Here is a 54,904-nt window from a genome sequence, read left to right as displayed (position 1 = left end):
ATCAGGCGTTGTACGAAGCCAAGGCCGGCGGGCGGAATCGGGTGATCTGCAATTGCGACAACCTGCCCAGGCAGCCATTGCTCGACTCGGTCTGAGTCCCTCTATGTTGCATCCGCGATAGAGCGAATTCTGACGCGGGCGATGCAGCGGGAGGTGGCGTACAAGGCGCCGGTTTAGCGGCTGACGTCAGTCCGGCCACCGCGTTACTCCTTGACGCTCATGTATTCCTTCGCCCAGAGAATGTACTCCTCCGGCTGGGTATAGGTGTGCGTCAGTTCGGTCGCGCTCAAGTCCGAAGCCTGGGTGAAAATCTGCCGCTGTTCGCGCAGGCTGTCGTAGGTGGCCTTGATGGCCGCGAAGTAAGCGCCATGGCCATCGATGGTCACGCGCACGCCCAGTTCGGCCAGACGCTTGTCGTCACGCAGCGCCGGGTTGCCGTAGGTGACCAGCATCAGCGGCACGGTCAGGTGTTCGGCGATTTGTTCCAACTGATCGAAATCCTGCACCCCGACCATGCAGATACCATCGGCGCCTGCGGCCTGATACTGACGGGTGCGGCTGATGATTTCCTGGTTCGGCAGGATGCCGGCGTTGGTGCGGGCGATGATGGCCATTTCCGAATCGACCCGGGCTTCGAGTGCGGCGCGGATCTTGCCGACGCCTTCGGCGACCGTGATCAGGTCGGTGGATTTGCGCCCGAATTGCGCGGGCAGCAAGGTGTCTTCGATGGTCAGGGCGGCGACGCCGGCGCGTTCCAGTTCGACGATGGTGCGCATCACGTTGAGGGCGTTGCCGTAGCCGTGGTCGGCGTCGGCGATGACCGGCAATTGGGCGACGCGGCCAATGCGGGTGGCCTGTTCGGCAAACTCGCTGAGGGTGATCAGGGCAAAGTCCGGGGCGCCGAGCACCTGCAACGAGGCCACCGAACCACCGAGAATCCCCACTTCAAAACCCAGGTCAGCGGCAATGCGGGCCGACATCGGGTCGAACACCGAAGCCGTGTGGTAGCAGGTATCGGATGCCAGAAGTTGACGGAAATTACGGCGCAAATCTTGATGAGAAAGCCTGGTCATACGAGTTCCACCAATACAAAGGAATGGAAGGGCTTGAGCAAAGGTGTCAACGCCGAAGGATGAAAAGGCTATCACGCGAATGGGTCAAGGATCATGACGAATTTGCGGGGCTGGGGTTAAACATGCGCCTTTGGCTGAAAGGATTCATCTTTGGCGGCAGATTTCCATGGCCGGTTCATGCCGCCACGGCATGCCGCTGTTGATTGGGCAGCATCACCGCCCGTACCGAGTTGCCTGGTTGCAGTTGCAGGCGTTTGGCCGTGAGGCGGTCGATCACTAGGCTGCTGCCGACGCAACGGGCGCGGGCGACGGTGATGCGGCAGTTTTCCAGGCGACGGTTGTGGATCAGCCACAAGGGGGCCTGCTCGTCGGGGCTGCCGAGGCTCAAGGTCAGCTCAAGGCTGTCGCGCACCGTGCGGATGTTTCGGATCGGTGCTTCGATCACCGGGCCACCATCGAAAATGTCGATATAGCCTTTGTGCGCAAAACCTTCGGCCTGAAGGATTTTCAGCGCCGGCTCGGTATTGGGATGCGCCTGACCGATAGCGGCCTGGGCCTGCTCAGTGAGCAGGCAGGTGTACAGCGGCTGGCGAGGCATCAGCTCGGCGATGAACGATTTGTTGCCCAGCCCCGACAGGTGATCGGCGTGGCTGAAGTCCATCTGGAAGAAATGCCGGCCCAGGCTGTCCCAAAACGGCGAACACCCCAGTTCATCGGCGCTGCCGCGCAGTTCGGCGATCATCTTTTCGCCAAACAGATGCGGAAATTCGGCGACGAACAGCAAGCGCCCCAGCGACAAAAGCCGACCGTTACTGCCCTGGCGCTGGTCATGCCGCAGGAACAGCGAGCACAGTTCCGATTGGCCGGTCAGTTCGTTGTTCAGGAACAGCGTGGGAATCTGGCGTTGAATGCCCAGATCCGGCGCCGAACTCACCGTCAAACCGACCCGATAGTTGTACCAGGGCTCGCGCAGGCCGACCGCTCCGGCCATTGCGCTGACACCGACCACGCGCTGGTCATCGTCTTCGAGCACAAACAGATAGTCGGCATCGGCACGTTCCACTTGCTCGGCGAATGCACGTTGCGCCCAACGCACGCGGTGGGCCAGGCGATCTTCGTTGACCGGCAGGGTGGTGAACCCCGGGCCGGCCTGTTGTACCAGCGCCATCAAGGCGGGCAGGTCACTGACTTTAACCGGGCGGACAATCATGCTGTAACTCCTTCTGCGCGCCTGTTCGGGCACTGTCGTTGGGTGCGGAGCCGGGCGCGGTTCACAGGGCTATCAGCCGGATCGGGTTGCCATCGGTCACATTCAGCGCCGCACACATTGCAGGGGTGAGAGACAGCGGTTGATCGGGGTGGTAATCGAGTTCGGCGACGATGCACCGAAAACCGTGCAACGCATCGTTGCTCAGCAGATAACGGCCACGCGCATCGATTTGCGACTGTTGCCGCACGTGTACCGTCTGGCTGCGGGCGATCGAGCGGATAGTCGCTGTGCGTGCATACAGGGTCGGGCCGGCGTCGAACAGATCGATGTAGCTGTTGGTTTCAAAGCCTTCACGCTCAAGAATGTCGAAGGCTTCCTGACCGTCCGGGTGGATGCGGCCAATGCAGTCTTGTGCGGCCTGCGGCAGCATCGGCACGTAGATCGGGTATTGCGGCATCAGTTCAGCCAGAAACGTACGGTTCTGCAATCCGCACAGACGCTCGGCTTCGGCATAGGGCAGGTCGAAGAAGTGCTTGCCCAGAGCGTCCCAGAAGGGCGAATGGCCGTTTTCATCGCTGTAGCCGACGATTTCGGTAATCACGGCTTCGGCGAACCGTTGCGCATGGGCCGCGATGAACAGCAGGCGCGCCCGCGAGAGCAATTCGGAAAACGGCGTCCCCACCAGCGCAGCGTTGATGTGGAAACCGCGCAGCAGCGTGTGGTCGTTCAGGTCGTGGCACAACGAAAGCGCCGGCACGCCGTGTTCGATGTTCAGCTCTCGCGAGGCGCTGGTGAAATGGCGATTGCGCAGGCTGTAGAACGGTTCGTCGAAACCGGCAGTGGCGAGGATTTCGGAGCAACCGAGCAGTTGTTGGCTGTCGAGGTCTTCCAGCACGAAGAAGTAGTTCTCCGGGCCATGGGCGGTGGCGTCTGCGGCAAACGAAGCGCAGGAACCGGCGATTTTTTCACGCAAACGGTCGCTGTCGTCCGGCAGGGACGTCACGCCCACCAAACTGTCGCGGGCCAGTTGTTGTAGCTGGGGCAGGTCAGTCTGCGCGACTGGGCGTAAGGCCAGCATGGATGTACTCCTGTATCAAAAGGTTCGGCGAATTCACCGAACCTGACTATCACTGTCGGTTTCCACGCGTTAAATCGGCGTGCGCCTGATTTGTTGTCAGACGCTGCTCTTTTTCTTGTCAGCCGTTGCTTGGGTCCGGCAGCGCGGTGCTGGATCCGAGTTTGTTGAGGAAGAACAGGTACACCAGGCCCAGAGCGATCCAGATCAGGCCGAGTTTCTGTGCATCGACGCCCATGTTGTACATGATGGCCGCGACGATGATGAAACCGATCACCGGGCAGATCAGATGGCGCACGATCTGACCGGACTTCTGCCGACGCCAGTAGTAGTTGATCACGGTCAGGTGCAGCAACATGAAGCCGCTGAGCGCGCCGAAGTTGACCAGCGACGTCAGGGTGTCGACCGAGTTGATGAACAGGTAGCAGATCACCAGCGACAGCACCGCCACCAGATAAATGCTCAAGTACGGTGTGTTGTGTTTGGGGTGGACCTTGGCCAGCACTTTCGGCAGTTTGCCGTCGCGGGCCATGCCGAACAGCAGGCGCGATACAGCCGCTTGCGAGGTGATTGCCACCGCTACACCCCAAGCCAGGGCGGTCGCGACACCGGTCAGGGTGGCAAGCCAGCTGCCAGCGGCGATTTCGGCGATTTCATAGAACGCAGTGTCGGCGGACGTGAAGCCCATGCCGGCGGCGAGGTCAGTGGCAATCCAGGTTTGGGCAACGAAAATCACGCCCATCACCACCAGCGTGATCAGTGCCGCTTTGCCGACACTGCGGCCCGGATCACCCTTGATTTCTTCGGCCAGGGTCGAGATCGCGTCGAAGCCCAGGAAGGACAGCACCGCAATCGACACCGCTTGCATCAGCAGGGCGAAGTTGAAGGTCTCGGCGTTGTACAACGGCGCCAACGTCAGTTCGCCGTTACCGCCACCGTTGTGCAGGGCCGTCCAGGCATAGAAGAGGAAGATGCCCAGAACGACCAGTTGGGCCAGCAGGAAGATGATGTTCATCCGTGCGGTGAAGGTGATGCCGCGCAGGTTGACGAACGTCGCACTGACCAGGAAGGCCAGAATGAAACCGACTTTCGGAATATCCGGGTACAAATGGTTGAGTGCCATCGCCGCGTAGACGTAGAGCAACGGCGGAATCAGCAGGTAGTCGAGCAGCATCAGCCAGCCGGCGATGAAGCCGACATGTTGATTCAAGCCGCGTTGCGCGTAGGAATAGACAGATCCGGCAATCGGAAAGGCTCGGGCCATGCTGCCGTAGCTCAACGCTGTAAAAAGCATCGCCACCATGCCGATGATGTAGGCCAGCGGCACCATCCCGGGCGCCTCGGCATTGACGTAGCCATACACGCCAAACGGGGCGATGGGGATCATGAAGATCATCCCGTACACCACCAGGTCAGTAAGTGTCAGGCTACGTTTCAACTCTTGCTTGTAGCCGAATTCTTCAATTTCCATGAAGCGCAACTCCTTGTCAGCCAGTCGGTCATTTTTTAGTTGTTCTATCGGTCCATCATGTACAGCGTCAGCAGTGTTTCTTTACAGCAATGGTGCGAGGTATCCGGCCCAGCGCGATACGGCTTCGGGGCTGTGCAGCAAGTCGTTGCGCACCTCGATGAGCACTGAATCCAGGCCCCGGGCATCGCCGTGTACCGGCACGGTCATGTCGCCCAGTGGGTCAATTCTGTACGGCTGATTGCCGGCCACGTTCAACGGATGTTGCTCCAGACCGTCGAGCAGACGCTGGGCATACACCTTGGCCTGACCGAACAGCACGCCGACCTCCACCGTTCGCGGCTGGCCGTAATACACCGGCGTGAAACTGTGAATTCCCACCACCCGTACCGGTTGGCCCAGCGCAATCCGCTCGTCGATCAACATTTGCAAGCGCGTGTGAAACGGTTTGAACAGTGCCTGGCGCCGGTATTCGCGAGTGGCTTCGTCCAGCTCGCGGTTACCCGGCACCTGATAAATCTCACTTTGCGCCGGAATGCTGTCCGGGGCGTGCCGTGGCCGATTCAGGTCGATTAACAGACGTGAATAGTTGGCGCTCAACAGCGTTGCACCGAGTGTTTGCGATAACTGCTCGGCCAGTTGCAATGCGCCGATGTCCCAGGCGATGTGTTCACGCGCGGCGATATCGTCCAGGCCCAGGTTGTTCAGGGCCGCGGGGATGTAATGGCTGGCGTGCTCGCACACCAGGATCACCGGATGCGTCGAGTCGGCGCGGCTCAGGTTGTAGACCGGTCGGGTATACAACCCAAGCTCGGCGGGCTCAGTACAGGCGTGCATAGTGCTCACACAGGTCAGCGGGCGAGAGCTGTTCCGTCAGCGCCAGTTCCTCGGTTTTAAGGGCGTGATACGTGTCGAGCAACGGCTTGGGCAGCCATTCATTGAAGGCTGCACTGTTGCGCAGGCAATCCAGCGCCTGGGCCAGCGAGGCGGGCAGGGCAACGATACCCCGGGCCTTGCGTTGCTCGTCGTTGAGTGAATCGGGAATGTCATCGGTGATCGCGTTCAGCGCCAGACGCTGTTCGATCCCCAAGCGGCCGGCGATCAGCAGTGCAGCCATTGCCAGGTGCGGCGAGGCGGTGGCGTCCATCGCCCGGAATTCAAGGTTGAACTGTGTGGCCACGGATTTGCCGCCCAGTGTCACGGTCGGGCAGATACGCAACGCCGCTTCACGGTTCTGCTGGCCAAGGCACGCGTAGGACGCGCTCCAGTGGTGCGGCTGCAAGCGCTCATACGACACCGGGGTTGGCGCGGTGAACGCACACAGCGCCGGCAAATAATGCACAACCCCCGCCGCCCAATGCTGGCCGAGGGTCGACAAGCCGTTGCGGGTGCCGGCGTCGTAGAGCATTGGCTGACCGGCCAGGTCGAGCAGGCTGACGTGCAGGTGCACGCCGTTGCACACCGCGTCCGCCGAGGTCTTCGGTGCGAAACTCAGGTCCAGGCCCATCTGCCGGGCGATCTCGCGGGTGATTTCGCGCACGTTGACCGCACGATCCGCGGCGGCGACACCCAGGGTCGGCCGACAGGTGATTTCGTATTGGTGCTTGCCGTATTCGGGCAGGAACATTTCCGGCTCGACGCCACCGGCGCGCAAGGCGCTGAGCAGCCAGCCGCCGAATTCGGCGCCCTGACGCTGGGCTTCGAGGGAAAACGCCAGATGTTCGGCAAAACCGGCGTGCAGATTGAACTCGTGTTCAAACGCGGCGTTGACCTGCAAACCCAACTGGTCGCGATAACGCTCCACCTCATCACGCAGCAGCGTACGCGGGCAGGCCCCCCACGGACGGCCATCGGTTTCGCGGATGTCGCCGTGAATGAAATCCAGCGCCGGTGCGTCGCCATCCGGGCCGTTGCCGACAATCACGCGGCTGGCCAGATCCGGGATCAAACGCAGGTCGCCATAGGCGCCCCATGGATTGGTCGAGGCGATGATGTCCTGAGGTGTCAAGGCGCTGTTGGCGGGCACCCAGCCACAACCGGCGGCCTGGTAGTGCTCAAGTTCGTCGGTGGGGAACGAGCGGCCACGGGTGATGCCGATCAGGTCGGTGGTGACGATAGTGGTCATCGGCAGCGGTGTCAGGCGGGGGCTCATGGCTGCATCTCCTGCAACCGGGCGAGCACGGTGTCGGTGTCGGTGATCCAGCAATACCCCTTGATCGCGTTCAGACAGGCGTGATGGCGCTCGGCGCTATAAGTGGCGCAGGCGTCTTCGACCAGGGTCACCAGATAGCCACGGTCGGCGGCATCGCGCACCGCCATGTCGACGCACTGGTCGGTAACGATACCGGCGATGATCAGATGGCGGGTTTGCAGATTGCGCAGCACATAGTCGATGTTGGTCGAGTTGAAGACCCCGGAAGAGGTTTTCGGCAGGACGATTTCGTTTTCCACCGGGGTCAGGTCATCAATGATCCGCGCCTGTGAGCTGCCTTTGGGCAGGTGCATGTCCGAGAGCTTGTGGTCAAGCGAGCGGTCGCGGCCATCGGCGGTCAGACTTTCAATCAGGGTGTGCAGTACGTTCTGCCGCGTCTGACGAAAGGCACTGAGCAACCGGCGTTGATTGGGCACCACCTGCATGTGGGTGCGGGTCAGGAAGTACTCGGCGTCCGGGCCGTTCAGGTGCGGGTCGAACTGCGGTTCGAGCCAGGCACGCTGCATGTCCACCAGCAGCAACGCGGTGTGGTCAGTGACAAATGGCAAGTCCCGCGGCGAGCGGTGGGGAAGGCTGAACATCCTTATTTATCCTCCAACAGGTGGGTGTTGAAGTCATTGCGCAGGGCATCGATGCCTTCCAGGCGATCGGCCAGATTCTCACTGCGCAGGGTCAGACAGGCTATCAGCGCTTCGACCTGAGCCAGTGCTGGCACCATGGTGTCGAACGGCGAAGCCGACTCCACCGGGGCGCTGATGATCAGGTCGGCCAGTTCGCGCAGCGGCGAGGCGTAGATGTCGGTGAACAGCACCACGCGCGCGTTATTGTTTTTTGCTGCGCTAGCGACGCGCAGGGCTTGGGTCTGGTAGCGGCGATAGTCGAACACCAGCACGACGTCCTGGCGCTGCAGATCGAACAGGCGATCGGGCAGTTGCGCATTGTCATCCAGGGCAAAGCAACCAGGGCGCAGCAGGCGCAGGTGATTGAGCAGGTAGTTCGCCATCAGGCTGCTGAAGCGCCCGCCAAAGCAGTACACCTGATGCCGAACGTCGAGCAGCCAGTCCGTGAGAATGCGCACATCTTCGGGTTGAGTCAGCGATTGGGTTTCGACCAGCAGACGATGACTGTCGCTCAGGTAGTGGCTCCAGGCGTCATCCTTGTTCTGGTGCGCGCGGGGTTGCAACAGGGTGCGCGGCGAGCGCAGGCGATGATCCATGTCGCTGAGCAGCGCATCCTGGAATTGGGCATAACCGCCGAAGCCGAGTTTCTTTACCAGGCGCACAATGGTCGGGTCGCTGACACCGGCATGCTCGGCCAGTCGTGCCATGGGCCCAAGGCCGTTGCGCGGGTACTGATCAAGCAAGGCGCGAACGACTTTGCGCTCCGACGGCGTGAGATCAAGGTCGGGGTCGGTGATCAGGTCTCTGAGAGGGGGCATCCTGGCTCCTGCTGGATGAAGGTGTCGAATTTGCTTCACAATTCGCTAAAACAGTATTTATGTAACTTACGCTACATGTCTAGTGAATTTTTTATCCTGTTGAAACGGCCCCAAAACAGGGCAGGATGCCCGTGTAACAAGGGCTACACGGAAGTCGACGTGTCTTGTAGTCCATTGCCCGTGGAGGTGTCAGATATTGCCACTTTCCCAGTGTCGGCGGGTATCGCGGTATTTCATCGGGCAGCCCTGGAGCCCTTTATTTACGGCACAATTGCCAACACTTCGGCATCAGGCCGTTGATTTCATGGTGCTCGACAGAGGAATTCATTGTGCAGACCACCCGTTTGACACTGATTTGCCATGCGCGAACCGTCTCACAGAAATTGGCGCGTTTTCCTACGAATGAGCCTGTTGAAAATATCCGGTCAGCGTCTGATGCGTTGGCCTCACGTTTCAGTTCCGCCCGCCGTTTGATTTGCGGCCCTGAATTGCGCACCCGACAGACGGCGGCGTGGTTCGGCGCGGATGCGCAAGTTGACGAGGTGCTGCGTGACTGTGACTGGGGGTGCTGGCACGGCCAGTCGATCAAGGACCTGCAACTTAAACAGGAACAAGCGCTGTACGCCTGGCTCCAGGACCCACACGCCACGCCCCACGGTGGTGAGTCGGTTGCGCATCTGTGTGAGCGAGTGGCGGCATGGCTGGTCAGTTTGCAAACCACGCCGGGACACGTCGTGGCAGTGACCCATCCGTTTATCATCCGCGCCGCGTTGATCCAGATGATGCGCGGCTCGGCCTTTCATGACATCGATGTCGAGCCACTGTCAGTGGTCGAACTGCGTTTCACCGAGCGCTGGCGCCTGCGTCTGCCCAGTCTCGATGATGGAGGCGCTGTCTGATGAAACGACTGCTGGTCATCGGCATTGGCGCTGGCAACCCGGACTACATCACGATGCAAGCGGTGAAGGCGCTGAATCGGGTGGATGTGTTCTTTTTGATGGACAAAGGCCAGAGCAAGGACAAGTTGATGGATCTGCGCCGCGAGATCTGCGAGCGCTACATCACGGATCCCGCCTACCGCTTCGCCCAAGTCCACAGCCCGGAGCGTGAGCGTGGCGACGCGGACTACGCCACCAGCATTGATGATTTGAACCGGGCGAAGCAGCAAATCTTTGCACGGCTGATCAATCAAGAGCTGGTTGACGGCCAGTGCGGCGGTTTTCTGGTGTGGGGCGATCCGGCTTTGTACGACAGTACCGTTCGTATCCTGCGGGCGCTTCTGGCGTGCGGTGCCTGTGAGTTCGAGTTCGAAGTGATCCCCGGCATCACCAGCGTTCAGGCATTGGCAGCGCAGCACAAAGTGCCGTTGAACACAATTGGTCGCTCGATTGAAATCTCCACGGGCCGGCGTTTGGCGGCAGGGCAGGTGAGTGATGCGGACAGTCTGGTGGTCATGCTTGATGCCGAAGATGCCTACCACCGGGTAGCCGATCCGCAGACCGAGATTTACTGGGGGGCTTACCTGGGAACGCCGGATGAAATTCTCATCAGCGGCAAACTCGGGGAGGTCGCGGATCAAATCGAGCAGGTGCGCAAGGCCGCGCGGGCTGAGCATGGGTGGATCATGGATACGTATTTGCTGCGCAAGCCTTAGAGCTTTGCTGGCGGGGCTGACCCGCTGTCGCTCGCGAAAACGGTGTGTCAGTCGCCGGAGATGTTGGCTGGCCGGACGCCTTCGCGAGCAAGCCCGCTCCCACAGGGGGATGGTGGTGGATACGAGATTTGGGTCTGTCGCCGATCCAGGGTAGGAGACAGCGAGCGGATGTCGTGGATCCGCCCGCTGTCTGTATTGCTCTTTATGCGCGTTGCAGTGCCAGAGCGACGCCTTGGCCGCCTCCGATGCACAGGGTCGCCAGGCCCTTTTTCGCATCACGCTTGATCATTTCGTGCAGCAAGGTCACCAGTACGCGGCAACCCGAGGCGCCGATCGGGTGACCCAAGGCGATGGCGCCGCCGTTGACGTTGACCTTGTCCAGATCCCATTGCAGATCCTTGGCCACCGCCAGCGATTGTGCGGCGAACGCTTCGTTGGCTTCGATCAGATCCAGTTGCTCAATCGACCAGCCCGCCTTGTCCAGGCAGCGGCGGGTGGCTGAGACCGGGCCGATGCCCATGATCGCCGGGTCAACACCGGCGTTGGCGTAAGCGGCGATGGTCGCCAGCACGGGCAGGCCGAGCGCTTTGGCTTTTTCGGCGCTCATCAGGATCACGGCGGCCGCGCCGTCGTTGAGCGATGAAGCATTGCCGGCGGTGACGCTGCCGTCCTTTTTGAAGGCCGGACGCAGTTTCGCCAGGGATTGGGCAGTGGTTTCGCCGCGTGGCTGTTCATCAACCTTGAACGCGACCGGATCGCCCTTGCGCTGCGGAATCAGGATCGGGGTGATTTCATCAACGAAGCGCCCAGCCTCGATGGCTGCGGCTGCTTTTTGCTGCGAGGCGGCCGCGAAGGCGTCCTGCTGTTCGCGGCTGATGTCGTATTTGTCGACCAGATTCTCGGCAGTGATGCCCATGTGGTAATCGTTGAACGCATCCCACAGGCCATCGCTGATCATGGTGTCGACGATTTGCGCATGACCCATGCGTAGACCGGTGCGTGCGCCCGGCATCACGTAGTTGGACAGGCTCATGTTCTCCTGGCCACCGGCAATGATCACGTCAGCGTCGCCGCAACGGATGGCCTGTGCGCCGAGGTGCAGGGCCTTGAGGCCTGAGCCGCAGACCTTGTTCAGGGTCATGGCCGGCACGGCGTGAGGCAAGCCAGCCTTGATCGCTGCCTGACGCGCCGGGTTTTGGCCGGCGCCGGCCGTCAGCACCTGGCCCATGATCACTTCATCAACCTGCGCCCCGTCCAGCCCGGTCTGTTCGAGCAACTGGCGGATCACCGCCGCGCCCAGATCAACCGCGCTAACGCTGGCCAGAGAGCCCTGGAAACTGCCGATCGCGGTACGCGTGGCGGCAACAATGACGACGTCTTGCATTTTCGAATTCCTCACTGGGCAGCGAACTGCATTTGCGGTACGTGGTCAGGCACGATCAGTTTACCGGCGGTTTTGGCGACGATCTCTTCGACGCTGACGCCCGGCGCACGTTCTTTGAGAATGAACGCACCGTTCTCGATTTCGAGATAGGCGAGGTCGGTCAGCACCCGCTTGATGCACCCAGCACCGGTGAGTGGCAGGCTGCACTTGGATAACAGTTTGGACTCACCGTCCTTGGAGGCGTGAGTCATGATGACGATGATGTTGTCTGCGCCCGCCACCAGGTCCATGGCGCCGCCCATGCCCTTGACCAGTTTGCCGGGAATCATCCACGAGGCGATGTTGCCTTCAACGTCCACTTCGAACGCGCCCAGAACGGTCAGATCGACATGACCGCCGCGGATCATCGCAAAGGATTCGGCGGAGTTGAAGATCGACGCGCCAATGCGCGCGGTCACGGTTTGTTTGCCGGCGTTGATCATGTCGGCGTCGATGGTTTCTTCTGTCGGAAAAGGTCCCATGCCGAGCAGGCCGTTTTCCGATTGCAGCATGACTTCCATGCCTTCGGGGATGTAGTTGGCGACCAGGGTCGGAATGCCGATGCCAAGGTTCACGTAGTAGCCGTCCTGCATTTCGCGGGCGACGCGCTGAGCCATTTGTTCGCGGGAAAGTGCCATGTTTTTATTCTCCGTCAGCCTGGATTATTTGCGGATGGTGCGCTGTTCGATGCGCTTTTCGAACGTGCCGCAAATGACCCGGTCGACGTAGATGCCCGGTGTGTGGATCTGCGAGGGGTCGAGTTCGCCGGGTTCGACGATTTCTTCGACTTCGACCACGGTGATCTTGCCGGCAGTGGCGGCCAGCGGGTTGAAGTTCTGCGCGGTGTGGCGGTAGATGACGTTACCGAAATGGTCGGCTTTCCAGCCTTTGACGATGGCGAAGTCGCCGGTGATGGACTCTTCCATCAGGTACTTGCGACCGTTGAATTCGCGTACTTCCTTGCCTTCGGCGACCGGGGTGCCGACGCCGGTGGCGGTGAAGAAGGCCGGAATGCCGGCGCCGCCTGCGCGCATTTTTTCGGCGAGGGTGCCTTGCGGGGTCAGGGTGACTTCGATTTCGCCTTTGAGCAGTTGCTCTTCGAACAGCTTGTTTTCGCCGACGTAGGAGGCAACGACTTTGCTGATCTGGCGGTCGGTCAGCAGTACGCCGAGACCAAAGCCATCGACGCCGCAGTTGTTGGACACGACGGTGAGGTCGCGGGTGCCTTTGCGCTTGATCTCGGCGATCAGGTTTTCCGGAATGCCACACAGACCAAAGCCGCCGGCGATGACGGTCATGCCGTCCTCAAGCCCGGCCAGGGCTTCCTCGTAGGAACTCACGCGCTTGTCGAAACCTGCCATATGCACCTCTTTTATTATTTGCGGGCGGCTGGCTAGCCGAATGACTGGAGTGTCTCGCTGAAGGATATATTTGTTAAGTTGATTTTTAAGGTTGATTGATTGATAAAGATCAATAATCCATTGGATTCTGATACGGAAGCATAGCGTTCATGACCATCAAGCAGATCCGCGCCTTCCTCGCCGTGGCCCAAAGCCTGAGTTTTGCCGTCGCCTGCGAGCGGTTGCACCTGTCGCAATCGGCGCTGAGCCTGACCATCAAAGCCCTGGAAGAGGGGCTCGGTGGGCGTCTGTTCAGCCGCAACACCCGCAATGTGGCGCTGACGGCGGAGGGTGAATCCTTGCTGCCGCTGGCTCGGCGCCTGATTGCCGACTGGGACAACGCCGAAGACGAAATGCGCCAACGCTTCAGCCTGCAACGCGGGCGAGTCACGCTGGCGGCGATGCCGTCGTTTGCCGGAAATCTGCTGCCGCCGATCCTCAAGACCTTTCGGGCGCGGTATCCGAACGTCAGCGTCACGGTCAACGACGTGATCAACGAGCAAGTATTGGAAATGGTCCGCGACCGGCAAGTGGAGTTGGGCGTGGCGTTCGAACCGATGCAGAACACCTCGATGACATTTACACCGCTCTATATGGATCGGTTTGTGGCGGTGGTCTCGCAGGAGTCACCGCTGGCCGCACGCACCGAGATTGACTGGCAGACCTTGTTGCTCGAGCCGTTCATTACCTTGCAGCGGCCGTCGACCGTGCGGGTGATGCTCGAAGAACATTTGCAGGCTCGCGGCATGAAGCTACCGGTGGAATTCGAAAGCCATCAACTGTCGACGGTCGGGCGGATGGTTGCCAGTGGGCTGGGAGTCAGTGCGGTGCCGGCGTTGTGTGCCGAGCAGATGCAGGAACTGGGAGCCCGGTGCCTGACGTTGAATGACTCGGTGGAACGGGCGATTGGCGTGCTGACCGAACCGGGCAATGAACTGTCGGCGGCGGCGCAGGCGTTGTTCGATATTTTGAGGGAAAAATACTGACCCTGTGAAAACGGGCTGTGCGTGTTCAGGTGGTCAGGCGTTGTGTCAGCAGGGGCAAAAGTTGCTCGCACGACCCTTCAACCTTCAAATCCAGCAAATCATCCGCCCGGGTCTTGCCCAGGTTGATCGCCAGCAACGGCTTGCCGCGATCCGCGATGACCCGGCACAGGCGAAACGCCGAATAGGCCATCAACGAAGAACCCACCACGAGCATTCCTGCCGCATTTCGCGCCGCTGTCATGGCCCGTTCCGCCGTGTGTTGCGCGACGTTCTCACCGAAAAACACCACGTCCGGTTTCATTCGCTCCCCTGCGCAATGAGGGCAAAGCGGTACCTGAAAACGTGCTTCGAACGCCGGGTCGAGCAGGGTATCGCCGTCCGGCGCCTGCACCGCATCGACGCCGGCCAGGTACGGGTTGTGCATTTCCATCAACCGCTGTATCGCATCGCGCTCACTTCGCTGTCCGCAATCGAGGCACAGCACCCGATGCAAACTGCCGTGCAATTCGATGACGTCAGGACTGCCGGCCTGATCGTGCAAGGTGTCGACATTCTGCGTAATCAAGCCGCTGATCCGCCCCTGCGTCTGCAAATGGGCCAGCGCTTCGTGCGCCGCATTCGGTCGCGCCTGGCGCACACGCGGCCAGCCGAGCATCGCCCGCGCCCAATAGCGGCGGCGTGATTCTGGGGCGGCGAGAAATTCCTGATACATCATCGGCTGGCGTCCACGGCGCACACCGTCACTGTCGCGGTAATCCGGGATACCCGACGGCGTGCTGATGCCGGCGCCGGTCAGTACCAGAAAGTCGCCTTCGGCCATCGCTTGTTGCAGCGTGTCGAAGTGTTCGCGGATCGGGCTGTCGAGCATGGTCAGCGCTCCGGGGAGGACGGTGCCAGCAGGTTAGCACGCGATACGCGCTGCTTACTTGCGCGCCTCCAGAATCAGGTTGAACGGCGTTTGCGTCGCTCGCCGGAACCGCTTGAAGCCAGCCTCGGCAAACACTTTGCGCAGACGCACTTCACCGGCCTGCGCACCGAGGCCCAGGCCAACCTCCTGGGACAGGGAGTTCGGGGTGCAAATGAACGTCGATGCGGCATAAAACAAACGCCCGACCGCGTTGATGTTGTCGTCCAGCGTGTCGTTGGCAAACGGTTCGACCAGTAACACCGTGCCGTCGTCTTTTAACGCGTCGTAGGCATGGCGTGCGGCGCCGACCGGGTCGCCCATGTCGTGCAGGCAGTCGAAATAGCAGATCAGGTCGTAGTCATTGCCAGGGTAACTTTTTGCCGAGCCCTCGAAGAATTTCGCCCGGATGCTGACACCACCTTCTTCGGCGCGTTGGGAGGCAACGGTGATCGACGGTGCGTGATAGTCGTAGCCGACGAAGCGCGAATTGGGAAACGCCTGAGCCATGATCACCGTCGAGGCGCCGTGGCCGCAGCCGATGTCGGCGACTTTCGCACCGGTCTCGAGCTTGGGGACCACACCGTCCAGGGCCGGTAACCATTCGGCGATCAAGTGACCTTTATAGCCGGGGCGGAAGAAGCGTTCCGTGCCGGTGAACATGCACGGATGATGATCACCCCAGGGCAGGGCGCCGTTACTGCGCATGGCTTTGACCAGTTTGTCCTTGTCATGGAAAAACGACGCTACCACCCCGAGGCCGCCAGCGATGTACACCGGCGAGTCTTCGACGGCCAGCGCCTGGGCCTGTTCTTCCGGTAAGCGGAACTGGCCGTCGTGGTGCTCCATGTAGCCGGAGGCGGCGTGCGCGCTGAGCCATTCGCGTACCAGACGCGGGTTGCAGCGGGTTTTTGTGGCGAGGGTTTCGGGGCTGATCGGCTGACTGTCGGCCATCGCCCGGTAGAGCCCGAGTTCTTCGCCGACGATGACATTGGCCAGCATCGCCGCGCCGCCCATGTCGTTGACCAGTTTGCCCATGAAGTCGTTGAGTCGGGCCTCGTCCATCAGGTGTGCTCCTGAAACAGGATCACAGTCCGGCGGCGTTGAGGGTCGAGGCATGCGCCACCGGGCGGTGGTCATGGAAACGGGCAGGGCACAGCCTGAGTCCTGCGTCCCCCTCGACTGGGTACTGTTTGAGTCTAGCTGCGTTTGCGAGACTGACACTGAACAAACAGGTCGGTTAATGGTTGGGGTGAGGGCAGTGGCCGACGTCGCCTGATTCAGGTCTCGGTCAACCACCGGGGAGGGTACGGGTGTTGGCGGTAGAAATGGCGGAGTTGTTCACTGTCACGTTCGAACCAATGGTTCAGCCATTGGCAATAGTGCGTTTGCGCCGATGCTTGCAACGCCGGTTGGCGAAGGCAATCGAACACTGCTTGCGCTGCCTGCCTGCCCGTCATCAAGGCTTTGAGTACGCCATGCGAAGAGGCCGGATCGAGCACGCTGGCGGCATCGCCCACCATGAAATATCCGGTGCCGGCCGCTGCGGTGCTGATCCGCCAGGTCACGTCGGCACCGCGAATCGGGCCGATGGGTGGCAGTGTTTGCAGTGCCTGGGGAAGCATTCGGCTAACGTCTTTTTGTGGGGCTGAACGGGGTGTTTCGAAGTCCAGGTGTGTCCAGTGCAGCCGTTGTTTCTGGACTTGCGCAATCCATGTCCAGCCTGTGGCATGGGCCAGCAAGTGCGGCGCGGTTTCATAAGGCGCGATACAGCCTTGCAGATAGCCGTAGCGAGCCACCATTGGCGGTGAACACACTTGGGTTTTGAGGTGGAGCTGGCGACTCAACCAACTCGCTGCTCCGCTGGCATCGATCAGGCAGGAGGTAGAAAACGGCCCGTGAGTGGTAGTCAGCCCAACGATGCGATTGTCCTGCTTGAGGACGTGCCGGGCCTGACATGGTTGGTGCACTGTCACCCCGAGCTCTTCGGCCTGGCGCAACAATGTCGCATCCAGTTGCGCTCTGGCCATTTGAAAACCCCGCCATGGACCGTGTTCATCGCTACCCAAAGCGTGGAAACGCGCCGGCCCGTTCCATTGCACCCAGTGGCCGGCAAAGCGCATGGCTTGCTGATGTAACAACAGCGTATTCACGCCCAGTTGTTGCAGAAGCGGTTCAATGCCCGGGTGCAGGCTCTCACCGGGGCGAAACCTTGGGAAGCGCTGACGTTCGATCAGTGCCACACGCAAGCCGCGCTGGGCGCAACTGATTGCTGCGGCACATCCGGCAGGGCCGGCGCCGACCACTACCACATCAAAGCATTTCAACAGCAATCTGCCATGGCGTGTCTTCGCGCTTGATCAGGATTGCTTCGGCGCTGACGAGAAAAGTCACCTGCTGCTTGACCTCGACATTGCGCAACTTGAAGTCACCTTCCGGCGTCCAGATAGCGCCGCGTTCAAACATCAAGTAGCGATGAATCCAGCCGTGAAGCGTGATGCCGGTTTGCTGCTGTGCGGCGTCCACTTCGCCATTGGGCTGCTTTACTTCGAGGAAGGACAACACCGGCCACCTGTTGCGCAGCGGTTTGTCATTGGCGGCGCCGAGCACGGTGTACACCCGATACATCGACAGTACGCGGTTTTCATACGCCGATTGTGAGGTGCTGCCGGTCTGTTGCACGCAGAAGCGGTGATCGAGGGCCACTTGTGTGTAATCGGCATGGGCGTAGGCACGGTACTGAACGATCACACGATCCTCGTGCGGTATCAGCCGGGGGGGGGGGCTGGTTATCCCAGGCCATGCCACCCTCCTGGCCGGTTTCCTGATCGGTCAGTGGGATAACGGTGTGCAGGCTTGAGCGCGGCTCGAAGATACGCGCCGAATCTGGCGCCACCCCTGGCCAGAAAGAGCCCAGAGCCGCACAGATTTTGGCGTCTTCGGGAAAAGGGCTCGCCATCTGATAACCGGCGAGGATGTTGATCCAGGCATCGTCCGCGCCACGCAGGCGAACCCAGCCTACTTCCCATCCAGGGCCGAAAACCCCGGCCGCGCCATCGGGCAGCGAGGTCGGGCGCGAGACGGCGGACGCTGTCTGGCGCGGGTGCGAAGACCCTGTTTCAGTCGGCAGGGCAACAATCGCCGTAACACCGCGGTCCAGCGGTGAGAACACCTGGTCTTTCAAGTCCAGATTGGCGCAGTAACGGACGTTGGATAACGCCTCCAGTCGAGCGTGCCAGATATCCGGTGCGGGGAAGACGGGTTGCTCATCCGCCCAGTGCAACAGCTTGCGCTGGGTGCACAGCGGGAAAAAATCCGGAGGGCCGATCACCGAATACGCCGCCACCGTTGGCAAAAGCTTCTCGAGAACCTCGCATCGCGCTCGAACCCAGCCATCCGCCGTACCGTCGTGGTAGTGCAGTGCTTGATACCCGCCCAGACGAACCCGTTCCTCCACACCTTCGTGGTCGTTCAGGTCGACGATGCTGCCGTCCGCTTCGACCTTGTGACGACCATGCACCATGCCGGAGGTGTTGGGCGGCAGCAGAAAGGACAGCGGCTGCCCCTCAAACTCGACCGGCTCGACCAGTCGGGGCCTGACCTGTGGCAGCAGCAGGCCGGGTCCCAGATCCGTGGTGTTCGCCCAGTCGGCCAGCCCCTCGGTGATGACAAAGGGCGGCCGACTGATCTCGGGTTCCTGCCAACCGGTGCCGGTGTGACGCAAATGAATGTGCCGCAGTTTTTCGTTGATCTGATGGTTGTCCAGCCTCAACGTCAAATCCATGTCGGCCAGACACTCCGGGCCATTGAATACCTTGTGCAACGGCACCCAGAAGTCCAGCCCGGGGTCGACATCTGCCTGGAAGTCCATCGGCCCGAAGCGCTCGGCGTCGCCCTCGAGTTGCATGGCGATGTAGGCGCTGTAGCGTACAGGCATTACCCGGATGCCATGTGCGTCTTCATGCACGGAAGGCATAAAGCTGCGCAATCTGGCGTCATAAAGCGCGGGGTCGGTGCCCACACGGGCAATGCCCGTGCGAGAGAAGCACAGGTCTGCATGCTCGCCTTTGACGGTGTCGCCAGCGCAGCGATATTCACTGGCAAACGCGACTAGCGCCAATGGCGCACCCTGAGCCCGCTGTTGCAGGTCATCGAGTGTTGGCGGGCGGATGCCGTAGACATAGTCCAGAACGCTCTCAACTTCGCCTGCGGTTGGAAAAATCTGCAGCGCTTTTCCGGTTTCGTCGAGCGTGACTTGTGGCGAGGCCAGTGCGTGATAAAGCAGGCTGCGGGCCGGTGCTGCTGCTTCAATCGCACGACTGCCGCCAGAGGAGAAATCCGCAAAGCCGGCCAGCGAGCGGTCGACGGTCAGTGGTTTTTTCAGTTCGGCATCCAGCGGCACGGCGAGAATATCCAGGCCATGCGCCAGCATCAGCGAATGCCAGCCACCTGGCGCCAGACGTGTACACACGTGGGTGACGGATTCCAGCAGTGTCATGGTACCTCCCAGTAAGTTTGTGCCGCACCGCCACCCAGACGTTCACCGTCGAGGGCGATCAGGCAGGCCTCGTCACCGTTGCCTTGGCCTTCAGGAAAGGTGGCGCGGTGATGCAGGTGCCGAGCTAGCCAATCGAGACGCCGTGACATCGCTTCAGTCCATTGCGAAGGTGATTGCGCATCAGAAACCGATCCTTGAATGCTGGCAAGGCCGAAGGTGTTTCAATGCCTTGACAGATTCCCACCACTCATCGGCAAAGCCCCTGTTTTGCTGGCTTGCCGGACGATCGGCAAAGACGTCGGACAGGCTCGGCGCGATAGTAGTCGAGCCGGGCGGCTGTAGGCCCTGCCAATGAATCCGAACAACAATAAGAACGCGAGGTTGCCATGCCGAAATTCGTGATTGAACGCGAGATTCCAGGGGCCGGTAAGCTGTCGGAGCAAGAACTCAAAGCCGTGTCGCAAACGTCCTGTCAGGTGTTGCGCGAACTCGGGCCTCAGGTGCAGTGGCTGCAAAGCTATGTCACGGCCGACAAAATCTACTGCGTGTACATCGCCCCCGATGAAGCACAGGTGCGCGAGCACGCCAGGCTCGGTGGATTCCCGGCCAACAGCGTGGCGCGGGTAGTGACGGTTATCGACCCGACCACCGCCGAATGATGCCGGTACTCATCTCTAGCGGAGTTCGACTTCATGGGTAGCCCGATTGATCTGACTGCTTTGAAGGAACGCCAAAAAGTCGCTTGGGCCAGTGGTGATTACGCCGTGATCGGCACCACGTTGCAAATCGTTGGCGAGAACCTCGCTGAGGCCTGCGACCTGCGCTGCGATGAAGCCGTGCTGGATGTTGCTGCCGGCAACGGCAATGCGACGCTGGCGGCGGCACGCCGGGGCTGTCTGGTGACCTCGACCGATTACGTCGCGGCACTGCTTGAACGTGGACAGGATCGCGCCCGGGCCGAGCATCTGGAGGTGACGTTTGAGGTGGCCGACGCTGAAGCATTGCCGTTCGCCGACGGCAGTTTTGCCGCGGTGCTGTCGACATTCGGGGTCATGTTCGCTCCTGATCAAGCCAAGGCCGGCGCCGAACTGGCGCGGGTCTGTTGCCGGGGCGGGCGGATCGGCCTGGCGAACTGGACGCCGGAAGGCTTCGTTGGCCAAATGTTCAAAACCCTGGGCCGCCATCTGCCACCGCCAGCGATTGCCCAGTCGCCGTCAAACTGGGGCACGGAGGCGTGGCTGCACCAGCACTTCGATGATCACGATTTTGTGGTGCAGGTGACTCGCCGAACCTTCAATTTTCGCTATCGCTCGGCGGCGCACTTCATCGACATCTTTCGCCATTGGTATGGGCCGATGCACAAAGCGTTCGCAGCGCTGCCGCCGCAAAGCTGTCAGGCGCTGGAGAGTGATCTGGCGGATTTGCTCAACCGGTCGAATCGGGCGGGGGAGGACTCGCTGGTGGTGCCGAGTGAGTATCTGGAAGTGGTCATTACCAAACGCTAGTCCGCGTTCAAGCGACTTCCCCTGTGGGAGCGTGCTTGCTTGCGAATACGGTAAATCAGTCGAAACATCTTGGACTGACCCACCACATCCGCGGGCAAGCCCGCGCCCACCGTGTGCAATGGCTTATTTCACAGGGGATCGATCCAGCCACTCCAGCGCCGTCCGCCAGATACAGATCCCCAGAAAGTAAGCCGACATCAGCAGCCACAAAGCCATCACCATCGGATTGATCACCGGGTGATTGAGCACCAGTGACAGGCTGCACAGCAGCCAGATTGCCGTCACCGCAATGTTGATCGGCATGAAACGGCGTACGCGAAACGGGTGCAGGAATTTCATCCGCGTCACCGTCAGCAGCGCCAGACCGATCACGGTCACCAAGGTGATCCACGGGCCGGGGCCGATGATGTAAAGGCACAGAGCAACCACATTCCACGCGGCGGGGAAACCGACGAAATAGTTGTCCTTGCTCTTCATGTTGACGTTGCAGAAACAGAACAGCGACGACACCAGAATCAGCGACACCGTCAGCAGCAGCGTGTAATCGGGCAGGGGAATATAGCGATAGATAAACAGTGCCGGAATGAAGACGTACGTCAGGTAATCGATCACCAGGTCAAGGATCGAACCGTCGAAGCTGGGCAACACTGATTGCACATTGACCTTGCGTGCGAGCGCGCCGTCGAGGCCGTCGACGATCAGCGCCACACCCAGCCACATCAGGCAATGGGTTGGCTGATTTTCCAGCAGCGCAAGGGTGGCCAGGAACGCGGTGACCACGCCGGTCGCGGTAAAACCATGGGCGCCCCAGGCCTTGAGCCTGGCAAGGTGGACGGTCGATATCACGGGGGCGTTCTCCAGAAAGTGAAGCAAGCCGGGTACCACCCTCGGGCAAAGGGCGCCGGCAAACCGGGTCGGGGTTGCAGCTATCGACCGGTCTGGCCGGGATAAGGTTCACCCTCCTTGAATCTTAGCTGGCCGCGGAAAAAATACGCGGGCGAAATCTGCCAGCGTATTTGGCAGCAGCCCAACGGTGTTGGCGCAATGGCCGCAGCGGTCTATCGTTGCCAGACGCAGTCAATCCCTATGCCTGAGGACGACGTCATGAACACCAGTGATTTGCTTGAACAACTGCTGCGAGGCCGAGCCTCGGCGGGACAACAAAGTGGCACCTCGGCCGATGATGGTCTGGGTGGCCTCGGTGGGTTGCTGGGCGGTCTGCTTGGCGGCGCGGACTCCTCGGGTACCCGCGCAGGCTCAGCGGCCGGCGGGCTTGGCGGGTTGGGCGGTTTGCTCGGTGGCTTGCTGGGGAGCGGTGGCGCTGGTGGTTTGGGCGGCGTATTGGGTGGCGCACTGGGTGCAGGGGGCGGTACTCAAAGCCGTTCCGGCGGCACCCGTTACGCTGCGCTGGCGTCGCTGGGGATGATGGCGTACCAGGCGTATCAAGCCTGGCAACGCAGCCAGGCCAGCGCCGCGCCATTACAAACGCCACAAACGGCCAACCTGCTCGCCGGGCCAGACATTGAAGAGCACAGCCATGCCGTGCTCCGCGCACTGATCGCGGCAGCCAAGGCTGACGGGCGCATCGACGAAGCTGAAAAACGAATGATCGTCAGCGAAATCGGCAAACACACCGATGATCCGCAATTGCAGCAATGGCTGGATGCCGAAGTCGCCAAACCACTGGATGCCGCTGAAGTGGCCCAGTCAGCGCAGGGCGATCCGGCAGTGGCCGCCGAAATGTACCTGGCCAGCGTGATGCTGGTGGACGATCAGCAAGACGCCGAACGCCGTTATCTGGACGAACTGGCGGCGGCGTTGCAGATCGATCCCGATTTGCAGGTGCACCTGGAGCAGCAGGCCAAGGGTGTGGCCTGACGCACAATCAATAGACCAAAGCCAAATCCGGTCCCGCCCAGATGCATAAACGGGGCGGCATGAAGCCACGATCAGGTGTCGCGCAGCAAGTCATGGGCGTTGAGCAGTTCGAAAGCGATTTGCGGGTGACTCTCCAACCCCCGGCGAATCGCCGCCGGGATTGCCTGCCGGGTCTTGCGGCACAGGCCGGGTAATTCATCGATGTGAATGGCGATGCCGCGCATGGTCCGCACTTCGTTGAAACCGGGCACGACCTCGACGCGGATACCCAGTTGCTCATACATGCGTTGTTGCAGGTGCTTTAGATCGGCAAGGTCTTTGAGCCTTTCCAGACGCGCGAGCAAGCGTTTTTCTTCCTCGCGGGTCAGGCGCAGGATGCGCAAATCCGAGCCGGGCGTCTCCAGCAACGGATCGCGCCCGCAAATGCAGGCGCCGGGCGGGCAGGGTGAGCGCAACGGCGCAGAAGTCGTCATGGCCTCCATCATAGAGGCCGGCGGACAATTTTGCCTATGCGCTGTCAGGTGCCATCCATCGGCCGCTTCATCCCAGGCAGCTACTGATTCAGGCCTTCGTAATGCACCAGAATCGCGTTGGCGAGGTCTTCATCGCTGGCGTTGATGCCTGGATTGTCCTGGCGAACCTGTTGCAGCACCGACTCAAGATAAACCCCACGAATGGCCCCGCCACTGGCGACAAATGCAGACAAGTCGTCACGGGCCGGAATCACCATTTTGTGATCCTTGAAGGTCGAGTACAGCGACGCGGAGACACCTGCCGAGGTGGCGACATCACCCGCATCAACGCGGGCCAGCGCCGAACCGACGGGCAGGCACAAAAGTAAAGAAGAAATGAGGACTGACTTGCGCATGACGGTATTCCTCCACAAGCGCGAAGCAAAAGGGAAGTACTACATAGTGTGAGAGGGGCGCAGTGGGAGGGAGTTCCGTGCGGTGAACAATCCTGAGCGTTTGCCAGTGTTTTTCATCGGCCTCGTCAGTTGGCAGCGTGCTGGCTGCATTCGCGCGCAAATAGGCTTAACTCAAACCCTGACGAGCGCAATTACGCGTGCCCAGGGAGGACTGGAAAGTGTCGATCAAACTGCGTTTGGTGTTGCTGATTGCGACCAGCCTGCTGACAGCCTTGATCGTGAGTCTGGTCAGTTACATCGGCAACCTGAGAATGGCGTCGGCGGTCAGCGACAATGCCGTCAGCATGAGTGCGCTGCGTAACCACATGGAGGCCGACATGATGCACGACGCCCTGCGCGCCGATGTCTATTCGGCAATGCTGGTGGGGTTGGGCAAAAGTGCCGACACGGCGGCCGAAGTGCGCGATTCGATCAATGAACATGCCGGGCATTTTCGTGAGGTGCTCGATGAGAACCTCAAATTGCCGATCAACCCGACCCTGCGTAGCGCACTGGAGCAGGTCAAACCGAGTCTCGATACGTACATCAACGCGGGTGAGCGGATTGTCGGGTTGGCGCTCGACAGCCCGGATGCGGCGCAGCAGGAACTCGGGACGTTCAACACGGCGTTCAGTCAGCTCGAAACGCAAATGGCGGCTTTAAGCGAGCTGATCGAAACCAATACCCGGCAGACCGCCGAGGGCACCGAGGCGGCGATCCGCAACGCCAATCTCGCGCTCGCAGCGGTGCTGGTTGCCAGTCTGTTGTTGCTGCTGGTGCAGGGGCGCTGGGTGATGTTGAGCATCACGGGGCCACTGAAATCCGCCAGCCGCATCGCCGAAAGTATCGCCCACGGCAACCTCAGCGAACCGATTGCCGAACCGACCGGCAAGGACGAGGCCAGTGCCTTGATCCGAACGCTGGCGACCATGCAGCGGGATCTACGCGACATGATCGATGTCGTGCGGCGCAACGCCCACGGCGTCAGCGGCATGAGCGCGAAGTTGAGCCACGGCTGTCATCAGGTCGCCGACAGCAGCCAGCAACAAAGTGTCGCCGCGGGGACCATGGCCGCAGCGGCCAGCCAGATGACCGCAAGCATCGAGGAAATCACTCGCCATGCCCAGCGCGCACTGGGCATGGCCAATCAGGCCGAAGCCCTGGCCAAGGAGGGGGGTGGTGTGATTCATCAAGTGGTCAGTGACATGGACGACATCGCCCGCTCTGCGCAGCAGTCGGCGCAGGTCATCCGCACCCTGGATCAGGACTCCGAGGGCATCTTCAATATCATCCAGGTGATCAAGAGTATTGCCGATCAGACCAATCTGTTGGCGCTCAACGCCGCAATCGAAGCCGCTCGGGCAGGCGAACAGGGCAGGGGCTTTGCGGTGGTGGCTGACGAAGTGCGCAACCTTGCTGCCCGGACCAGCGCCTCCACCCAGGAAATCGCCACAATGGTTGCGCGCATCCAGCACAGCACCCGTGAGGCGGTCAGCAGCATGGAGGCCGGTGTGGCTCAGGTCGATAAGGGGATGGCGGTGACGGCCGATGTCGAGCGCGCGATCCGCGAGATCCTTGAGGCGACGTTGAGCACCACGCAACTGGTCAACGACATAACCCGCACCATTGGCGAGCAAAGCCAGGCCAGCAATGAGATTGCCCATCAAGTGGAAATGATTGCGGGAATGTCCGAGGGCAATAGCCGGGTGATCGGGCAAACCGCCGACACCACGGATGAACTGTCGACGCTGGCGGGACAATTGGCGCAGTCGGTGGATCGGTTTCGGTTATGACAGTGGGGTAGAGCCCTGCCCGTGAGGTGGCTGGACTGACGCCCTCGCGGGCAAGCCCGCTCCCACAGGGTTTTGCTGTGTCAACACGGGCGTATTCACAACATCAACACCTGAACGCCCGCGCCCCACCCACAATCACTGGCCCTCACCGGTGTCATGTTCAGTATCAGACGGCCGATAAGTCCCTGAGCACAAAAGACTATCAAGTCAGGAACAGACGCCCGGGTTTGCCCTGACGTGATATTCTGCGCGCCGACTTGGTTTGACCTTATTCAGTTTGCTTGCCTTCGGGCGGGCTGACGGAATCCCTGTCGCTCAAGTAGCTGAAGCCAATAATGATAAAAAGTCAGTTCAGAAGGGACATTAACTGAGGTCGATGCAGCATGTCGGCCTTGTGTGCCCACCCGTCAAAATTGAAGTGTGCCGGAATCTGCGACGCCAGCCTGAGCGTCATCAAAGCGGATCGCATGCAGATAACAGCGGCGGGCGGAAGGCGTTTTATCATAGGTGCAACGGATGTTTAAGAAAGTGAACACAGCCTTGCTAGGGCTGGCTTTGTCGATGGGGCTGTCGTCCGCTCAGGCGGAAGAGGCAAAGAAAGTTGATGTGCTGTTGATCGGCGGCGGCATCATGAGCACCACGCTGGGTGTGTGGATCAACGAGCTGGAACCAAGCTGGTCGATGGAAATGGTCGAGCGTCTTGACGGCGTCGCCCTGGAAAGCTCCAACGGCTGGAACAACGCCGGTACCGGTCACTCGGCTCTGGCTGAGCTGAACTACACCCCGGAAGATGAAACCGGCAAAGTAGTGATTCCCAAAGCGGTCGAGATCAACGAAGCGTTCCAGATCTCCCGTCAGTTCTGGGCCTGGCAGGTTCAGCAAGGTGTGCTGAAGAACCCTCGTTCGTTCATCAACACCACGCCGCACATGAGCTTCGTGTGGGGCGATGACAACATCAAGTTCCTGAAAAAGCGCTACGAAGCCCTGCAAGCAAGCCCGCTGTTCGCCGGCATGCAGTACTCCGAAGAGCCGGCTGTGATCAAGAAGTGGGTCCCGCTGATGATGGAAGGGCGTGACCCGAACCAGAAAATCGCGGCCACCTGGAGCCCGCTGGGTACCGACATGAACTTCGGTGAAATCACCCGCCAGTTCGCTGCGCACCTGCAGACCAAGCCTAACTTCGATCTGAAACTGTCGAGCGAAGTCGAGGACATCACCAAGAATGCCGATGGCACCTGGCGCGTCAGCTACAAAAACCTGAAAGACGGCACCAAAACCGAAACCGACGCCAAGTTCGTGTTCATCGGCGCCGGCGGTGGTGCACTGCACCTGCTGCAGAAGTCGGGCATTCCAGAAGCCAAGGAGTATGGCGGCTTCCCGGTGGGTGGTTCGTTCCTCGTGACGGAAAACCCGACCATCGCCGAGCAACACTTGGCCAAGGCCTACGGTAAAGCGTCGGTTGGCTCTCCACCAATGTCTGTGCCGCACCTGGACACCCGTGTTCTGGACGGCAAACGCGTCCTGCTGTTTGGCCCGTTCGCCACCTTCAGCACCAAGTTCCTGAAAGAAGGTTCGTACCTGGACCTGCTGACCAGCACCACGACCCACAACATCTGGCCGATGACCAAGGTCGGCATCAAGGAATACCCGCTGGTCGAGTACCTTGCTGGCCAACTGATGCTGTCGGATGAAGACCGCATGAACTCGCTGAAGGAATACTTCCCGAACGCCAAAGCCGAAGACTGGCGCCTGTGGCAAGCCGGCCAACGCGTGCAAATCATCAAGCGTGATGAAGCCGCTGGCGGCGTGCTGAAACTGGGCACCGAAATCGTTGCTGCACAAGACGGCTCCATCGCCGGCCTGCTGGGTGCATCGCCAGGCGCGTCGACCGCTGCACCGATCATGCTGAGCGTGCTGCAGAAAGTCTTCAAAGACAAAGTCGCCACCCCAGAATGGCAAACCAAGCTGCACCAGATCGTTCCAAGCTACGGCACTCAGCTGAACAGCGATCCAGCCAAAGTGGCTGCAGAGTGGGCTTACACCGCCAAGATCCTCGAACTGCCGACGCCTCCAGTGATCGGTCAGGCTGTGGCTCCGGCTGCAGAGGCTGCCGCTGACAAGGCTGCTGCACCGAAGGAAAACGCTGCACGTGACATGGCTCTGTAACTAGAACCCTGACACACAAAGCCCACTGAACCGGCGACGGTCAGTGGGTTTTTTTGTGGTCCAAACCTTTAACTGCCGCCGGGTTGTTGTGTGCTCAGGCTTTTGCGGTTGCCAGGTACGCCCCAACCCGCCGTCCCATCTCTTCGCCCAACGCCTGCAACCCACTCAACGGTCGCACCATCACTTCAAACTCGACAATCTTCCCGTGTTCATCGAAACGAATCATGTCGATGCCTTTGAGCTCTTTAGCGCCAACCTTGGCACTGAACTCCAGAATCACGTTCAGCCCATCCGCGGTCGCCAGTTCTCGGTGATATTCAAAGTCTTCGAACACCTCGAACACTGTGTTGAGAATCATCGCCACCACCGGTGCGCCGGGGTAGGGCGTGTGCGCCATCGGCGAGCGGAACACGGCTTGCGGATCAAGCAGTCCGGGCAGGGCACTCAAGTCGCCGGTGCGAATCATCTCGTGCCGACTTCCCAGGGATTCGGCGACATTGGGTTGCAAGTTCAGGTCAGTCATTTGCACTCCTGGATTTTTGTTGTTCTTCATGCGACGGCAATGACTCTAGATCAACCATGACGAAACGGGACCTTTGTGTGCCGATCTGAATGTCGGTTAATCGCTCAAACGGATCAGATCTTCATCTGATCCGTATTTTTCTGCTTTATCTGCCTCTGTAACCAGCTCAGTCATCCGCTCAAAATGCCCCGGCAGTTCGGTCACTCGCGACAGTCCTTCATCCCGAAGCGTCCAGTGCACCGCAAACTCAGCATTGAGGAGAGCAACATGAACAAGATGGCGTTTTTTCTGGGTGGATTTTTGGTACTGACCATTCTGATCGGCCTGCTCGCGACAATTTCTCCGATCTGAGCCATGCGCTTCAAATGACGGCCACAGGTGTGCTGCGCCAATCGTGCTTAAATGCTGCGCCTCACACCTGGCAGATTCACGATCCTGACTTGCCCTGACGGCGCTCAATACCGTCGGGGTTGCCAATGTCCAGCAACCTTCTTTCCACTAATACATTCTCAAGTGCCTGACGCTCGACCGGCGCCATCTGGTGTTCGCGTTTTTTCAGTTCCAGCAGGATCGGGCTGGACCAGGTGCGGTAGGTCTGTTCGAAGTTGGGGCGCGATGTCATCAGTCTCTCCTTGATCAAGAGCCCGGTGTGGCTGGCAGGGGCTCTGTCCGATGCGGGAGTAACTTTAGTCGAGAAATCGGGAAGCGGCTAATGCACCTGCTTTTTTGGGAGCTGGCTTGCCAGCGATAGCGGTGGGTCAGTTGACATTGCTTTGACTGACAGTCCGCCATCGCTGGCAAGCCAGTTCCTACAGGATTACTCGGTGGGCACAAGGCCAATCGTCAACATTCATCAACTGCTGCACGCCTTCCCACGCCTCCGTGCGCATGTGTTCGATATCCAGCCCCGGAATCACGCCGTTGTCCACCACCACACGCCCGCCGACCAGGCTGTATTTCACCGTGATCGGTTCGCCCGCCACCACGGGTGCGACGCCGCTACCGAGGCGCGCATTGCTCACCGGGCAGTGGGAGATGCCAGTGTCGGTCTGCGCGAGCAGGCGGATTTCGCCGGGTTGCAGGTGCACGGCGTGGGCAAACCAGACGTCGGGGCCGAGCCATTCGTGTTCGGCGACGAACTCTACGGGCAGGCAGTTGTATTTTTCGCGGCAGAAATTCACGTAGTTCTGCGTTTCGGACAAGTGCGTGTGCAGGTGCAAACCGAGCCCACGTGCGGTATGGGCCAGTTCACGCAGCAAGGTCGGTGGCAGCGAGAAAGTCGGCGTAGTTGGCGCGATCACCACACGGCGCATCGCATCCGGCGTGTTCTGGTGATACAGCGATTTCAGTCGCTCGATGTCGCCGACCATTTGCTCAAGGCTTTCCGGTTGCAGCGCGGTTTTCGAGAGGCCCGGATGAGCGCTGGCTGACTCCAGTGCACCGCCTCGGCACAGCACAAAGCGTAGACCGAACTCATCTGCCAGATCTAACAGCAAGTCACCGGTCTCGGTGCTGCCGTGGGCGTGATAAAGGTAGTGGTGATCGGCGCAGGTGGTGACGCCGCACAGCAGCAACTCGACCATGCCTGACCTTGCAGCGATCCTTGCCAACTGCGGCGTGAACCGGTTCAAACGCGGGTAGGGCACGCGGGCCGCGCAGACCGGTCATCACCGCGAGCGGATTTTTAATCAGGATGTTTTGAAGTTGAGTCATGGGCAGGCTCCAGTCAGAGGATGTGCGAGGCAGATTTACCGGCGGTGGTTTCGGGCGCGCTGACGCCATTGAGCGCGGCATTGAGCAGCACCGACACCAGGCAGGCGATGACCACGCTGCTGTGCAGGAACGGCTGCGACCATTCGGGTAATTGTTTGAACAGGGTGGGCGCGAGCACCGGCACTAGGGCGGCGATGGTGAAACCGACGATCAGCACGTTGTAGCGATTTCCCCACCATCCATCGAACCTGCTGAGCAACACCACCAAACGTGATTTAATAGCCGCCTTTCACGGTTCCGGGACACGGGAGCAACGTGATCCGCGCGACCTGCGCGGCACCCGCCACCCACCCCCATCGCCCTTAAGTCGTTCTCACATAAGGCAGTCATGGATACGGGTTCTCGACTCAAACTAGTACGCGTAAGCTACATACTCTCCCAGCGCGAGCTGGCCCGGCGTAGCGGCGTGACCAATGCCACCATCTCCCTGATCGAACAGAATCGCGTCAGTCCTTCCGTCAGCTCACTGAAAAAGCTGCTCGAAGGCATCCCGATGTCCCTGGCCGACTTCTTCACCTTCGACCAGCCCCCACGCGAACACCAATACGTCTTCCGCGCCAACGAACAGCCCGATCTAGGCCGCCATGGCCTGCGCCTGCTGCTGATCGGCGCCTCCGTGCCGAGCCGACAAATGCGCTTGCTGCGCGAGCAATACGCACCGGGCGCGAGCTCCGGGGAAGAGCCGATTGTTCACGCGGAAGGTGAAGAGTGTGGGCTTGTTACGCGCGGGACTGTTGAGTTGACCGTGGATGGGTCGGTGAGTGTTTTGAATGCCGGGGATGGGTATTACTTTCCGACGACGTTGCCGCATAAGTTCCGGAATATCGGGGCGGATGAGGCTGAGATAATTAGTGCGAATACGCCTGCGAATTTTTGAGGAAAAAAACTTATTCGGTCTGAAAAATATTCAGGGAAAGAGAAACCGCAGAGTTGCGGTTTCTCTTATCCATTTTGAAGTTAAATTTATCTTTGTGTGCATCGGCCATCGCGTTTATCGGCTTCTTTACAGTCCTCTGCATATACGGCTTTGACTCCGCGTACCGAATGGTCGGTATTTACATTGCTAGCCATCGATAGGCTGCTGTAGCCGATTGCAGTTGCTGCGAGGAAGGCGATGGAGAGGAGCGCTGATTTTTTGCGGGAGTTGTCCATGATCAGTCCTTTTTGTTGGTGGTTAGGGCGTACTGCACCGCCACATTAGAGTGAGATCTAAAGTCTGGCACCTGTAAGAATTGACAGTTTTTTAGAGCTATTAGTAATAGCAGTGTGTCAATACTGTTGTTTCCAGCTATTACTCGAAAGGTCATTCGTGTTCTGGTGTCAAATCTCCAGTTATTCCTCCGCACCGATTCGGTTCCAGGACAGCAGATGCATGCTGCGCGAACAATAGGTGTCGGGCGCGATCCGATGTCTTTTTTATTGAATGATTTTTCTGAAGTGTCAACGACGTTATCGCTGATTGGATGGCCGTGTGCTGATGATGTTGGCACTTTTGGTAATGTGTTGGTTATTAAGTCGGCGCGTCAAAACCTCGCTGCTCAATTACCCGAAACACGTCTCTGACATCCTGCACCATGATTCTGGCGATGTTGGTCACGGTGTTGATGTCATGTTCGGCGTAGTCGGGAAGGCTGGTGCAGGCGATGAGGTCGAGGTATTTGAGGACGGCGTTGAGGCGTTCGGCGAGGCAGGCGTGGAGTTCGCGAAGTGGGGAGTCGGCGTCGATCAGGAGGACGGGGTGGTCCGTGGCTGGGTGGGACATGTGGGCGTAGTGGTGGAGCGGTTTATTGATCGTCATTAGAAAAGCCCTCTCAGTAAAAAGAGCCACCTCTCTGCTGCGAAACAAATGGGTGGCGGCTGTGAGCGGGTTCGCAGACCGAGGAGAAAGACCAAAGACTCGGCAGACTCGAAAGTCTCCCGCACACAGCCGCCATAAAACGTAATGCCGGCGAATTTTGCCAGAATTGTTGTTTGACGGTGTTAGTCATATCTCTTCAGGGCTGCGAAACCCTCGCTGACTGCGGTCAGCGACAGCTACTCTAGGCCGCAATGTCGGCACCCACAACCAGCCTGTAGGACGCAAACCCACACCTGTGGCGAGGGAGCTTGCTCCCGCTCGGCGACGCAGTCGTCGTAATCCGTGCGTGCGGCGTGTCTGGAGAAATGAATTCGCCGGTTTGGGGCCGCTTCGCAACCCATCGAGGATGAATCCCCTCGCCACAAGGGGTGTTTTCCTACGCGTTTTTCAGACTTCAAGTTCGGTCGAATCTCAGATCATGGCTTTGCATGTTGGTACAGCGGCCGGTTCGCAGCCCAGCGGGAGCAAGCTCCCTCGCCACAATGAATGTGTTGATGCACGAAAAAGGGACACCCAGCGGTGTCTCTTTTTTTGCGCTAAACAACCATTACTTCGCCTTCCAACGCCCGCCACCACTTTCACAATCAATCTTCGCCTGCCCCAGATTCTCCGCACCGTAGTAATACGTGGTCACCTGCGCGCCATCAGGAATATTCAACGCTTTGGCATTTTTGTCCTTGCTGGTGTAGTGCGGGTTGGCTAGGGATTCCTGGGTGAGGGTGGCGATGCAGGTGGCCTGATAGTGGTCGTCGCACTGTTGGACCTTTTTCTTGACGGCGTTGACCATGTCTTTGCTTTCGTTGCTGCATGACCAGTCGATGGCGTTGACGGGCGTGCCTTCGTACTCATAGCAACTGTGGCCGGATACGGCAGGCACGGCGGAGCTGGAAGAACGGGTTTGGACGTCGCAGCCTTCGGCCATGACGCAGGTGGGGATGACGCAGAAAGTGGCGAGCAGAAGCAGGAATCGAATGGTCATCGGTATTTGCTCTTCGAAGGCGCCGGTTCTGATCAATGTTTGGGCGCTTATGGTTTCGAGATTGCGTAGGAGAAGGAGGTTCAATCAGGTTTTTGATTTGCGCTGTTCGCGTAGACTGAGAAACAATCGGACACATCTAGGCCCAAGGATTGGAATATTGCCCATGATCGAAATCGGCAGCCGCAACAACGCCCCCACGTCGCAGCACCCAACCCACGACGTCTACATTTTCAACATCGACCTGTCCCGAGCGGCCACGCCTTTCTGCTTCGAACAGTCGACGGCCGGAGGGCATGGTGGGCAGGGCGGTGCGCGCTGGTTGGCGCTGTATGAGCTGGAGGCCTGGCCCGGTGAGTGGCGTGAGCATTTGAAGAAGGCTGATTGTGCCTGGGTCGCTGAGTTGATCGATGCACATCCTGGTGCGGATCAGGCGACGTTAGTTGGCATGATTCTCAAGCAACACGCCGAGCCGGTCGGTCGGTTGAAAGCGATTGGCGGCTGGCTCAAACGCAACATCCACGTTGGCGGCCGTTACGGCGTCTAACCCGAGGAAATCCCCATGACCCAGACACTCGAACGCGCCATCGCCATCGCCATCGCCGCCACCGCGCACACCGGGCAGGTGGACAAGGGCGGGGCACCGTAAATTCTGCATCCGCTGAAGGTAATGCTGCGCATGACCACGCTGGAAGAACGCATCGTAGCGGTGCTGCACGATGTGGTCGAGGATTGCGATATCAGCCTTGATGATTTGCGCAAGGAAGGCTTCAGCGAGGAGGTGCTGACGGCTATTGCGTCGGTAACCAAAGTACCGGGTGAGTCCTATGAGGATTTTGTCGATCGCGCGGCGCAGAACCCGATTGGCCGGGTGGTGAAACTGGCGGATCTGGAAGAGAACAGCGATTTGTCGCGGATTGCCTCGCCGAGCTGGGAGGATTTGGAACGGATCGAGAAGTACCGGCGCGCGATTGGACGGTTGCGCGCTTAAGCCAGTTGAATTGCCAGGAAGGCGAATATGAAATCCATTCTGTGTTTGTTGGTCGCCGCCGGTTTTGGCGCGGTGTTGCAATCCCTCGGTGTGCCTCATGGTTTGCTGTTGGGTTCGATCCTTGTCACGGCACTGGTCGTCACTAAATCAGGCTTCGTACCCGCAACGCCTTATGGTTTGGGCTACATCCAGGTCACCCTGGGCATCGCCACCGGGCTGATGTTCGAAGCGTGGGACAGTGCGACGGCGTCGACCATGTTGCCCAGCCTTGGCGTGTTGCTGCTGTGCCTGACGGTGCAGATTGCCCTGGCCGGTTGGTGGCTGACGCGTGGGGCAGGGTGGAATCGCACCGATGCGCTGCTGGCGGTGTATCCGGGGGCTTTGGCGGCGGTGTTCGATTTGCTGGAGTCGGAGAAGGCGTCGAGCAAAGTCATCATCGTGCATCTGATGCGGTTACTGCTGATCACGGTGTTGGTGAGCTTTTTGATTCCGGGGCAGGTGTCGGTGGCTGCTGTTGATAGCGATCCGCTGACCACCGGCATGGCGTTGACGGTTTTCTCGGTAATCGGCTTGAGCGTCGTGCTCGGTCGATTGCTGCTGGTGATCGGCGTGCCGGCGCCCTTCATGCTCACGGCGATCATCATCACCGCAGTCTTTGTAAAAGCAGGCTGGTTGCACGGTTTTCACATGCCCGACTGGAGCTTGAATCTGGCGGCACTGATTCTCGGTGTGCGGATCGGCTCGCGGTTTCAGGGGTTGGGCGTCAGGGAGTTGGGCCTGCATGGCCGCACGGCGCTGGTCTCGGTCGGCTTGATGATTGTGGTGGCGGCGGTGTTTGCAGAGGTAGCGGCGCGGTGGTTGGGCAGCGATCCGTTGTCGCTATGGCTGGCGTACATGCCGGGGGCGATCGAGACGATTGCGATTGTCGCGTTTGCCGGTGGGCTGAACGTGGTGTTTATCCTGACTCATCATCTGGCGCGGATGGTGCTGCTGCATTTTGCGCCGGCGTTGTGGGTGCAGGTGCGGCGAGTACGGGAGGGGGCCTGAACGAATCAATCGTCGCCGTACATCAACTCCAGTTGTTCTATCCACGCGGCGCTGGCATTGAATCTTGCGTAATAGCGCTGTTTTTCAGCGTCACTCAAACACGTAAAAAACGGCAGGAAATAACGCTCGTTTTAGAACCCTTGGGCTCCTGTATCCGGCAAAAAGTGGCTTTGCCTCAGGCTTGATGAGCGCGGCAATTCGGCTGAGTAAACGACGCATCGAGATCCGTGATCGGCAAAATTGGGGGTGTCGGGATGGTATCCATAACGGCGAGTGCGAGCCACTGATTCCATAACGGTGAGGTCAGTATCCTCTTCTCTTAAGCATTCTTCCTCGAGCACATTGAACTACACTCCCGGACTACCCCGCCTCGCAGCCAACCCCAGGCCCCGCCGGAGGTAATCGTGATTCGCATAGCGTTCATCCCACTCGTGATCGCTGCCATCTTCACCACTAAAGCCAGCGCCGAATCCGTCGTCCCGCTCAAGGGCCAGACCTCGCAACAAACCCAGATCGATATCAACGACTGCCGCTCCATTGCGTCGACCTCGACGACATCAACCCCGCAAACCGGCGGTCGTCTGAAGGGCGCAGCCGTGGGTGCTGCGGCCGGTGCAACAGCGGCTGAGGTGCGCGGCCGCCAGCACGACGAGTTCTACGATGCGGTCGACGATGATCGTCAGCAGGATTACCGGCAAAACCGCGCCGGGCAATCGGCTGCCGCCGGCGCTGTAGTCGGTGGCGCACGGCAGCGTCAGGATCGGCGCGCGCAGAACAAGACCCATGCGGCGGCGAGTTCCAGTGCTTACACCGGGTGTCTGCAGGGGCGCGGCTATCAGATCACACCTTGACGCTGAGGCTTGTGCGCTACGAGCAGGTGCATCATCAATGCGCTGTAGAGCGTCACCAGGATGAACAGGCCCATACGCACCGCGAAGGCGCTGTAGACGTCTTTGCCTGCCGCGCTGTCCTGCACCGATTGGCCGAGCAGGATGATCATCGTCACCAGGGTGTTGAGCCAGAAACCGGGGCTGAACGTTGTCGGGCCCAGGCGATAGAGCTTGCGCGCCAGCCATAGCCCGAACAGCAGCGTCCAAAGAAAGAACATCCATACATGCACGAACAGGCTCAAACCACACCAGAGCAGCACAGCCAGCAAGCCTCCAAGCAGGGTCGAGCCGAGCAGTTCGCGCCCGGCGTGGCGGGTGTTGGGGGTAGAGGTTTGTTGGCCGAGACTGACGGCTTTGAGGATGATCGGCAGGTAGCTGGCCGGGTCGCTCAGGGCCAGTAAAAACGTCGGCATGACGATCAGGGTGGCGCGCAGGGCTACGCGCGGGACTTCGTCGTCGGGCAAGGTGGGCGGTTTGGGTGGAACGGGGCTGTCGGGTCGTTCCGCAAACACCGCGTGGCTGACACCGACCACCGCGACGGCCAGTAACAAGCCTTTGACCAGCGCGCCAATCACCGCCATCGCCAGATCGAATTCGGCAAACCCGGCGGCGCAGATCATGGTCATGCCGATCACCAGAAAGGTCACGATCAACGGATTGCCGCCACGCAGACCGAAGCGAAATACCAGAAACAAACCGAGGCCGATCAACAGCACGCCGCTCATCGGGTAATAACGCAGCAAGGGCACCAGCAGCAGGCCGATACTCGTCGTCAGCGCAGCAACTAACGCCAGCACCAATGCGCCTCTCAGTGGCAATGGGCGAGGCAAACTGGCCAGCAATAGCGCCGTCAGTACCGGTGAAATAAACGCCAGCGGCAAGGCCAACGCATAACTGGCGGCGGTGCACAGCGCCGTGCCGAACGCCAGGCGCAAGGCCCGTTGCGCCGGGACGCTGCGCTCAGTAGGCATACGACAGCCAGCTCATCAGGCCGACAAACAGCCGCCCCAGCGGATTGAGCGGATTGCCTTCAGTGGGAAAGGCCATGACTTCCGCCTGACCACCGGCACGGATCGCGCGGCTGTCGATCAGGTGTTTCTTTGCCTTTTCAGAGAACTCGATGATCACCGGGAAACGTTGCGCCGGGCGCAGCCAGTCGCGGCTGTTCCGAATGCTTGGCAAGGTGCCGGGCGCGGGTGTCTGGCCGACGCTCACGCCATAACCGACGCTGCGCACCCGACCGTCAAGGACTTCACCGGGCAATGCGTCAAGGACGATGGCGACCGGGGTTCCGGGTTGCACATGACCGAGATTGTTTTCAGTCAGGTCGGCGCTGATCCATACGTCGTGGATGGCGATCAAGGTCATCAACGGACTGCCGGCGGCTGTGAACTGGCCGACGTCGGTGCGCAGGTCGGTGATCAAACCTGCAGAGCGTGCGCCAATGCGGGTGTTAGACAAATCCAGTTCAGCTTTGGCCAATGCAGAAGCTGCGCTGCGCAACTGTGCGTTAGTGTCCGTGCTACCACCTTCCTGTTCCTGCGCACGTTGCACTTCGGCGCGGGCGGCGGCGACTTGGGCCACGGCTTGCTCACGGTTGGCTCGCGACACTTCCAGAAGCCGCACGGAGACAGTGCCCGGATCCTGTTTGTACAAGCCCTCGAGCCGCTGATTGTCCTGCCGCGCCTTGAGTTCGTTGGCTTGTGCTGCTCGTAACGAAGCCTGCGCCGAGGCGATGCCAGCGGTGCTGGCGCCGACCTGACGACGGGTCGACTCCAGATCGGCTTTCGCCCGATCCACGGCGATTTGCAGCGGCTGCGGGTCGAGTTCGAAAAGGATATCGCCGGCCTTCACGTCCTGATTGTTGCGCACGTTGACCCGGATCACCCGACCGGCGACTTCCGCCGCCACCGGAATCACGAACGCACCGACCCGCGCCTGCTGGGTGTAGGGCGTGTAGCGGTCGGCGAGCAGGTACCAGGCCAGGCTCAGTACGATCAGCAACAACACCCAGCGGATGCCTTTTTTTGCAGGATCAGCCTGGGCAGGCGCGGGGGCCGGGGCGGGTGGCGCGGCTTCAGTCATGACGGGTTACCTGCGATGGAAGGGGATACGCCGGTCGGTCGGGCGGCGCGCTGAGCAAATCGCCCCAATTAGTGCGTTGTTGCATCTGTTGCCGTGTCGGCTCATCGACCTGCGGCGCGTTGCTTTGCCAGCCGCCGCCGAGGGCTTTGTACAGGGCGATCAGGTTGCTCACGGCGTTGCTGCGGCTGACCAGATAGTTGTCTTGCAATTCGAGCAGGGCGCGTTGCGCGTCGAGCACCCGCTGAAAGTCGGAATAACCCTCGCGGTATTGGGTGTTGGCCAGCACCAGCGAACGTCGCGCAGCGCCTTCGGCCTGGCGCAGAATGCGTTCGCGCTCCAGCGCTTTGCTCAAGCCGCTGGCAGCATCGTCGGCTTCGCGTGCGGCTTGGCGTACCTTGTCGCGGTAGGCTTCGATCAGTTGCTGCAAGCGCGAGTCCTGTACCCGCACGTTGTTGCGGAAACGGCCGTAATCGAAGATGTTCCAGCGCAGGCTCGGGCCGCCGATCAGATCGAGGCTGCGCGGGGTGGCGCCGAGGGTATCGCTGGACCAGACGATGCTGCCGAGCAAGGTCAGCGACGGATAGAGATCGGTTTCGGCGGCGCCGACCAGCGCCGATTGCGCGGCGACATTCAGTTCTGCCGCGCGTATGTCCGGGCGACGCAGCAGCAGGTTGGCCGGGACGTCTTGCAGCACGGCGCGATCCAGCAAGGGAATCAGCCCCGGTTGTTCGGCCAGCAACGCCGCGCCACCGGGTGGCTGACCGACCAGCACGGCCAGGGCGTTACGGGTGCGCAGTAGCTGATCTTCGAACGCCGAAATGCTGCTCAGGGTGCCGAGGTATTGGGTTTTTGCCTGTTGCAAGTCGAGTTCGGCAGTCTGGCCGCTGGTGAAGAGTTTTTCGGTGATCTCGAAGTTGCGCTTTTGCTGGACGGCGTTTTCCCGGGCGACACGCATCCGGGCTTCGGTGGTGCGCAGGGAAAAATAGGTGTCGGCCACTTGCGCGCGCAACAGCACCAGCGCGTCTTCGTAGTTGGCCTGAGCGGCGAAGTAACTGGCGTCGGACGATTCGATGGCACGGCTGAAGCGGCCCCAGAAATCCAGTTCCCAACCGATATCGAACGCGGCGCTGTGTTGCCAGAAATGCAGATCCTGTGGGTTGTTGCCCCCGGACTGATGGCGGTCGACGTACAAGCTGTCGACGCCGACCTGTTGCAGTTGCGGGTAGCGACCGCTCTCGGCGATGTTCAGTTGCGCGCGGGCTTCGAGCACCCGCAAGCCGGCGATTTTCAGACTGCTATTGTGCGCATCGGCTTCGGCAATCAGGCGATCGAGTACGGGGTCGGCGAACACTTGCCACCATTGGCGCAGATCCGGCTGGGCGGCACGTTCGCTGGCTTGTTCCAGCGCCACGCTGTTCCATTGCTTGCTCCACGTCTCGGCGGGCGGCTGGAAATCCGGCCCCAGGCGCACGCAGCCGCTCAAACTCAAGGCGACAAGCAACAACAGATGACCGGGCCGCGTCAGCAGGGCTGTTGTCCAAGGCATTGCGTTATGTCCCTGACCCGCAAGTATCAGTGGAGCATAGACGGCGAACTGCAAGTTGTTCGGGCGAATCTGCTGCTACGCTTTTCGGGCATCAGCCCCCACCCAAACAGGTACGAGACCATGGAAACTGCCCAAGATCCGGTGACACCGGGCCACGCCACCTGGCGCTTCAAAGTCGGTGTCGGGATCATCTGCCTGATGCTCGGCTCGTGGCTGATGGTGCCGCTGGCCGCCGCCCTCGATGTACCCGGCTCGAAGGTCGCGGCGCTGACCGGCGTGCTGTTCATCAGTAACAAGGTGTTGTTGCTGCTGGTCATCGCGGTGATGGGCAAGGCCGGGTTCGCTGAACTCAAGCGCACGATTGGCCGGCATGTCTCGGGGATGCTGCCGACGCCTGTCGCGGAAGTCTCGCCGCTGCGGCATCGGGTGGGCGTGGTGATGTTTTGCCTGCCGTTGCTGACGTCGTTTCTGGAACCGTATTTCGACAACTTCTGGCCGGGGTTGCGGCCCAATCTGTGGCAACTGCAATTGTTGGGCGACTTGATGTTTATTGGCAGCTTTTTTGTGCTGGGCGGGAATTTCTGGGAGAAGGCGCATGCGTTGTTTGTGCGTACCGCGCGGGTGGTGTCGGTTTGATGCCTCAGGCGTGACCCAAGGCAACCGCGAAAGACACGACGATCATGCAAGCGAAAGCGAAATTGAGATTCATAAGGTGGTCATCCTGAGCCTGTTGAGAGTGGGGCCATTCTGAACAGGCGCAATGCAAAGAAAAAATTCGGCGTGTTGATTCCAATGATCGAAACAATTGATACCCGCCTGTTTGTGTTTGCCCGGGGCTTTGGCTAATCTCGGTTAAAACCTGCAATTACAAGCATAAACAGGCATAACCATGCACGATCATTCGGTTACCGAACTCCCATCCCTGCGTCGGCAGAAAATCCTCCTGATCCTCGAACGCGACGGCAAGGTCATGGCGTCCGAGTTGAGCCAGCACTTCGCTGTGTCCGAAGACACCATCCGCCGCGACCTCGCCGAACTGGATAATGCCGGCCTGGTGCAACGGGTACACGGCGGTGCTTTGCCAAGGCCGAAGGACACCGGCAAGGACTACTTCACCCGCATCAGTGAAACCGATGAGGTAAAGACGCGCCTGGCGCAGCTTGCCGCCGGGCGGGTGAAGGAAGGTCAGATTGTGCTGTTCGACTCTGGCACCACCACGTTGCAGATTGCGCGGTCATTGCCAGCGGATATCCGCATCACAGCGGTGACCACCTCGCCGATGACCGCCATCACTCTCGCCGAATACAAGGGCATCAAGGTGATTCTGGCGGGCGGGCAGTTGAACCTGGCGACCATGTCGGTCAGCGGTCAGCGGTCACGAAACTGTGCGTCTGCTGCAAAGCATCAAGGCTGACCTGCTGTTTACCGGGGTGTGCGCGATTCATCCGGAGGTGGGACTGAGTTCGCTGTATTTCGATGAAGTGCCGGTGAAGCAGGCGCTGTTCGAAAGCGCCGCGCAGGTGATCGCGGTGACCACGGCGGACAAGCTGGGCGCGGTTGAGCCGTTTGTGGTGACGCCGTGCACGCGGGTGCATACGTTGATTACCGAGCAGCATCTGGCGTCGGGAAGTGTCGAGGATTACCGGCGCTTGGGGATTGAGGTGGAGCAGTTGCCCGATTGAGATTTGTATAGCGGCTCAGGGCCTCATCGCGAGCAGGCTCACTCCTACAGTTGGAATGCATTCCCCTTGTAGGAGTGAGCCTGCTCGCGATGGGGTCAGTCCAGTCAACGCAACTTTTCAAGCATCTGGTAATACCACATCCCCGCCGCCAACAACGGGTTACCCAGCAAATCCCCCATCGGCACGCGAATGTGCTGGCACGCGGCAAACGTATCGAACTGCTCCATCTGCCCGGTGATCGCCCGGCTCATGATTTCGCCCATGATGTGGGTGGTGGCGATGCCATGCCCGGAGTAGCCCTGGCAGTACCAGACGTTGTCCGAGAGTTTGCCCAGTTGCGGGATGCGGTTGATGACGATACCCATCGCGCAGCTCCACTGGTAATCGATCTGCACGCCTTTGAGCGCCGGGAAGGTCTGCTCGATGCACGGGCGCAGTTCGGCGGCGATGTCGCGTGAATCCTTGCCGCTGTAGTTGGCGCCGCCGCCGAACAGTAAGCGGCCGTCGGCGGTCAGGCGATAGTAGTCGAGGACGAAGCGGCAGTCGTAGACCGCGAGGTCTTCGGGGTTGATCTGTTTGGCCAGATCGCCCAGCGGCGCGGTGGTGACGATGCCGCCCATGGCCGGAAAAATCTTGCCCTTGAGCTGGCCCGGTTCGAGTTTGTGGTAGACGTCACCGGCGAGCATCACTTGATTGGCGTCGATCTGGCCTTGGGCGGTTCTCACACCTGGCGTAGCGCCGTGAATGATCTCCAGCACTTCGCTGTTTTCGAAGATCAGCGCCCCGAGACTTTCCGCCGCTCGCGCTTCGCCGATGCATAGGTTGAGCGGGTGCAGATGCAGGTTGCGGGTGTTCTTGATCGCCCCGTGATAGAGGTCGCTTTGCAGCAAGTCGCGCACCTGGCTGCGGTCGAGCAGGCCGACTTCATCACCCAGGCCGCGGCGCACGGCTTCTTCGTAATCGTTGCGCAGACCGGTCATGTGGCTGGGCTTGTACGCCGCGTGCAAATGGCCGTGTTTGAGGTCGCACTGGATGCCGTATTTTTCCACGCGCTGCTGGATGATCTCGTGCCCGCGCCAGCGCAGGTGCCAGATGAAATCATCGACCTCGTCGCCGAGTTTCGGACGCATCTGTTTGCGCATCGCACCATCGCCGGAGAGGCTGCCGGTGACTTGCCCGCCGTTGCGCCCGGTGGCACCCCAGCCGATTTTGTGGCTTTCGACGATGGCGACTTTCAGGCCTTTTTCGGCCAGTTCGACGGCGGTGGCGACGCCGGTGAAACCACCGCCGATGATCACCACATCGACCTTGTGCCGGCCTTGCAGGGTCGGGTAGTCAGTGTCCTGGTTGAGGGTGGCGGTGTAGTAGGAGTTGCTGCGTTCAGTCATGTCGATATCCAAGGCAAAAAGAGGAAAAAAGATCAGGCTTCGGTCAGGTACCAGCGCCAGTCCTGCTCACCCACTTCGGCCATGAACTGCCGGTACTCCGCACGTTTCACTGCCAGATACACCCCAAGAAATTCCTGCCCCAGCGCATCCCGTGCCCACGCCGAATTTTCCAGCGCCGTGAGCGAGGTCAGCCAGTCGGTCGGCAGCAATTCTTTCGCCTGCGCATACCCATTGCCTTGCACCGGTTCGCCCGGATCGATGTCTTCTTTTATGCCGCGATGAATGCCCGCCAGGATCGCCGCCGCTGCTAGATACGGGTTGGCGTCGGCGCCGCAGATGCGGTGTTCGATGTGCCGGGTATTGGCCGGACCGCCCGGCACGCGCAGGCTGACGGTGCGGTTATCGACGCCCCAGGTCGGCGCCAAAGGCGCGTAGCTGTTGGCCTGAAAGCGCCGGTAGGAGTTGGCGTTCGGGCAGAACAGCAGCAGCGAATCGAGCAAGGATGCGAGCATCCCGCCAATTGCCGTGCGCAGCAGCGGGGTGCCGGCAGGGTCTTCGGAGGCGAACAGGTTGCGCCCCTCGGCGTCGGCGAGGCTGACGTGCATGTGCATGCCCGTGCCGGCCAGATCATCGAACGGTTTGGCCATGAATGTCGCTTGCATGCCGTGCTTGTGCGCGATGGCTTTGACCAGCCGTTTGTAGCGCACCGCCTGATCCATAGCCTCCAGTGCGTCGCCGTGTTCAAGGGTGATTTCCACTTGCCCCGGTGCGTATTCCGAGATCGCCGTGCGCGCCGCAATGCCGTGCAGTTTGCAGGCGCTGTAGAGGTCGGCGAGAAACGGTTCGATCTGCTCCAGCTCACGTAAGCCGTAGACCTGAGTGTGTCGCGGTCGCCCACCGTCGGCATCCAGCGCCGGTTGCGGACGGCCGTTGTGATCGCGTTTCGCGTCGAGCAGGTAGAACTCCAGTTCGCAGGCCATGATCGGGTGATAACCCTCGGCCTTGAGGCCGTCGATGACCTTGATCAGCAAGTGACGCGGGTCGGCGATGCTCGCTGGCATACCTTCGCTTGGGTGCATGCTGACCTGCACCGCCGCCGTCGGAATCTGCCGCCACGGCAAGCGCACCAGGCTGCCTTGCAGCGGGTAGGCGCGGCAGTCGATATCGCCGACGTCCCACACCAGCCCCGAGTTTTCGACGTCGTCACCCTGTACGGTCAGGCCAAGGATGGTGCTTGGCAACGGACGGCCGCTCTCGTACACGGCGAGCAGCTCTTCGCGGTGCAGAAGCTTGCCGCGCGGCACGCCGTTGGCGTCGAGGATGAACAGCTCGATCATGTCGATATCGGGGTTCTGTTCAAGGAACAGGCGTGCGTCTTCAATGGCTGCGAATTTCATAATCAATCAATCACTCACGATGGCGCCGCACAGGCGCGCAGAATCGGTCCGGACGCAGCTCGGCATTAGGCGCGGGCGTCCTGGCAGGTATATCAAGGAGTAGGGGGCTGTCGCGGCTTCTTTCAGGCGCGATCAGGCAGGGCGATATCCGGCGGGCGTGCGGAGTGACGCAGCTTGGAACGGCGCAGGGCCATGGGGAGATTGACGATACGATTCATGCGCGGCCCCTGTGAGGGAGGGCGCACTTAGCGGAGACGTTCAACGAGTTTCGTTGTTGTGGTGACGTACTCATAACGCGTGTTTCCGTTGGCGGAAAACGTCGGTGGCGGGACTGACCCGCCGACCGGTGTGCCCGGATAGTAAGGGGCAATCCACGGGCGTGTAAACGGGAGATTGGCTGGCTGCGTTTCAGCCCATCAAGTGAAAGGCCAGCCCGGCAAGGGCGCAAACGATCAGCACAGTGATCACGCCACGCTTGAAAACGAACAATGCCAACGCCGCTGCAACCGCCAGCGTCACCGAGAAAAAGTCCATGTGCCCGGCAAAGCCGTTCGGCCAGAGCACGTGGTAGGCAAAGAAGCACGCCAGATTCAGAATCACCCCCACCACCGCTGCGGTGATGGCGGTCAACGGAGCGGTGAACTTCAGTTCATTGTGAGTCGACTCCACCAATGGCCCGCCAGCAAGGATGAACAGGAACGAGGGCAGGAAGGTAAACCACGTCACCAGCGTCGCCGCCAACGCGCCAGCGGCGAATGCATGTTCCGGGCCGAACGCCGGTTGCACATAACCACCGATAAAGCCGACAAATGCCACCACCATGATCAGCGGTCCCGGCGTGGTTTCGCCCAAGGCGAGGCCGTCGATCATCTGCGTTGGTGTCAGCCAGCCGTAATGCCCGACGGCGCCCTGATAGACGTAGGGCAGCACCGCATAGGCCCCGCCAAAGGTGAGCAACGCCGCTTTGGTGAAGAACCAGCCCATTTGTGTGAAGGTGCCGTCCCAGCCCAATAGAGCGGTCAGCAACGCCATCGGCAAACACCAGAGCGCTGCACCGATCAGCATGATTCTCAGCAATTTGTGCAGGCTGAATCGTGCGTGCTCGGGTGTCGGGGTGTCGTCATCGATCAGCGCGGCGCCGAAGGATTTTCCGCCGCTGCGCTGGGCGTCGTTAGCGAATCGCCGGGGCGCCAGTCGTCCACCGAAATAACCGATCACTGCGGCGCCAAGCACGATCAACGGAAACGGCACATTGAAGGCAAAAATCGCCACGAAAGAGGCGCCGGCAATGGCCCATAGCCAAGCGTTTTTCAACGCCCGCGAACCGATGCGGTGGGCCGCGTGCAGGACAATCGCCGTGACCGCCGGTTTGATCCCGTAAAACACCCCGGCCACTGCCGGCAGATCACCGAAGGCGATGTAGACCCACGACAGTGCAATCAGGATGAACAGCGACGGCAAGACAAACAGCACACCCGCGATCACACCGCCCCAGGTTCGGTGCAGCAGCCAGCCGATGTAGGTCGCCAGTTGCTGGGCCTCAGGGCCGGGCAGCAACATGCAATAGTTGAGTGCGTGGAGGAAACGTCTCTCGCAAATCCAGCGCCGGCGTTCGACCAGTTCCTGATGCATGATCGCGATTTGCCCGGCCGGGCCGCCGAAACCGATGCAGCCAAGCTTGAGCCAGAAGCGCCAGGCATCGCGCAGGCTGACCGGGTCGGGGCGAGGTAGATCTTTGGGCGTTGTACTCAAGCGTGGCTCCTGAGGTGAATCCGTGGGGAGCGGCTATCTAATCAGGCTTTTGTGACGCAGTGCCAGACAGTTTGAGAATCCAGCATCTGGCTCCGACCTTGTGGCGCAGCCGCCCGCTGTACGGCGCGGCCTTCGCTGTCCTTGCACAACCGCACATGCAATGCGATCCCGTTTACGCCTGTGAATGTTGACTTAACCGCCGGTCATGTTCATGAACCGCACGACCTGAACGTCGTCGTTCACTTCAAAGTTGTGCCGATACGGCTTGAGCTTCATGGCTTCGATGATGGCTTTCTCCAGCCGTTGCGGTTGCCCAGGGTGGGCGCGCAGCACTGCTTTCAAATCCACCGAATGCTCGTTACCCAGACACAACAGCAAGCGCCCCTCGACAGTCAGCCGCACCCGATTGCAGGTGCCACAGAAGTTGTGGCTGTGCGGCGAGATGAACCCCAGACGAATGTCCGGTGCCTCGGCCAGCCGCCAGTAGCGCGATGGACCTTGAGTCGATTCGGCAGAGTCGATCAGGGTATAGCGCTCGGCGATCTTTTCGCGCACCTGCGCGCTTGAGAAAAACGACTCCGCCCGGCTGTGCTCGCTGATGATCCCCAGGGGCATCTCTTCGATGAAGGAGACATCCAGCTGACGGTCGATGGCGAAACTCACCAGATCGTTGATCTCTTGATCGTTGCGGCCCTGCATCACCACGACGTTGAGTTTAGTTCGGGTGAAACCGGCCCTGCGCGCAGCATCGATGCCGTCGATCACCTGAGCCAGATCGCCGGTGCGGGTCATCTGTTGGAAACGCTCGGGGTTGAGGCTGTCGAGGCTGACGTTGAGACGTTTGACCCCGGCATCGAACAGCGGAGCGGCGAGTTTGCCCAGTTGCGAGCCGTTGGTGGTCAGGCACAGTTCGCGCAGGCCGGGCAGGGCGGCGATCTGCTCGCACAACTTGACCACGCCCGGGCGGATCAGCGGCTCGCCACCGGTGAGGCGGATCTTGCGGGTGCCCAGGGCGACGAAGCTTTGCGCCAGTTGATGGATTTCTTCCAGCGTCAGTACCTGTTGCCGGGGCAGGAACTGCATGTCTTCGGCCATGCAATAGACGCAGCGGAAATCGCAGCGGTCAGTGACTGACATGCGCAAATAGTCGACGCGGCGGTTGTAACCATCGATCAGGACGCGCTCTGACATGACAGCCTCGCAGGAGTGAGAAATCCGCGATTAACGGAACAAGACCGCGCAGGTTATGGACAACGTTGTGTGGCGTCCAATCACTGTTAATGAACGGCTGATTGATTCTGTCGATGATCAGATATTTTTTGCCCGCGGGGTTATGAATAGCAATCAGACAATGTGCGCAGGGTGAATAAGTACCCACGAACCAATACACCCCCATCCCCTGTGCGGGCTTGCTCGCGAAAGCGTCAGGTCAGGCAACATCGATGCAGGATGTGCCGACCTCTTCGTGAGCAAGCCCACTCCCACCTTGGATCTGCGGTGCAGACACATTCTGCGAAAAAACATGGCCTGCGTGTTGTGATCGCTGATCTAGCCTTTTCTGAACTCAAATCATCAACAAGGCAAAGGAATGCCCCAACGATTCTCGTCACATCGCCTGCGAACCGGCCGTTATTGCGAAAACAACCGAATCTACCTTCTAACCGCCAATACCTTGGGGCGTGAGCCGGTGTTCAAGGATTACAGGCTCGGCCGATTGATCGTGAACCAGTTCAGACAAGCACAGCAGGAGGGCTTAGCTGAAACATTGGCGTGGGTGGTCATGCCGGACCATTTCCACTGGCTGATCCAGTTGCAAAAAGGAACATTGGACCCATTGATGTGCCAGGCCAAATCCTTGAGTACTCGTTCAATCAACAAGGCGACCGGCAGAACGGGGAGTCTTTGGCAGCCAAGCTTCCATGATCATGCGCTGCGACGGGAGGAGGATTTAGTGAAGCTGGCCCGCTATGTAGTCGCCAATCCCTTAAGGGCAGGGCTGGTGGAAAAGCTTGGTGATTACCCGCTATGGGATGCAATCTGGGTTTGACCTACGGATATGGCCAGACACAGATCCTCCATCCAGCGACGACCTACTGTGGGAGCGGGCTTGCTCGCGAAAGCGTCAGGTCAGGCAACATCGATGCTGGATGTGTCGGCCTCTTCGTGAGCAAGCCCGCATTTGATCTGCGTTGTTATTGAGCACCAAACATCGTGGTCCAGTAGATGCCTGCATCGCTTTTCGGGTCGGTCGCGTAAGCGGCGCCGAGTTCCTTGTATTGCGGGTTCATCAGGTTGGCGCAGTGGCCAGGGCTGGCGAGCCAGCCGTCGACGACTTTGCGCACACTGTCCTGGCCAGCGGCGATGTTTTCACCGACCCGTTGACCGCTGTAACCCGCGAGTTCTGCGCGGTCGCCCGGTGTGCGGCCGTCGCGGTCCTTGTGGTCGAAGTAGTTCTTGTTGGCCATGTCGCGGCTGTGATCCTGGGAGACAGTGCCCAAGGTGGCGTTCCAGGCCAGCGGCGGGGCAGCGCTAAAGGCCTGGCCGCCGCACTGACGTGGCTGACGGCGGGCGACATTGAGTTGCTCCAGCAGTTTCTGGCCCTCACTTTGTGCATCGCCCAGCTTGGCTGACAACAGCGGTCGCGCCAGCACAATGCGCCAATCACGATCGGCGCGACTGACGCCGATATCGACGAACTGCGGATCCAGCACCACCTGACAGAAACTTTCCTGAATCGCCTTCATCGCCGCCCCCGCATCCCGTGGGCCGTTGAGGGTGATCGCTTGAACCTTGTTCATTGGGTAACTGGCGCTCACCATGGCCTGCTGCAAATCGACGGCGCCGCTGGCCGGCAGCATCAGGCGCGGATCACTCGACAGAGGTGGCAGTTCGTTGGAGGCCTGGCTGCCGCAACGTTGTGGTTCGCTGCGGTATTTATTGATCGACTCGATCAGTTGCGACTCATCGGTGGCCATGGCCGAGGCGGCAAAGGCCATGCCTGCGGTCAACGCGGCAACGCGTAAAACGGATGGCATGAAGCGCATGGAAATCTCCCTTGAGCTGAGTGCGCCCATGATGCGCGAAACGCCCCCGGTGGGTGCAATGTCTTTTTCTTCATTCGGTGGTTTTTTCAGCGGAACGTTACCCGCGATTTTGCCGTCTACACTCAGCCAAGGCCCCGGAAACCGGGGGGGCTCCCCTGCGTAACACCTTGCCCGACTCGGGCCCTGCCGGAAGAACTGACATGGGATTGAAATGGTTGATTGGCTGCTTCGCGTTAACCCTGTTAGCCAACGTTGCAATGGCCACTGATCAGGCGCCGATCCAGGCCAAGGCCGAAGAGAAAGCCCAAGTGCTGGAAGAGAAAGCCGCGGACAAAGTCAGCGCTGCTCCGGCGCCAAAATCCGAAGCGATCACCCCAACCGAAGTTCAGGCAGTGGACCCGGCCGGCGCCGCGCCGCTGGATGATCCCATCACCTGCCTGGCGCGCAGCATCTACTGGGAAGCCAAAGGCAAGGACACCCCGCAAATGGAAGCCGTGGCCAGCGTGGTGATGAATCGTCTTGGCCACGAAGGGTTTCCGGACACGGTTTGCGCCGTGGTGAAACAGGGGTCGGAAGCCAAAACCTGCCAGTTTTCCTGGTGGTGCGATGGCAAGCCGGATCAGGTCAAGGAAGACGCCGAATATGCGCAGGCAAAGGAAATCGCCGGCAAGGCGTTGAACCGTCAGCTCAAGGATCGCACCCACGGCGCGTTGTATTTCCACGACCGCAACGTGCATCCCGGTTGGGCCAAGGCCTACCGTAAAACTGCCGAGACAAAAAAATTCCTGTTCTATAAACCCGCTGGCGGCGATGCGCGTTAGGCGCAGACTTCCCGCACGCAGTTGCGCAGCCATCGATGTGCCGGGTCGGCGTCCATGCGCGGATGCCAAAGCATTGAGACGCTGACTGGGGGCATTTCGAAGGGCAGGGCAAAACTGTGCAGGCCCTTGCGCAGCTTGCTGGTGTGACGTTCCGGGACGGTGGCAATCAGGTCTGATTCGCGCACCAGCGTCAGTGCCGCTGAGAACCCGCCGAATGAAGTGACGATGTCACGCGTCAGCCCCGAGGCGAGCAACGCCTCGTCTACCGGGCCGCTGCTGCGCCCGCGTCTTGAGATGAGAATGTGCTGGCCGCCGGCAAAGCGTTTGGCGCTGATCTTGCCCGAACTCAAGGGGTGCCCCTCGCGGACGACACCGATCCAGTGATCGCGAAACAGGATTCGGCTGTGCAGCGTCGGGTCGGTGCTGTCATCGACCACGCCGGTCTCCAGATCCACCCGGCCTTCGCGCAAGGGTGTGCTGTCCTTGTCGGCTTTTTGCACAAAGCGCAGGCGCACGCCGGGAGCCTCTTCAGCGATACGGGCGAGCAGGGCGGCGGCAAAGGTTTCGACAAAGCCATCGGTGTTGCGCAAGGTGAAGGTGCGTTGCAACTGGCCGGGATCAAGCCCCTTGGCAGGCCGCAACATGGCCTCGGCTTCTTGCACCAGAGGGCTGACCCGTTCGCGCAATTCAAGCGCGCGCGGCGTCGGCACCAGGCCCCGACCCGCGCGCACCAGCAACGGATCCCCAGTGGTTTCACGCAAACGGGCAAGGGCGCGGCTCATGGCCGAAGGGCTCAGTTGCAGGCATTTGGCGGCGCGGGCGACGCTGCCTTCGCGCAGCAGCACATCGAGGGTGATCAGCAGGTTAAGATCCGGCGCGGTCATGACATGGCGTTCTGTGCAGGTGTTGAGTGCAAATCATGCGTCTTGCGCCTTGTGTTGTCGAGACTCACGCTATGGCTCACAACCTTTGCCCTGTGAGCGCGCCATGTCCCGACAACCCTTGAACACCCACGCCCGCTGGGCCCTGTCCAGCCTCGCGCTGTCGATGTTGATGCCGTCGCTGGACACCAGCATCGCCAACGCCGGGTTGCCGACATTGGCGGCGGCGTTTGATGCGACGTTTCAACAGGTGCAGTGGATCGTTCTGGCTTACCTGTTGGCGATTACCACATTGATTGTCAGCGTTGGGCGTCTGGGAGATGGCATCGGTCGACGTCGATTGCTGTTGATCGGCATCGGTATTTTTACCAGCGCATCGTTGTGCTGCGCGCTGGCCCCGGGGCTGGGCTGGCTGATCGGCGCGCGGGCAGTGCAAGGCCTTGGCGCGGCGATCATGTTCGCATTGACCGTCGCGCTGGTGGCTGACGCAGTGCCCAAGGCGCGGGCGGGCAGTGCGATGGGGTTGCTGGGTACGATGTCGGCCACCGGTACCAGCCTCGGGCCGGCGCTGGGGGGGCTGTTGATGTCGCATGTCGGCTGGCAGTCGATATTTGTGCTCAACGTGCCATTGGGTTTGCTCAACGCGTGGCTGGTGTATCGCTATCTGCCGGCGGATCGGGCAGCAGGGCCGCGTGTTGCGTTTGACGGGTTCGGGACAGGCGTGTTGGTGTTGACGCTGGCAGCCTACGCGCTGGCGATGACACTGGAGGAGGGTACGCTGGGGTTGCTGCTGATCAGCCTGTGCGGCGCAGGATTGTTCATTGTGGTCGAGATGAAAGCCAAGGCGCCGCTGATTCGCCTGTCACTGTTCGCCGACCCGCGCCTGAGCGGCAGTCTGGCGATGACGTTACTTGTGGCCACCGTGATGATGACCACCCTGGTGGTTGGGCCGTTTTACCTCAGTCGCGGGTTGGGCCTCGCCAGCACCGTGGTCGGATTGGTGTTGTCGGTCGGGCCACTGTCGGCGGCGCTCGGCGGCGTGCCGGCCGGGCGTCTGGTGGATCGCTTCGGTGCCCGGCGGGTGGTGCCGGGGGCGTTGCTCGGGATGATCGGTGGCTGCGCTGTGCTTGCGCTCTTGCCAATGAGCCTCGGTGTGCTGGCATACGTGCTGCCGATGACGCTGATCGCCGGCAGTTACGCGCTGTTCCAGGCGGCCAACAATACCGGGTTGATGGCGACGGTCAGTCAGGATGACCGCGGCGTGGTGTCGGCGCTGCTCGGGCTGGCGCGCAATCTGGGATTGATCACGGGCGCGGCGGCCATGGGGGCGCTGTTTGCCATGGCTTCCGGTAATCCGACCCTGGCGCCTGCGGCGGTCATCGCCAGTGGAATGCACATTACCTTCGGTGTCGCCACGGTGCTGATGGCCATGGCTCTGATCATCAGCCGAATCGGGTTCAACGGTGGGCGCGGGCGTGCTCGCGAAGGCGTTGGCCCCGTCAACCTGTCTGGTGATTGACACACAGCCTTCCCGAGCAGGCCCGTTTCCACAGGGGCGCCGTGGGGGGCGTTAGCTGGCGTGGCTACCCAGAATGCTCGCCACCTGCTGCGGCTGGCAGTTGAGGTACGGCGACTTTTTCAGCCAACGCTGATCCGGATACCAGGAGAACATGAACTGGCCGTTCTTGAGTTTATCGATCACCTGCCTGGCAATCTGAGGTCGCACTGCCGGGCAACCCTGGCTACGGCCGATACGGCCCTGACGCTTGCTCCACAACGGATTCACGTAATCGGCGGCGTGGATCACGATCGCGCGATCGCGCGCCATGTCATTGAAACCCGGTTCCAGGCCGTCCATGCGCAACGAATAGCCGTGGGTGCCTTCGTAACTTTCCTGCGTGCGGAACAGGCCCAGGCTGGATTGATAACTGCCTTCGCGATTGGAGAACTGCGTGGCGAAGTTTTCTCCGGAATTGGAGCCATGGGCGACCAGGTCGCGCAGCACCAGTTTTTTCCGGGTCAGATCGAAAATCCACAGTCGGCGCGCGGTGGACGGTTGCGAATAATCGATGATTGCCAGGTGGCGAGACGGTTTCGCACCGTTGCTGACGGCGCACTTCATGGCGTTCAAGGCACCTTTCAGCGCTTGGGGATTGAGTTCTGGCGCGGCGTGCGCGAGGCTGGTGAAGAGCACCGGCGATGGTTTGCCGGCGGCGAAAGCTGGGCTGGTCACGGCGACAAGCGTCGCGCTGGTCAGCAAAAGTCGGCGCAAAAACGTCAACATTTATAAAGTGTCCTCACTGGCTACTTATTTGGCACTTTGGCTCCTGACTCCCAGTCATAACCTGCAAGCCCGCAGATCGGGCCTGACTGTTCAGCGCACCTGATGTAAGGTTGGCCATCATCAAGATGGCCATGGATTGGAGTAAAGCAGTTGTTCAAAAAGTACGCATGCTACTTGAGCATTTGTTTGCTCGCTGCGCCGTTTGTCGCTTGTGCCGATGATTCGTTGCCGCCCTTGCAGACGCTGCCCACGCCGCCGGCCGAAATGCCCGTCGAGCCGCAAAGCCCGTTGCAGGCTGTGCTGATCGGTCTGCCACACGCATGCCCGGCCATCGCCGCGCACCTCAACGGCCCCGCACTGGAGCGACTCAACGCCTTTTATCAGCAGCAGGACTGGATGCCGGTGTGGGCCAGTGAGTCCGGGCGGTTGCAGGCCTTGCACGGGCAATTGCAGTTGTTGGCCGACGATGGTCTCAACCCGAACCGCTACCCGGTCGCGATGACCCCGCCCCGGGATGGCGAGTTATGCGCCGATATCGACATCAGCCGCTATTACCTGCAAGCCTTGCAGGATCTGCATTTCGGTCGATTGCTGCAATCTCATTTCGAGCCGCTCTGGCGTGCCGACGATACGCCGCGCGACCGTCAGACTGAATTGCTCGCAATCGCCGTACCGGGGCTAAATGACCTTAGCGCAGCGTTCGACCTCGCACGTCCGCATCTGGCGCAGTACCAGAGCCTGCGTCAGCTCTACGCCGCGCAACGGCTCAAAGCCTTGCCACAATGGCCGTCAGTCGGCAGCGGACCGCTGCTGCGCCCGGCCATGGAAGACAAGCGTGTGCCGGATCTGGCGCTGCGCCTCTATAGCGAGGGTTATCTGGCCGACTACATCGCCCCCCCCGCCAATGCCTACGACGATGTGCTGGTGGAGGCGGTGAAAAACTTTCAAACCAATCATTCGTTGCAGGCTGATGGTGTGGTGGGGCCGGGGACAATTGCCGAACTCAATATCAGCCCGCTGGCCCGCCGAGACCAACTGCGGGTCAACCTCGAACGGTTCCGTTGGCTGGCGCAAGACATCGAGCCCAATGGCCTGCTGGTCAACGTCGCCGCTGCCGAACTGACGCTGTATCAGGGCGGCAAACCCGTGTGGCAGACCCGCACGCAAGTCGGTCGCGCCGAACGCCAGACGCCGCTGCTCAAGTCGCGCGTTACGCGCCTGACCCTGAACCCGACCTGGACCGTGCCGCCGACCATCTGGAAGGAAGACAAGTTGCCGGCGATCCGCAAGGATCAGACGTTCCTCAGCCGCCAGAACCTGCAAGTGCTCGATGCCAACGGTCAGCCCTTGGCGGCAGCCGACATCGACTGGGATAACCCCGGCAATATTCTGCTGCGTCAGGACGCCGGGCCGCGCAACCCGCTGGGGCAGATGGTCATCCGCTTCCCCAACCCGTTCTCGGTGTACCTGCACGACACGCCGAGCAAGGCGCTGTTCGACAAGGGGCCGCGAGCATTCAGCTCCGGCTGTGTGCGGGTCGAGCACCCGATGCAACTGCGCGACCTGCTGCTCACCCCCGCAGAAAGGGCCCGCACCGAGACCTTGCTCGCCACGGGCACCACCCATGAGTTTCGCTTGGCGGCGCCGGTGCCGATCCTGATGACCTACTGGACGGTGCAAGTCGACAGCGCGGGCCACGTGCGCTATTCGCCCGACATCTACAGCCGTGACGGCGCATTGCTGGCGGGGCTGGACAGGGCGCATTAAGCGTCTGCGGGTGCTTGGTTTTCTGAGCCCCCGCGTTGCCGGTCAGCATGGCCCACAAAAAACGGATCTATTTCCATGCGACGACTTCCCTCATTGGCGGCCTTGCGCACGTTTGAATGTGCCGCCCGCCACGCGCATTTCGGTCGAGCGGCGGCGGAGTTGTGTGTCACCGACAGCGCCGTCAGCCATCAGATTCGCCAGCTCGAAGAACAGCTCGGCGTGTCGCTGTTTATCCGTGAAGGCCGACAGATTCGTCCGACCATCGCTGCCGGACGCCTGATGCAAAGCCTGCAGCAGGCCTTCGAACTGATGGGCGATGCCTGCGATGAGTTGCGCGATCCGTCGTCGCTGGCGGTCCTGCGCCTGGCTGTCACCGCTGAGCTTGCACAAAAGTGGCTGATGAGTCGCCTCTCCGATTTCTATGCACGCTATCCGCACATCACTTTGCACCTCTATGAACAACCCATCGACGCGAGTGCACCGGGCGAGGACATCGACCTGGCCATCACTTACGGTACCGGCCCGGTGGACAGCAGCGCCTACTTCGTCCGGCCTTTGCCCGACCTGCAATTCTTCCCGGTGTGCAGCCCTGGCCTGTTCAATCAGGGC

The 54,904-nt window shown here is 60.5% G+C and carries 56 protein-coding genes and 4 pseudogenes (2 of these 60 only partly in view); 22 read left to right on the top strand and 38 right to left on the bottom strand.

Going from position 1 to position 54,904, the window contains the following annotated elements:
- Positions 1-95 carry the 3' portion of a diguanylate cyclase gene (locus ACIOWA_RS05940; protein WP_339466568.1) on the top strand. 979 nt of this gene lie to the left of the window's left edge, so only the last 95 of its 1,074 coding nucleotides appear in the window; its start codon lies beyond the left edge, outside the window; its stop codon occupies positions 93-95.
- 108 nt (positions 96-203) lie between these two features.
- On the opposite strand, the gene ACIOWA_RS05935 is transcribed toward ACIOWA_RS05940, so the two are convergent.
- The 8 genes from ACIOWA_RS05935 to ACIOWA_RS05900 form a co-directional block, all read right to left on the bottom strand.
- Positions 204-1,073, bottom strand: a complete 870-nt coding sequence (locus ACIOWA_RS05935; protein ID WP_221733829.1) for an oxaloacetate decarboxylase — start codon at positions 1,071-1,073, stop codon at positions 204-206.
- Between the two features lie 175 nt (positions 1,074-1,248).
- The gene (astA, locus tag ACIOWA_RS05930) at positions 1,249-2,283 is read right to left on the bottom strand and encodes an arginine N-succinyltransferase (RefSeq protein WP_401158747.1); all 1,035 of its coding nucleotides are present in this window, start codon (positions 2,281-2,283) and stop codon (positions 1,249-1,251) included.
- 61 nt (positions 2,284-2,344) lie between these two features.
- Positions 2,345-3,361, bottom strand: coding sequence for an arginine N-succinyltransferase (locus ACIOWA_RS05925; protein WP_339466572.1), 1,017 nt, complete (start codon positions 3,359-3,361; stop codon positions 2,345-2,347).
- A 118-nt stretch (positions 3,362-3,479) separates the two neighbouring features.
- On the bottom strand, positions 3,480-4,829 hold the full coding sequence (locus tag ACIOWA_RS05920; protein ID WP_401158745.1) for an APC family permease: 1,350 nt from the start codon (positions 4,827-4,829) through the stop codon (positions 3,480-3,482).
- Between the two features lie 81 nt (positions 4,830-4,910).
- Entirely contained in the window at positions 4,911-5,663 is a 753-nt protein-coding gene (locus tag ACIOWA_RS05915) for an N-formylglutamate amidohydrolase (RefSeq protein ID WP_339538722.1), read from the bottom strand.
- Positions 5,647-6,978, bottom strand: a complete 1,332-nt coding sequence (locus ACIOWA_RS05910; RefSeq protein WP_401158742.1) for a glutamine synthetase — start codon at positions 6,976-6,978, stop codon at positions 5,647-5,649. Before ACIOWA_RS05910 ends, ACIOWA_RS05915 begins: the two co-directional genes overlap by 17 nt.
- Positions 6,975-7,619, bottom strand: coding sequence for an isochorismatase family cysteine hydrolase (locus tag ACIOWA_RS05905; protein ID WP_339433927.1), 645 nt, complete (start codon positions 7,617-7,619; stop codon positions 6,975-6,977). The genes ACIOWA_RS05910 and ACIOWA_RS05905 overlap by 4 nt, the downstream gene beginning before the upstream one ends.
- Positions 7,620-7,621: 2 nt before the next feature.
- The gene (locus tag ACIOWA_RS05900) at positions 7,622-8,476 is read right to left on the bottom strand and encodes a MurR/RpiR family transcriptional regulator (RefSeq protein ID WP_339433926.1); all 855 of its coding nucleotides are present in this window, start codon (positions 8,474-8,476) and stop codon (positions 7,622-7,624) included.
- Positions 8,477-8,805: 329 nt separating this feature from the next.
- Between ACIOWA_RS05900 and ACIOWA_RS05895 the strand changes: the two genes are divergently transcribed.
- Entirely contained in the window at positions 8,806-9,375 is a 570-nt protein-coding gene (locus ACIOWA_RS05895; RefSeq protein ID WP_401158739.1) for a histidine phosphatase family protein, read from the top strand.
- Positions 9,375-10,130 (top strand): precorrin-6A synthase (deacetylating), encoded by a 756-nt coding sequence (gene cobF, locus ACIOWA_RS05890; RefSeq protein ID WP_339433924.1) that lies wholly within the window; start codon positions 9,375-9,377, stop codon positions 10,128-10,130. The genes ACIOWA_RS05895 and cobF overlap by 1 nt, the downstream gene beginning before the upstream one ends.
- Positions 10,131-10,332: 202 nt before the next feature.
- On the opposite strand, the gene ACIOWA_RS05885 is transcribed toward cobF, so the two are convergent.
- Genes ACIOWA_RS05885 through ACIOWA_RS05875 form a run of 3 tightly spaced genes read right to left on the bottom strand, consistent with a single transcriptional unit; the run spans position 10,333 to position 12,914 of the window.
- Positions 10,333-11,514: an acetyl-CoA C-acetyltransferase gene (locus ACIOWA_RS05885; RefSeq protein ID WP_221733819.1), complete on the bottom strand. Its 1,182-nt coding sequence runs from the start codon at positions 11,512-11,514 to the stop codon at positions 10,333-10,335.
- A gap of 11 nt (positions 11,515-11,525) precedes the next feature.
- Positions 11,526-12,191, bottom strand: a complete 666-nt coding sequence (locus ACIOWA_RS05880; RefSeq protein WP_339433922.1) for a CoA transferase subunit B — start codon at positions 12,189-12,191, stop codon at positions 11,526-11,528.
- Positions 12,192-12,215: 24 nt separating this feature from the next.
- Positions 12,216-12,914, bottom strand: a complete 699-nt coding sequence (locus tag ACIOWA_RS05875) for a CoA transferase subunit A (protein ID WP_401158736.1) — start codon at positions 12,912-12,914, stop codon at positions 12,216-12,218.
- 149 nt (positions 12,915-13,063) lie between these two features.
- Here ACIOWA_RS05875 and ACIOWA_RS05870 point away from each other — a divergent pair, with 149 nt between their 5' ends.
- Positions 13,064-13,939 (top strand): LysR substrate-binding domain-containing protein, encoded by an 876-nt coding sequence (locus ACIOWA_RS05870; protein WP_339433920.1) that lies wholly within the window; start codon positions 13,064-13,066, stop codon positions 13,937-13,939.
- Between the two features lie 25 nt (positions 13,940-13,964).
- Here the strand turns inward: ACIOWA_RS05870 and ACIOWA_RS05865 are convergent, their stop codons facing one another.
- The 6 genes from ACIOWA_RS05865 to ACIOWA_RS05840 form a co-directional block, all read right to left on the bottom strand.
- A complete protein-coding gene (locus ACIOWA_RS05865) occupies positions 13,965-14,807 on the bottom strand; it encodes an NAD-dependent protein deacetylase (RefSeq protein WP_339538727.1) in 843 nt (280 codons plus the stop codon).
- A 54-nt stretch (positions 14,808-14,861) separates the two neighbouring features.
- Positions 14,862-15,908 (bottom strand): class I SAM-dependent methyltransferase, encoded by a 1,047-nt coding sequence (locus tag ACIOWA_RS05860; protein WP_401158734.1) that lies wholly within the window; start codon positions 15,906-15,908, stop codon positions 14,862-14,864.
- 215 nt (positions 15,909-16,123) lie between these two features.
- Positions 16,124-17,170 (bottom strand): NAD(P)/FAD-dependent oxidoreductase, encoded by a 1,047-nt coding sequence (locus ACIOWA_RS05855; RefSeq protein WP_401158732.1) that lies wholly within the window; start codon positions 17,168-17,170, stop codon positions 16,124-16,126.
- Positions 17,157-17,453: a hypothetical protein gene (locus tag ACIOWA_RS05850; RefSeq protein ID WP_401158730.1), complete on the bottom strand. Its 297-nt coding sequence runs from the start codon at positions 17,451-17,453 to the stop codon at positions 17,157-17,159. Before ACIOWA_RS05850 ends, ACIOWA_RS05855 begins: the two co-directional genes overlap by 14 nt.
- Positions 17,454-17,487: 34 nt before the next feature.
- Positions 17,488-19,341, bottom strand: a complete 1,854-nt coding sequence (locus tag ACIOWA_RS05845; RefSeq protein ID WP_401158728.1) for a hypothetical protein — start codon at positions 19,339-19,341, stop codon at positions 17,488-17,490.
- Positions 19,338-19,490, bottom strand: a complete 153-nt coding sequence (locus ACIOWA_RS05840) for a hypothetical protein (protein ID WP_401158726.1) — start codon at positions 19,488-19,490, stop codon at positions 19,338-19,340. Before ACIOWA_RS05840 ends, ACIOWA_RS05845 begins: the two co-directional genes overlap by 4 nt.
- A gap of 237 nt (positions 19,491-19,727) precedes the next feature.
- Here ACIOWA_RS05840 and ACIOWA_RS05835 point away from each other — a divergent pair, with 237 nt between their 5' ends.
- Together ACIOWA_RS05835 and ACIOWA_RS05830 are read left to right on the top strand one after the other, a co-directional pair.
- Positions 19,728-20,000, top strand: coding sequence for a DUF4242 domain-containing protein (locus tag ACIOWA_RS05835; RefSeq protein WP_401158724.1), 273 nt, complete (start codon positions 19,728-19,730; stop codon positions 19,998-20,000).
- A gap of 33 nt (positions 20,001-20,033) precedes the next feature.
- The gene (locus ACIOWA_RS05830; protein ID WP_339494729.1) at positions 20,034-20,846 is read left to right on the top strand and encodes a class I SAM-dependent methyltransferase; all 813 of its coding nucleotides are present in this window, start codon (positions 20,034-20,036) and stop codon (positions 20,844-20,846) included.
- A 123-nt stretch (positions 20,847-20,969) separates the two neighbouring features.
- Here ACIOWA_RS05830 and pcsA read toward each other — a convergent pair whose 3' ends face one another.
- Positions 20,970-21,692, bottom strand: a complete 723-nt coding sequence (pcsA, locus tag ACIOWA_RS05825) for a phosphatidylcholine synthase (protein ID WP_221733809.1) — start codon at positions 21,690-21,692, stop codon at positions 20,970-20,972.
- A gap of 258 nt (positions 21,693-21,950) precedes the next feature.
- On the opposite strand from pcsA, the gene ACIOWA_RS05820 reads away from it, so the two are divergent.
- The gene (locus ACIOWA_RS05820; protein ID WP_401158721.1) at positions 21,951-22,724 is read left to right on the top strand and encodes a tellurite resistance TerB family protein; all 774 of its coding nucleotides are present in this window, start codon (positions 21,951-21,953) and stop codon (positions 22,722-22,724) included.
- A gap of 71 nt (positions 22,725-22,795) precedes the next feature.
- Here the strand turns inward: ACIOWA_RS05820 and ACIOWA_RS05815 are convergent, their stop codons facing one another.
- Both ACIOWA_RS05815 and ACIOWA_RS05810 read right to left on the bottom strand, forming a co-directional pair.
- Positions 22,796-23,197 carry a hypothetical protein gene (locus ACIOWA_RS05815; RefSeq protein WP_339433911.1) on the bottom strand — a complete coding sequence of 134 codons (402 nt, stop codon included), beginning with the start codon at positions 23,195-23,197 and terminating at the stop codon, positions 22,796-22,798.
- Between the two features lie 80 nt (positions 23,198-23,277).
- Positions 23,278-23,592, bottom strand: coding sequence for a DUF2388 domain-containing protein (locus tag ACIOWA_RS05810; protein WP_221733806.1), 315 nt, complete (start codon positions 23,590-23,592; stop codon positions 23,278-23,280).
- A 197-nt stretch (positions 23,593-23,789) separates the two neighbouring features.
- Here ACIOWA_RS05810 and ACIOWA_RS05805 point away from each other — a divergent pair.
- The 3 genes and pseudogenes from ACIOWA_RS05805 to mqo form a co-directional block, all read left to right on the top strand.
- Positions 23,790-24,569, top strand: a pseudogene (locus ACIOWA_RS05805) (HAMP domain-containing protein); the annotation flags it as partial.
- Positions 24,561-25,424 carry a methyl-accepting chemotaxis protein gene (locus ACIOWA_RS05800; RefSeq protein ID WP_401158763.1) on the top strand — a complete coding sequence of 288 codons (864 nt, stop codon included), beginning with the start codon at positions 24,561-24,563 and terminating at the stop codon, positions 25,422-25,424. The pseudogene ACIOWA_RS05805 and the gene ACIOWA_RS05800, both read left to right, overlap by 9 nt.
- Positions 25,425-25,940: 516 nt before the next feature.
- A complete protein-coding gene (mqo, locus tag ACIOWA_RS05795) occupies positions 25,941-27,590 on the top strand; it encodes a malate dehydrogenase (quinone) (protein ID WP_401158719.1) in 1,650 nt (549 codons plus the stop codon).
- 94 nt (positions 27,591-27,684) lie between these two features.
- Here mqo and ACIOWA_RS05790 read toward each other — a convergent pair whose 3' ends face one another.
- From ACIOWA_RS05790 to ACIOWA_RS05770, 5 genes and pseudogenes are all read right to left on the bottom strand, one after another.
- Complete coding sequence (locus ACIOWA_RS05790; protein WP_401158717.1) at positions 27,685-28,113, bottom strand: nuclear transport factor 2 family protein; 429 nt, start codon at positions 28,111-28,113, stop codon at positions 27,685-27,687.
- Positions 28,114-28,209: 96 nt separating this feature from the next.
- Positions 28,210-28,590, bottom strand: coding sequence for a hypothetical protein (locus tag ACIOWA_RS05785; RefSeq protein ID WP_339494723.1), 381 nt, complete (start codon positions 28,588-28,590; stop codon positions 28,210-28,212).
- Entirely contained in the window at positions 28,541-28,735 is a 195-nt protein-coding gene (locus ACIOWA_RS05780; protein ID WP_221733894.1) for a hypothetical protein, read from the bottom strand. Before ACIOWA_RS05780 ends, ACIOWA_RS05785 begins: the two co-directional genes overlap by 50 nt.
- Before the next feature lie 187 nt (positions 28,736-28,922).
- A pseudogene (locus ACIOWA_RS05775) lies at positions 28,923-29,765 on the bottom strand (amidohydrolase family protein); the annotation flags it as partial.
- Between the two features lie 74 nt (positions 29,766-29,839).
- Complete coding sequence (locus ACIOWA_RS05770; protein WP_401158715.1) at positions 29,840-30,085, bottom strand: hypothetical protein; 246 nt, start codon at positions 30,083-30,085, stop codon at positions 29,840-29,842.
- A 129-nt stretch (positions 30,086-30,214) separates the two neighbouring features.
- Here ACIOWA_RS05770 and ACIOWA_RS05765 point away from each other — a divergent pair, with 129 nt between their 5' ends.
- A complete protein-coding gene (locus ACIOWA_RS05765) occupies positions 30,215-30,763 on the top strand; it encodes a cupin domain-containing protein (protein ID WP_401158712.1) in 549 nt (182 codons plus the stop codon).
- A gap of 86 nt (positions 30,764-30,849) precedes the next feature.
- On the opposite strand, the gene ACIOWA_RS05760 is transcribed toward ACIOWA_RS05765, so the two are convergent.
- The 3 genes from ACIOWA_RS05760 to ACIOWA_RS05750 form a co-directional block, all read right to left on the bottom strand.
- Positions 30,850-31,038: a hypothetical protein gene (locus ACIOWA_RS05760; protein ID WP_401158710.1), complete on the bottom strand. Its 189-nt coding sequence runs from the start codon at positions 31,036-31,038 to the stop codon at positions 30,850-30,852.
- A 358-nt stretch (positions 31,039-31,396) separates the two neighbouring features.
- Positions 31,397-31,684 carry a fructose-bisphosphate aldolase gene (locus ACIOWA_RS05755; RefSeq protein ID WP_401158708.1) on the bottom strand — a complete coding sequence of 96 codons (288 nt, stop codon included), beginning with the start codon at positions 31,682-31,684 and terminating at the stop codon, positions 31,397-31,399.
- A gap of 607 nt (positions 31,685-32,291) precedes the next feature.
- The gene (locus ACIOWA_RS05750) at positions 32,292-32,723 is read right to left on the bottom strand and encodes a hypothetical protein (protein ID WP_401158706.1); all 432 of its coding nucleotides are present in this window, start codon (positions 32,721-32,723) and stop codon (positions 32,292-32,294) included.
- 163 nt (positions 32,724-32,886) lie between these two features.
- On the opposite strand from ACIOWA_RS05750, the gene ACIOWA_RS05745 reads away from it, so the two are divergent.
- The 4 genes and pseudogenes from ACIOWA_RS05745 to ACIOWA_RS05730 all read left to right on the top strand — a co-directional run bounded on the left by ACIOWA_RS05745 (position 32,887) and on the right by ACIOWA_RS05730 (position 35,609).
- Positions 32,887-33,267, top strand: coding sequence for a hypothetical protein (locus tag ACIOWA_RS05745; protein ID WP_221733875.1), 381 nt, complete (start codon positions 32,887-32,889; stop codon positions 33,265-33,267).
- A gap of 15 nt (positions 33,268-33,282) precedes the next feature.
- Positions 33,283-33,711, top strand: a pseudogene (locus ACIOWA_RS05740) (HD domain-containing protein).
- A gap of 27 nt (positions 33,712-33,738) precedes the next feature.
- A complete protein-coding gene (locus ACIOWA_RS05735; protein ID WP_401158704.1) occupies positions 33,739-34,758 on the top strand; it encodes an AbrB family transcriptional regulator in 1,020 nt (339 codons plus the stop codon).
- Between the two features lie 404 nt (positions 34,759-35,162).
- Positions 35,163-35,609: a hypothetical protein gene (locus ACIOWA_RS05730; RefSeq protein WP_339507919.1), complete on the top strand. Its 447-nt coding sequence runs from the start codon at positions 35,163-35,165 to the stop codon at positions 35,607-35,609.
- Here the strand turns inward: ACIOWA_RS05730 and ACIOWA_RS05725 are convergent.
- From ACIOWA_RS05725 to ACIOWA_RS05715, 3 genes are read right to left on the bottom strand one after another with little or no spacing between them, the layout of a single operon-like run.
- Entirely contained in the window at positions 35,594-36,619 is a 1,026-nt protein-coding gene (locus tag ACIOWA_RS05725; protein ID WP_401158701.1) for a DUF2955 domain-containing protein, read from the bottom strand. The two genes, ACIOWA_RS05730 and ACIOWA_RS05725, sit on opposite strands and share 16 nt — an antisense overlap.
- A complete protein-coding gene (locus ACIOWA_RS05720; protein WP_401158699.1) occupies positions 36,609-37,733 on the bottom strand; it encodes an HlyD family secretion protein in 1,125 nt (374 codons plus the stop codon). The genes ACIOWA_RS05725 and ACIOWA_RS05720 overlap by 11 nt, the downstream gene beginning before the upstream one ends.
- Positions 37,726-39,279, bottom strand: coding sequence for an efflux transporter outer membrane subunit (locus tag ACIOWA_RS05715; protein WP_401158697.1), 1,554 nt, complete (start codon positions 39,277-39,279; stop codon positions 37,726-37,728). The genes ACIOWA_RS05720 and ACIOWA_RS05715 overlap by 8 nt, the downstream gene beginning before the upstream one ends.
- A 120-nt stretch (positions 39,280-39,399) precedes the next feature.
- Here ACIOWA_RS05715 and ACIOWA_RS05710 point away from each other — a divergent pair, with 120 nt between their 5' ends.
- Positions 39,400-39,915 carry a transporter suffix domain-containing protein gene (locus tag ACIOWA_RS05710; RefSeq protein WP_401158694.1) on the top strand — a complete coding sequence of 172 codons (516 nt, stop codon included), beginning with the start codon at positions 39,400-39,402 and terminating at the stop codon, positions 39,913-39,915.
- Between the two features lie 253 nt (positions 39,916-40,168).
- Positions 40,169-40,961: pseudogene (locus ACIOWA_RS05705) on the top strand (DeoR/GlpR family DNA-binding transcription regulator).
- Positions 40,962-41,065: 104 nt separating this feature from the next.
- On the opposite strand, the gene ACIOWA_RS05700 reads toward ACIOWA_RS05705, so the two are convergent.
- The 4 genes from ACIOWA_RS05700 to moaA form a co-directional block, all read right to left on the bottom strand.
- Positions 41,066-42,349: an NAD(P)/FAD-dependent oxidoreductase gene (locus tag ACIOWA_RS05700; protein WP_401158692.1), complete on the bottom strand. Its 1,284-nt coding sequence runs from the start codon at positions 42,347-42,349 to the stop codon at positions 41,066-41,068.
- Between the two features lie 32 nt (positions 42,350-42,381).
- A complete protein-coding gene (locus ACIOWA_RS05695) occupies positions 42,382-43,746 on the bottom strand; it encodes a glutamine synthetase family protein (RefSeq protein ID WP_401158690.1) in 1,365 nt (454 codons plus the stop codon).
- Between the two features lie 408 nt (positions 43,747-44,154).
- Entirely contained in the window at positions 44,155-45,498 is a 1,344-nt protein-coding gene (gene chrA / locus ACIOWA_RS05690; protein WP_401158688.1) for a chromate efflux transporter, read from the bottom strand.
- A 192-nt stretch (positions 45,499-45,690) separates the two neighbouring features.
- Entirely contained in the window at positions 45,691-46,689 is a 999-nt protein-coding gene (moaA, locus tag ACIOWA_RS05685) for a GTP 3',8-cyclase MoaA (protein ID WP_401158686.1), read from the bottom strand.
- A 397-nt stretch (positions 46,690-47,086) separates the two neighbouring features.
- Here moaA and ACIOWA_RS05680 point away from each other — a divergent pair, with 397 nt between their 5' ends.
- Complete coding sequence (locus ACIOWA_RS05680) at positions 47,087-47,545, top strand: REP-associated tyrosine transposase (RefSeq protein ID WP_401158684.1); 459 nt, start codon at positions 47,087-47,089, stop codon at positions 47,543-47,545.
- A gap of 145 nt (positions 47,546-47,690) precedes the next feature.
- Here ACIOWA_RS05680 and ACIOWA_RS05675 read toward each other — a convergent pair whose 3' ends face one another.
- Positions 47,691-48,542 carry a CAP domain-containing protein gene (locus ACIOWA_RS05675; RefSeq protein WP_401158682.1) on the bottom strand — a complete coding sequence of 284 codons (852 nt, stop codon included), beginning with the start codon at positions 48,540-48,542 and terminating at the stop codon, positions 47,691-47,693.
- A gap of 200 nt (positions 48,543-48,742) precedes the next feature.
- Between ACIOWA_RS05675 and ACIOWA_RS05670 the strand changes: the two genes are divergently transcribed.
- The gene (locus ACIOWA_RS05670; protein ID WP_339433229.1) at positions 48,743-49,363 is read left to right on the top strand and encodes a cell wall hydrolase; all 621 of its coding nucleotides are present in this window, start codon (positions 48,743-48,745) and stop codon (positions 49,361-49,363) included.
- On the opposite strand, the gene ACIOWA_RS05665 is transcribed toward ACIOWA_RS05670, so the two are convergent.
- The gene (locus tag ACIOWA_RS05665; RefSeq protein WP_401158680.1) at positions 49,360-50,247 is read right to left on the bottom strand and encodes a LysR family transcriptional regulator; all 888 of its coding nucleotides are present in this window, start codon (positions 50,245-50,247) and stop codon (positions 49,360-49,362) included. The two genes, ACIOWA_RS05670 and ACIOWA_RS05665, sit on opposite strands and share 4 nt — an antisense overlap.
- 103 nt (positions 50,248-50,350) lie before the next feature.
- On the opposite strand from ACIOWA_RS05665, the gene ACIOWA_RS05660 reads away from it, so the two are divergent.
- A complete protein-coding gene (locus ACIOWA_RS05660; protein WP_401158678.1) occupies positions 50,351-51,763 on the top strand; it encodes an MFS transporter in 1,413 nt (470 codons plus the stop codon).
- A 51-nt stretch (positions 51,764-51,814) separates the two neighbouring features.
- Here ACIOWA_RS05660 and ACIOWA_RS05655 read toward each other — a convergent pair whose 3' ends face one another.
- Positions 51,815-52,528, bottom strand: a complete 714-nt coding sequence (locus ACIOWA_RS05655; protein WP_339466112.1) for a murein L,D-transpeptidase catalytic domain family protein — start codon at positions 52,526-52,528, stop codon at positions 51,815-51,817.
- 150 nt (positions 52,529-52,678) lie between these two features.
- Here ACIOWA_RS05655 and ACIOWA_RS05650 point away from each other — a divergent pair, with 150 nt between their 5' ends.
- Both ACIOWA_RS05650 and ACIOWA_RS05645 read left to right on the top strand, forming a co-directional pair.
- Positions 52,679-54,295 carry a murein L,D-transpeptidase gene (locus tag ACIOWA_RS05650; RefSeq protein ID WP_401158676.1) on the top strand — a complete coding sequence of 539 codons (1,617 nt, stop codon included), beginning with the start codon at positions 52,679-52,681 and terminating at the stop codon, positions 54,293-54,295.
- Positions 54,296-54,370: 75 nt separating this feature from the next.
- Positions 54,371-54,904: the 5' portion of a LysR substrate-binding domain-containing protein gene (locus ACIOWA_RS05645; protein WP_401158673.1), read on the top strand. It continues 351 nt past the right edge of the window; only the first 534 of its 885 coding nucleotides appear in the window; the start codon lies at positions 54,371-54,373; its stop codon lies beyond the right edge, outside the window.

Origin of the sequence: Pseudomonas sp. NPDC087614, from assembly GCF_044743485.1 — a bacterium.
GTDB classification, from domain to species: domain Bacteria; phylum Pseudomonadota; class Gammaproteobacteria; order Pseudomonadales; family Pseudomonadaceae; genus Aquipseudomonas; species Aquipseudomonas baetica_A.
The sequence above is the reverse complement of the archived record's forward strand: the minus strand, read 5'-3'. Positions and strand labels throughout refer to the sequence as shown.

Excerpts from the sequence above, each read along its gene's own strand:
- ACIOWA_RS05760 (WP_401158710.1), bottom strand. The coding sequence starts at position 31,038 with ATGGACAACTCCCGCAAAAAATCAGCGCTCCTCTCCATCGCCTTCCTC.
- ACIOWA_RS05710 (WP_401158694.1), top strand. The coding sequence starts at position 39,400 with ATGGAAACTGCCCAAGATCCGGTGACACCGGGCCACGCCACCTGGCGC.
- ACIOWA_RS05915 (WP_339538722.1), bottom strand. The coding sequence starts at position 5,663 with ATGCACGCCTGTACTGAGCCCGCCGAGCTTGGGTTGTATACCCGACCG.
- ACIOWA_RS05910 (WP_401158742.1), bottom strand. The coding sequence starts at position 6,978 with ATGAGCCCCCGCCTGACACCGCTGCCGATGACCACTATCGTCACCACC.
- ACIOWA_RS05780 (WP_221733894.1), bottom strand. The coding sequence starts at position 28,735 with ATGACATCGCGCCCCAACTTCGAACAGACCTACCGCACCTGGTCCAGC.
- ACIOWA_RS05885 (WP_221733819.1), bottom strand. The coding sequence starts at position 11,514 with ATGCAAGACGTCGTCATTGTTGCCGCCACGCGTACCGCGATCGGCAGT.
- ACIOWA_RS05830 (WP_339494729.1), top strand. The coding sequence starts at position 20,034 with ATGGGTAGCCCGATTGATCTGACTGCTTTGAAGGAACGCCAAAAAGTC.
- ACIOWA_RS05860 (WP_401158734.1), bottom strand. The coding sequence starts at position 15,908 with ATGGACGAGGCCCGACTCAACGACTTCATGGGCAAACTGGTCAACGAC.
- ACIOWA_RS05790 (WP_401158717.1), bottom strand. The coding sequence starts at position 28,113 with ATGACTGACCTGAACTTGCAACCCAATGTCGCCGAATCCCTGGGAAGT.
- ACIOWA_RS05695 (WP_401158690.1), bottom strand. The coding sequence starts at position 43,746 with ATGAAATTCGCAGCCATTGAAGACGCACGCCTGTTCCTTGAACAGAAC.
- ACIOWA_RS05840 (WP_401158726.1), bottom strand. The coding sequence starts at position 19,490 with ATGTCACGGCGTCTCGATTGGCTAGCTCGGCACCTGCATCACCGCGCC.
- ACIOWA_RS05755 (WP_401158708.1), bottom strand. The coding sequence starts at position 31,684 with ATGACGATCAATAAACCGCTCCACCACTACGCCCACATGTCCCACCCA.
- ACIOWA_RS05870 (WP_339433920.1), top strand. The coding sequence starts at position 13,064 with ATGACCATCAAGCAGATCCGCGCCTTCCTCGCCGTGGCCCAAAGCCTG.
- ACIOWA_RS05745 (WP_221733875.1), top strand. The coding sequence starts at position 32,887 with ATGATCGAAATCGGCAGCCGCAACAACGCCCCCACGTCGCAGCACCCA.
- ACIOWA_RS05905 (WP_339433927.1), bottom strand. The coding sequence starts at position 7,619 with ATGTTCAGCCTTCCCCACCGCTCGCCGCGGGACTTGCCATTTGTCACT.
- ACIOWA_RS05810 (WP_221733806.1), bottom strand. The coding sequence starts at position 23,592 with ATGCGCAAGTCAGTCCTCATTTCTTCTTTACTTTTGTGCCTGCCCGTC.
- astA (WP_401158747.1), bottom strand. The coding sequence starts at position 2,283 with ATGATTGTCCGCCCGGTTAAAGTCAGTGACCTGCCCGCCTTGATGGCG.
- ACIOWA_RS05660 (WP_401158678.1), top strand. The coding sequence starts at position 50,351 with ATGTCCCGACAACCCTTGAACACCCACGCCCGCTGGGCCCTGTCCAGC.
- ACIOWA_RS05920 (WP_401158745.1), bottom strand. The coding sequence starts at position 4,829 with ATGGAAATTGAAGAATTCGGCTACAAGCAAGAGTTGAAACGTAGCCTG.
- ACIOWA_RS05845 (WP_401158728.1), bottom strand. The coding sequence starts at position 19,341 with ATGACACTGCTGGAATCCGTCACCCACGTGTGTACACGTCTGGCGCCA.
- mqo (WP_401158719.1), top strand. The coding sequence starts at position 25,941 with ATGTTTAAGAAAGTGAACACAGCCTTGCTAGGGCTGGCTTTGTCGATG.
- ACIOWA_RS05815 (WP_339433911.1), bottom strand. The coding sequence starts at position 23,197 with ATGACGACTTCTGCGCCGTTGCGCTCACCCTGCCCGCCCGGCGCCTGC.
- ACIOWA_RS05765 (WP_401158712.1), top strand. The coding sequence starts at position 30,215 with ATGGATACGGGTTCTCGACTCAAACTAGTACGCGTAAGCTACATACTC.
- ACIOWA_RS05900 (WP_339433926.1), bottom strand. The coding sequence starts at position 8,476 with ATGCCCCCTCTCAGAGACCTGATCACCGACCCCGACCTTGATCTCACG.
- ACIOWA_RS05675 (WP_401158682.1), bottom strand. The coding sequence starts at position 48,542 with ATGCGCTTCATGCCATCCGTTTTACGCGTTGCCGCGTTGACCGCAGGC.
- ACIOWA_RS05880 (WP_339433922.1), bottom strand. The coding sequence starts at position 12,191 with ATGGCACTTTCCCGCGAACAAATGGCTCAGCGCGTCGCCCGCGAAATG.
- ACIOWA_RS05750 (WP_401158706.1), bottom strand. The coding sequence starts at position 32,723 with ATGACCATTCGATTCCTGCTTCTGCTCGCCACTTTCTGCGTCATCCCC.
- ACIOWA_RS05700 (WP_401158692.1), bottom strand. The coding sequence starts at position 42,349 with ATGACTGAACGCAGCAACTCCTACTACACCGCCACCCTCAACCAGGAC.
- moaA (WP_401158686.1), bottom strand. The coding sequence starts at position 46,689 with ATGTCAGAGCGCGTCCTGATCGATGGTTACAACCGCCGCGTCGACTAT.
- ACIOWA_RS05665 (WP_401158680.1), bottom strand. The coding sequence starts at position 50,247 with ATGACCGCGCCGGATCTTAACCTGCTGATCACCCTCGATGTGCTGCTG.
- ACIOWA_RS05655 (WP_339466112.1), bottom strand. The coding sequence starts at position 52,528 with ATGTTGACGTTTTTGCGCCGACTTTTGCTGACCAGCGCGACGCTTGTC.
- ACIOWA_RS05925 (WP_339466572.1), bottom strand. The coding sequence starts at position 3,361 with ATGCTGGCCTTACGCCCAGTCGCGCAGACTGACCTGCCCCAGCTACAA.
- ACIOWA_RS05800 (WP_401158763.1), top strand. The coding sequence starts at position 24,561 with ATGCAGCGGGATCTACGCGACATGATCGATGTCGTGCGGCGCAACGCC.
- ACIOWA_RS05670 (WP_339433229.1), top strand. The coding sequence starts at position 48,743 with ATGGGATTGAAATGGTTGATTGGCTGCTTCGCGTTAACCCTGTTAGCC.
- ACIOWA_RS05820 (WP_401158721.1), top strand. The coding sequence starts at position 21,951 with ATGAACACCAGTGATTTGCTTGAACAACTGCTGCGAGGCCGAGCCTCG.
- cobF (WP_339433924.1), top strand. The coding sequence starts at position 9,375 with ATGAAACGACTGCTGGTCATCGGCATTGGCGCTGGCAACCCGGACTAC.
- ACIOWA_RS05680 (WP_401158684.1), top strand. The coding sequence starts at position 47,087 with ATGCCCCAACGATTCTCGTCACATCGCCTGCGAACCGGCCGTTATTGC.
- ACIOWA_RS05715 (WP_401158697.1), bottom strand. The coding sequence starts at position 39,279 with ATGCCTTGGACAACAGCCCTGCTGACGCGGCCCGGTCATCTGTTGTTG.
- ACIOWA_RS05735 (WP_401158704.1), top strand. The coding sequence starts at position 33,739 with ATGAAATCCATTCTGTGTTTGTTGGTCGCCGCCGGTTTTGGCGCGGTG.
- ACIOWA_RS05865 (WP_339538727.1), bottom strand. The coding sequence starts at position 14,807 with ATGCTCGACAGCCCGATCCGCGAACACTTCGACACGCTGCAACAAGCG.
- ACIOWA_RS05875 (WP_401158736.1), bottom strand. The coding sequence starts at position 12,914 with ATGGCAGGTTTCGACAAGCGCGTGAGTTCCTACGAGGAAGCCCTGGCC.
- ACIOWA_RS05720 (WP_401158699.1), bottom strand. The coding sequence starts at position 37,733 with ATGACTGAAGCCGCGCCACCCGCCCCGGCCCCCGCGCCTGCCCAGGCT.
- ACIOWA_RS05935 (WP_221733829.1), bottom strand. The coding sequence starts at position 1,073 with ATGACCAGGCTTTCTCATCAAGATTTGCGCCGTAATTTCCGTCAACTT.
- ACIOWA_RS05725 (WP_401158701.1), bottom strand. The coding sequence starts at position 36,619 with ATGCCTACTGAGCGCAGCGTCCCGGCGCAACGGGCCTTGCGCCTGGCG.
- ACIOWA_RS05835 (WP_401158724.1), top strand. The coding sequence starts at position 19,728 with ATGCCGAAATTCGTGATTGAACGCGAGATTCCAGGGGCCGGTAAGCTG.